The following is a 56,126-nucleotide window of genomic DNA, read 5'->3' on the forward strand; positions in this document are numbered from 1 at the left end:
CCGCGTGCTGCATCGCCATCGCCTGCGTCACGCCTCCGACGTGGAAGGCGTGGCCTACCTGGGCGACAACCGGGTTGCGCTCAGCGAGGAAGGCGACGATCGCATCCTCATCGCCACATTGCCGACCCAGCCTAATGCCGAACTGGACTTGCGCGACGCTACCTCGTTCGCCCTCGACATGGGAAGCGAGCGCGACAATGCCGGCTTCGAAGGCCTGGGCTACGACCGCCGTCACGACTGGCTGTATGTCGCCAAGGAACATTCGCCGCGCGGCCTGTACCGCATCAGCGGACTGGGCGAAAACCTGCGGACCGGCCGCGTCGCGATACGCGTGGAAAATCTGGCACATTGGCTGAATGACAAGCGTATCGGCACCGACCTGTCGTCCGTCGACGTCAACGAGGACAACGGCCATCTGCTGCTGTTGAGTGAGGAATCACAGCGCCTGGTCGAACTGGACACCACCGGCAAGGTGGCCAACCAGCTGGAATTACGCGCACTGGCAAACGAAGCCGGCATGCCGCAGCCGGAAGGCGTGGCACTGGCGGGAGACGGCAGGCTCTACCTGATCAGTGAACCAAACCTGTTCTACCGGCTCAAACCAGCGCAATAGAGCAGCACAGGGCAGGAATAGGGCTTTGGAATAGGATTAAAACGGGTCTGAAACAGAGGCCTGTAGCGGCCCAGAAGCAGCATTTCCGGGCAATCGCCTGAGGCTGCCACCATATTCACCAAACGCATGTCAGATATTGGAAAAGGAAATTGGTGCGGTGAAGCATAAATCCCTATACTTGCATCTGTCTCCTCTATGTCTCCTCCTTTGATATAGATTTAGCCCGCCACCTGCGCGGGCTTTTTTTTGCCTGCACAGGAATTTGCAGCGCGTCATCGGCGATTCCGCCTGATTTTGTTAAGCCGTACGATTCACATTTTTGATATTCATATTTGTAATAACGGATATCAGAAAAGGAAATTGGCCTGAAACCCGTGCCCTCCCTATACTTGCATCTGTCTCCTCTATGTCTCCTCCTTTGATATAGACTTTGCCCGCCCCGCGCGGGCTTTTTTTTGCCTTTTTAACCTTACCAACCGACATTTTTCGGCGATCTTCCGTCTTTTATCACTCTTCCGCGCGCTTCTTCACCGACATCATCCAGCCCGTGTGCCTGCCGGCCGATGGCGAAAACAGTCCGCCGCATGGTCGTTCACCATTCCGATCGCCTGCATGTAGGCGTAGACGATGGTCGATCCGACGAACTTGAAGCCGCGTTTGGACAGGTCCTTCGACAGCCGGTCCGACAACGGTGTCGTCGCCGGCGTCTCGGCGATGCTTTTGCGATTATTCAGGAGTGGTTCGCCATCGACATACGCCCACAGGAACGGATCGAGGCCGCCGACTTCGTCGCGCAGCCGCAGATAGGCTTGCGCATTGGAGATCGCCGCCGCCACCTTCAGACGGTTGCGCACAATGCCGGGATTGGCCAGCAATTCCGCCACTTTGCGCGCATCGTAGCGGGCGATCTTTTCCGCGTCCCAGCCATCGAAGGCCTCGCGATACGATTCGCGCTTGTTCAGGATGGTCGACCAACTGAGGCCGGCCTGTGCGCCTTCGAGATTGAGCATTTCGAACAGGCGCGTTTCGTCGTGGCAAGGAACGCCCCATTCCTCGTCGTGATATTGCAGGTAGCAGGGATTGGCCGGATCGGCCCAGCTGCAGCGCGGAAGGTCTTTTTTCATCGGGTTTTTCATCGAATGTGAGCCCATATAAGAGAAAAGCAGGAGGACGGACGATTATCGCCGACACAACCGACACCTGCTGTCAGCAGCGCCGCCGTCGTATCGCTGCATACCGAGGCAGTGGCATTGATAGAATGGCGCCTTCGTCCGCTTCCCTTCCCGACCGCATGTCTTCGCCTCGCCCCACCGCTTCCACGGTCGCCGTCATCGGCGGCGGCCCCGCAGGCTTGATGGCGGCGGAACTACTGGTCGCCCACGGCGTGCGCGTCGACCTGTACGACGCCATGCCGTCAGTCGGCCGCAAATTCCTGCTGGCCGGCAAGGGCGGCATGAATCTCACGCACAGCGAGCCTGCCGACGCCTTTGTCGCCCGCTACGGCAAGCGCGCCGAGCGGCTGGCACCGATGCTGCAGGCATTCGATGCCGGCGCGTTGCGCGCATGGGCGCATACGCTCGGCATCGACACCTTCATCGGCAGCTCAGGACGCGTCTTCCCGACCGACATGAAAGCCGCGCCCCTGCTGCGTGCCTGGCTGAAACGCCTGCGCGAGCAAGGCGTGCATTTCCACATGCGCCATCGCTGGCTGGGCTGGGACGATGCCGGCCGCCTGCGTTTCGCCACACCGGACGGTGAGAAACAGGTAGTACCAGACGCCACCGTGCTGGCGCTGGGTGGCGGCAGTTGGGCGCGGCTGGGTTCGGATGGCGCCTGGCTGCCGTTACTGGCGGCACGCGGCATCGCCACCGCCGCCTTGCAGCCGGCGAACTGCGGCTTCGATGCCGACTGGAGTGAACATTTCCGTACGCGCTTCGCCGGCGAACCGGTCAAGAGCGTGACAGCGAGTTGCGTCGACACGGACGGCACGCTGCGCAGCCGTCATGGCGAATTCGTGGTCACTGCCGGCGGCGTCGAGGGCAGCCTCATCTATGCGCTGTCTTCCTTCCTGCGCGACAGTATCACTGCCGACGGCAGTGCTACATTGACACTGGATCTCGCGCCCGGCAAATCCGCCGAACGCGTGCTGGAAGAAGTCGCACATCCGCGCGGCGCGCGCTCGCTCTCCAGTCACCTGCAAAGCCGCGTCGGCATCGCCGGCGTGAAAGCGGGATTGCTGCGTGAAGCATTGAGCAGAGAAACCTTTACCGACACCCGTGCGCTGGCGCAGGCCATCAAGGCGTTGCCGATTCAGTTGATCGCACCGCGCCCCATCGACGAAGCCATCAGCAGCGCGGGCGGCGTTTGCTTCGAGGCGCTAGACGAATACCTGATGCTGAATGCGGTGCCGGGCGTTTTCTGCGCCGGCGAAATGCTCGACTGGGAAGCGCCGACCGGCGGCTACCTACTCACCGCCTGTTTCGCCAGCGGACGGCAGGCAGGCCTCGGCGCGTTGCGCCACCTGCAATCGGCTGCCGGCTGACTGCCAGCTACTAACGGCGTCAGACCAGTCCGCGCGCGGACAGCTCCTGCTTCAAATAGGCATAGAAGACCGGCGCCGCGATCACGCCGGGAATGCCGAACAACGCCTCCATCGCCAGCATCGCCACTAGCAGTTCCCACGTATGCGCATTGATGTGCTGGCCGATGATGCGCGCATTGAGGAAGTATTCGAGCTTGTGAATCCCCATCAGGAACAGCAGCGATGCGAACGCAATGCCTAATGAATGCGACAGCCCGATCACGACCAGGATCGTGTTGGAAATCAGGTTGCCGACCACCGGCAGCAGGCCGACCACGAAAGTGATAATGACCATCGTCTTGCGCAATGGCAGTTCGACGCCGGCCAGCGGCAAGATCAGCAGCAGATACACGCCCGTCAGCACCGCATTGATCGCCGCGATGCGCACCTGCGCAAACACGACGTTGCGGAAAGCCTGGTGCAGAACCACGACACGTGCATGCAGCGCAGCCGCCAACGGACGATAAGCCGGTGTGGCGGTCGTATCGTACAGCGCCGCCATCGCGCCGATGATCATGCCGATCAGAATATGCGCCAGCACGCGCCCTGCGATGCTGCCCATCGTGCGCGCCTCGATTGCATGCTGATGCAGCCAGCCGACCAGCATGTCGTGCAGCGCAGTCGCATCGACCGGCACATAGGCCGCCAGCCAGGCGGGAATCTGGCTGCGCGAGGCTTCCAGGATATCCGCCAGCTTCTTCATCAGCACCGGAATACTGCCCGCATCGCTGCGGAAAAATGCAATCGCACCCCAGATCGCCGCGATCAGCACGGCGACGATCACCACACTGAGCAAGGCCACCACGATCATCTGCGCGCGCCGCGCCACCAGCCGGCGGCCGAACATCGGTGCCAGAAGCTGCACCAGCGAATAGACGAGCAGCCCCGAGAACAGGGCCGCCAGCAGCCCCTGCTGCATGATCAGCCACAGCGCGATAGCAGCCAGGATGCAGGACACGGCATCGAGAGACAGCAGGCGGGATTGTCCGGAATCAGTCTGCATGGCGAAAAGTGAGTGGAAGAATGAAATCGCTATTTCCGCAACGGAATCGGCATGCCGTCCGGCACCGGCACGGTGGCGATGCTGTTCTGCGGACTGCCGTCGATCAGCTTGTCCGAATACGTCAGATACACCAGCGTATTGCGCGCAGGATCGACGATGCGCACGATATGCAGCCGCTTGAACAGGATGGACTGCCGCTCAGAAAACACATCTTCCTGCAATGGCAGGTGCTCGTTGAAGCGCAAGGTGTCGGCGACCTGACGACAGGCGATCGACGCTTCCGCGCGGTCTTCGGCCAGACCCACCGTGCCGGTAATGCCGCCGGTACGCGCACGCGACACATAACAGGTCACGCCGGCCACCTTGGGATCGTCATAGGCTTCGACGACGACGCGGTCGTTCTTGCCGACGAAGCGGAATACGGTACTGACTTCGCCGATCTGTTCGGCCGCGGCTGGCTGCGACAGCGTTGCAGACAACACGACGAATATCGATAGCGTGAAGACAAGGGATGCACGCATGCTTTCTCCATTTCTCCGATGCCACCGCAAATCGGTGCGCATCGCACATTCTTCAAGAGCCTGCCACAGATTGCGCGGAATTGCGCGAACCACACCAATCACACGAAATCGCACGAACGATGCCGCCCGCTGCGGGCCACGCGCCGGCATGCAATAATCGCGCATCGTTCATTTCCACAGGAATTCCACATGATTCTCGAACTCGTCGACATCCGCATCCAGCCCGGCAAGCAGGCCGAATTCGATGCCGCCGTGCAGCGCGGCCTGGAACAGGTGATCGCCAAGGCCAAGGGCAACAAAGGCTACGTCGTCAACAAATGCATCGAAACGCCGGAACGCTACGTGATCCAGATCTATTGGGAAACGCTGGAAAACCACATCGTCGATTTCCGCGAATCGCCTGCCTTCACCGAATGGCGCGGCATCGTCGGACCGTTCTTCGCCGCACCGCCGGTCGTCGAGCATTTCACGCAATTGGCAAAATCGGCCTGAGTCATCGCGCCGCCCATGGCCGATAACCGATGACCGGATTATTCCGGCATCGCCTCCCGAATAAAAAAGCCTCGATATCGCATCTGCGGATCGAGGCTTTTTTCTGGACGCCGCCTGGCTGCCTGCGTCTTATTTCTTTTCCGGATGATAGCTGCGGAAATTGTCCGCATACTCACGGAAATTGCTGCGCAACATCTTTTCGTATTCAGTACGGAAATACTGGACCGCGCCATCCAGCTGTTTCTTGAACGTCTCTTCGGTCGGCGCATCGACGGAAGCGGTAAACGCGCCGAAACGCGCGCTGGCATACATCATCGACGCGCACACCTGGCCCAGCGTCGCATTCTTGCAGTTCTCGTTGGCCACCTGGATGAAACTGTCCGCCATGTCCCAGAACTTGTCGTTCTCATCGGGTTCCTTCGGCGGTTTGCGGGTTACTTCCGTTGCTTTGAAATCTTCGTCGCTCATATCAAATAACTATTCTCTTTTCGTGATTGCCTGACGCCTGACGTCCGGTTCGATACCTGTCGTGCGCGCGCTGGCAGCACTATAGCGCAAAACGGCCACGGCTCAGTCCGTCGCGCCGGCCAGCGCAACGAATTCGCCGTGCAGGCGACCGGCAGGCTGGCCGTCATATTCCAGCACCGATGCGACCCCGATCCGCGCCTTGCCGCGCCGCTCCAGCATGCGCACGAAACGCGCCCAGTCTTCGCCGTCTGCAAGTCTGGCACGCGCAATAAAGTCGCCGGCGATCGGCGAATCGTAATGCATGGTATTGCTCTGGATGACGAGCCGGCTGATCACTCCCGCACGCTGCAGGCGCGTATGCAGCAGCGACCATGCAGCCAGGATGGCGACCGCCGATGCGCTGCCGCCGAAGACGGTCTCGCGATGATTGATGTTGGGCGCCAGTGGTGCGGCGACGACGACTTCCTCTTCCTGCACCTGCAGCACACGCAATTGCATCGCACGCGACAACGGAATGTGGTCGTACAGATATTGCTGCAATGCCTGCTCATTCATGGGCGACTCCGTCCGGCGGAAATGCGCAGGATACGCCTATTGCGCATTACCAGGGATCGTAGGTGCCGAAACTCCACAGATGTCCTTCGCAATCGCGGCAGCTGAATCCGCGTCCGCCGTAGTCCTCGAACTTGATATCGATGACGATCTCGGCGCCGGCTTCTTTCGCGCGCTGATAAATGACGTCCGCATCGGCGACGATGACATAGGCCGCCTGCGTCTCGACGCCGCCGAGCTCCTCCGGCTGCCGGATATGTTTTCCCCATTCGCTTTCCGCACCGGCCGAACCGATCATGATCATGCCGTTGCCGAACGTCAGCTGCGCATGCGCGACGCTGCCGTCCGGATTGGCATAGATCGCCTGCTTTTCGAAACCGAACACACCGCACAGCCATGCAATCGCGGCCGGTGCATCGCGATAACGCAGACAAGGAATGATGGAGGAACGGACGCTCTTTGCAAGACTCATGCGATTCTCCTTGGGAACTGGAAACGATCTGTTGCAACGTCTGTTGCAATACCTGCCATCCTTACAGACCGCGAAGCCTTTCAGCGGTTCCTGCCATCCGCCCGTCGCATGACCGTGATCTGCCGGTCGTGCCAGCGCGCAAGCAGCAGCACCGCAACCGTCGCGCCGATGAAGGCCATGAACATGTCCGACTGCGTATCCCACTGGTCGCCCTGCGTGCCGAGAAACTCGTCCGCGCCCTGCCCCATGATCAACGCCGCCCACCATTCGATCAGCTCGTACCAGGCGCTGATCGCCATCGCGATGCAGACCGACAGGAAGGCCAGCATCTTGCGTTGCCAGACATCGCCGGCCGGTGCCGCAACGTAGCCGCCGCGCCACAGTACTTCCTTCGCCAGCAGGGCCGGCACCAGGCCTTGGGCAAAATGTCCCAGCTTGTCGTATGGATTTCGCGCCAGCGAGAAGATATCCTGTACCCAGAATCCGATCGGCACGTGAGCATAGGTGTAGGTGCCGCCGCCGATCAGGATCAGCGCATGCAGGAAGATCAGGCCGTACAGCAGACCGGTCAATGGAAAACGGCGATACGTGCAGGCCAGCAGCGGCAAGGCAATCAGGACCGGCAGCACTTCCATCAGCCAGGTTATCCGCTCGCGCGGATGAATACCGGACACGATCAGCGCGCCGATCAGCACAAGTGCGACAATGCCGAGCCGGCGCCGCATGCGATCGTCTGCAACGGGAGTGTTGTCGTTCATGGAATCTCTTGTTGTGGCCGGTGGCGGGAAATGTCTTCTCTGTTTTTGATACGGCGCACCTATAATACGCTGCGCAACCGCCACGATTCCATCCCGTAAAAAGGATAAGTTCAAGGATACGTTCTTCGTAATGAACATGACGAAATCGATGCACCGGATGACTGCCTGGATCGCCTTCTGCGCGATCCTGCTGGCATCGCTCGCACCATCGATCTCGCATGCGGTCGCGGCCGCCAAGGGCACGCCGAACGGCTGGATGGAAATCTGTACCGTGGAAGGCGCAAAACTAGTGCAGGTTGACGGCAGCAAATCATCCCCACCGTCATCCGGCGACAAGAGCATGCATTTCGAACACTGCCCGTTCTGCCTGAACCATGCAGTCGCGGCCGGCATGCCGCCCGGCGATTTCGTACTGCCTGTCGTTGCCGGTTCTTCCGTCGTCCCTCTTCTCTTCTATCAGGCTTCGTACCCGCTGTTCGCCTGGACAGCAGCGCAGCCTCGCGCACCACCCGTTCTTTCCTGAGCAAAGCCGACGTTTCCGGTAACACCTGAAGGTGTTCCGGCATGACGTCGAGCCTTGCTTCCACGGTCATCGTCAGGCGCACCGCGCCATTCTCCACCGTCAGGAAGAACAATGAACATACGCTTTCCCCATATCGCCCATCTCGCCAGGGCAACAGCAAGCTGCGCACCCAGCGTGCTGCTTGCCGCACTAATCACGCCACCCGCCGTCGCCGACGACGGCACGCCGGTACTGCCAGCCATTTCCGTCACCTCCAGCAGCAGCGGGCTGCAAGCTCCCATCTCGACCGGCTCGAACCTGGACATGACATTGATGCAGACGCCGGCAAGCGTCGAGATCATCGATCGTGCCCAGCTTGAAGAGCGCGGCGACGCCAATCTCGTCGACGCCATCACGCGCGCCGCCGGTTTCAGCGGCATGACGCATCCGGGCAACGGCAACAGTTCGATTTCTTCGCGCGGCTTCACCGATGCCAATTCGATCACGCGGCTGTATGACGGCACGCGCCAGTTCGGTGGCGTCGGCATCACCTTTCCGTTCGATACGTGGTCGGTCGATCGCATCGAAGCATTGCGCGGCCCGGCTTCCGTCATCTACGGCAACGGCGCCATCGGCGGCGTGGTCAACGTGGTTCCGAAGAAGCCGACGCGCGGGCCGATCCAGAACGAGATTTCCGCCACCATCGGCACCGAAAACACGCAACGCCTCGGCTTCGGCAGCGGCGGCGCCATCAACGACGAGTTGTCCTACCGTTTCGACATCGGCGGCAACCGCAGCGACGGTTGGGTCGATCGCGGCGATTCGCGCGATCTGACTTTTTCCGGCGCGATCCGCCTCGACGTGTCGCCGGAATTCAGCCTGCAATTGAGCCATGCAGAGGGGCGCCAGCATCCGATGCGTTATTTCGGCACACCGCTGGTCGACGGCAAACAGCTCTCATCGCTGCGCGACAAGAACTACAACGTCGAAGACAGCCGCATCGACTTCACCGACCGCCGCACAGAACTGGCTGCGCAGTGGATACCCAATGCGGACGTGACGGTGCGCAGCAAGCTGTACCAGATCGACAGCCATCGTTACTGGCGCAATGCGGAGTACTACGATTACATTCCCGCCAGCGGCCTTATCCAGCGCTACGGCGATACAAATATTCGTCACGATCAGTCGGAGGTCGGCAACACAACGGATGCGGCCTTCCGTGGCAGCCTGTTCGGCATGAAGAATCAGGTATCCATCGGATTCAACGTCAGCGCCAGCACTTTCAAGCATACGAACAACGGCTATGAAGGGACGCCCGATCCGGAATTCGTCGATCCACTCAATCCGATTCCCGGCTCTTTTATCAGTGACAATCCTTTCGTTCCGGTCTATCGAAACAATGCGCAATCGTATGCCGTCTTCGGTGAAGATCGGCTGGAGCTGAACGACAAATGGTCGATCGTCGCCGGCCTGCGTTACGACCATGCGAATGTCACTCGTCGCGATCTGAAGGCTGACGTCGAGCAACTAGACCAAAACTATTCCAACGTCAGCTGGCGCCTCGGCACCGTATTCGCTCCACGCCCGGATTTGTCGTTCTACGCGCAATATTCGGAAGCGGCCGATCCCGTCGGCGGCTTGCTGATGATCACCCAGAAAAATAGTCGCTTCGATCTTTCCACCGGCAAGCAGCTGGAAGTCGGCGTGAAGAATGCTTTTGCACAAGGCAAGGGAGAATGGACGCTGGCCTTGTATGGCATTCGCAAGAACAATCTGCTGGCGGCCGATCCGGACAATCCGAACGAGAAGATACAGGTCGGCCAGCAATCGTCGCGCGGCCTCGAAGGCACGGTGTCGCTGGCATTCGCACGTAACTGGCAACTCGATGCCAATGCCTCGATCCTGCATGCGCAATTCGACGATTTCACGGAATCGGTCGGCGGCGTAGCAACGTCACGCGACGGTAACGTACCGACCAATGTGCCGGAGCGATTGGCCAACGTCTGGCTGAGCTGGAAATTCCAGCCGCAATGGACGGCCAGCGCCGGCCTGCGCTATGTCGGCAAGCGTTATGCCGATAACGCCAATACCTTGAAGCTGCCTTCGTACACAACGGCGGACATGGCCTTGCGCTGGGATGTGGCATCCGATACCACGCTCACGCTGCACGGCTTCAACGTGTTCGACAAGCGCTACACCACCACGGCGTACTACAACAGCACGCAATGGCTGGTCGGCGCCGACCGGCGTTTCGAACTGACGCTGCAGCATCGCTTCTGATCATGTCCGTCGCAACCCGCGCACGCCGCCTGCTCTATCTGATCCATCGCTGGATGGGTGTGGCGGCATGCATCCTGATGGCGCTATGGTTCGTCAGCGGCATCGTAATGCTGTTCATCGGTTATCCGAAGCTGACGCCATGGGAACGGCTGCATGTGCTGCCGCCATTGCAAACGGAAAGTTGCTGTATCCCGCTGCAACAAGCAATGACCGCGGCACAATCGCCCGTAAAGCGGGCGGCACTGACGTCCATTGGCAACCGGATTATCTATCGACTGCAATTGCACGATGGGCGCCTCATCGCTATCGACGCCATCACCGGCCGGGAAATCGACATCGACACACCGCACGTGCTGGCGGCAGCGCATGCTTTTCTGCCGCGGGCGAATGCACATGATGCCGGCACCATCGATGAGGATCGCTGGACGCACGGCCGCGGACTCGATCCACACCGGCCGCTGCACATCGTGCAGATGGACGACCCCGACCATACGCGCCTGTATTTATCCTCCACCACCGGTGAAGTCGTGCTGGATGCGCCGCTGGCGCAGCGTACATGGAATTATGTCGGCGCCTGGTTGCACTGGCTCTACTATTTCCGCGATCGTCCTGTCGATCCGGGATGGAGCTGGATCGTCATCGTGCTGTCGGCCATCGGCACCGTTACGGCGATCAGCGGCACGATTGTCGGCATCTGGCGCTGGCGTTTCAGCGGCCACTACAAATCCGGCAGCCATTCGCCTTATCGCGAATCCTGGCTGCACTGGCATCATCTGCTCGGTCTGCTGTTCGCGGCCATCATCTTCACGTGGATATTCAGCGGCCTGATGTCGATGAATCCGCTCGGCGTATTCGATGCACGCGGACAGAAACCCGATCTCGCCGCATGGCGCGGCGGCGATGCCATATCGGAACGGCTGCCGCTGGAAGCGCCGCAAGCCATTGCACTGCTGAAGCGCGCAGGCTTTCAGCCAGTGGAGATAAGCTGGCGCATCCTCGACGGACAGCCGTACCTGCTCGCACGCAATGCTGCTGGCAACACTCGCCTAATCGTGCATGACGAAAACGGCTATACCGTTCGCACGCAGTGGAGCGGCGATACGCTGATGCATGCAGCCGCGCGACTGTTACCCGCGTCGATACGATCGCATCATCTGCTCACCCGCTATGACGATTATTACTACGCGCGCCAGCCGGAAGCCATGATGGGCGCCGCCGAACGAAGACTGCCGGTATGGCGCGTGCATTTCGACGATCCGCACGCAACCGTCGCCTATCTCGATCCCCAGACCGGCGACGTTGCGCTGAGTCTGGATCGCGCGCAACGCACCGGGCGCTGGTTGTTCAATTTCCTGCACAGTTGGGATCTGCCGCCGATGTTGGATGCGAAGCTGTGGCGCGATGCCGCATTGATCCTGCTCAGCCTGGGCGGTCTGGCGATGTGCGTTACAGGCACCGTCATCGGCTGGCGCCGATTGCGGCTCTGGTATATCGGAAAAACCATCGGGAAAACAAAGCGCACATTCTGATTCGCTGCCACGGCTGCTGCGCACAGGCAATGTTACTATCGCGAAACTGCGCCATCCGGAAATGTCATGACGATCGTTACCGTGTTCAACCAGAAAGGCGGCGTCGGCAAGACGACAACCGCATTGAACATCGCCGCCGCGCTGGCGCGACGCGGCTGCCGCCCGGTCGGTATCGATCTCGACCCGCAAGCTCACCTGAGCGCCATTGCCGGCGTACCTGTCAGCGCCGGCGACGACACCATCCTGAGCCTGTTCCAGCACAATCGCCCGTTGCGCGAACTGGTGCGCACGTCGCCGACGAACGGCATCGACATCATTCCCGCCCATCTCGAACTATCGAAGATCGACACACTGTTCGGCAAGGGTTACGACGTGGTCAACAAGCTCAATGCCACGCTACGTGCCGAAAAATTCGGTGATGCCGCAAGCCCGGTGATGATCGACTGCTGTCCGCTGGTCGGCGTGCTGTCGCTGAATGCGATCTTCGCCTGCGACTGCATCATCGTACCGGTGTCGGCCGATCATCTTTCCGCCAAGGGTGCAATGCAGATCGAAAAAACCTTGAATGCGCTGGAGCCCGTATTGAAACGCCGTGTCAATCGACGCTATCTATTGACGCGTTTCGACGGCCGCCGCGGCATGGCATGGGATGTATTGAAGGTGCTGGAGGAAAAATTCGGCGCGGAGGTATGTCGCTCGCGCATCGCGGAGAATGTCAGCCTGGCGGAGAGCCCGGCATTCAACAAAACGATCTTCGAACATGCACCCAGCAGTCGGGGAGCGCAGGATTACGACACACTATTGGACGAATTGCTGGCGGATGGCTTCATCCGTTCCGCAGTGTCAGCGCGAGATCAGTGACAGGATATCGTCGACCGAATGGGCTAGGCCGGGACGCTGCACGCTTCCCTTGATATCGCATCGCAGCACTTCGCAGTGCCGATACATCTGACGCAGCTTGCGTTCGGCTTCCTCGCGATCGCGACCGCCAATCACAATGCTCTCAAGGCGCTGGCCTTCACGCGTCTTGACCGAAAAATCATATTTCAACATGACGTTTCCTCCCCTTTTATCGGAGCCTTCGGCTTGCACCCGCTCGATGCAACGAAGGGCCAGCCTACCATGTTCATGGCAATTTGCTTGCCATAACGTAATGTTTGCAACAGAAAATCTGGCATTTTGTTGGAAAAAAGCCGCTTCTTTCAGCAAAACCGGCCGTTTCACTTAGCGAAATCCTTCTAACGGCCATTTTTGCCGAACTTTCCCATACGTGAACGGTTCGCGTCCAAAATACAGATGGAGTACGACTGCAACGCAACCTTTATTCGGGGGCGCGGTCACAAAATTTCCTCCACATCCTTTTGCGAAGGAATTGCCATGCGCGTCGATATCTACAGAAGGGCGGAACACGCCGGACATTTTTCCTATCTCGCCGTCCCCGAAGGAAAAGTGATTCCCGGAGAAGTCATCAACACGGACTGGGAATTGATCGATCGCGGCATGGATGTGGATGACGGCGCAAAACATCTGGACGGTTATGCGATCGATGCGCCGTTCGAGCAGATCGCGGCAAAAGGCTACGCCATCACCAGCATCAAACAGATCGACAAGGCGTGAGCGGCAGCCAGTTGCCGGCGATACCTGACGGCAAACCGCACCGGTACACAACTTTTCGAGACGTTCAAGAATGTACGGCCCTGCAGCCATCGCAGCAGGGTCGTATGTCTGATTGCATCGTCGCATGCCACGGACACGCCGCTCGCATACAATGACGATCGCATACGGTGCGCACCCCGCCGCCGCTTCCACCTCGACCTGCCATGCAATTCAGACACTATAAAGGCGGCATCTACGATTTCGTCTGCGCCGCCAAGCTCGAATCCGATCCGGAGACGGTGATGATCGTCTATACCGCCGCCGACGGTTCGTTCTGGACACGTCCCGAAAAGGTCTTCTTCGAAAAGATCACGCACGAAGGGCGCACCGTGCAACGTTTCACACCGATCGAATAACGCTCATCACTTCGCGGAACTGCCGTGTACGTCCTCATCATCGAAGACAATCCCGATATCGTCGCCAACCTGTACGGCTTTCTCGAACCGCTCGGCCATACGCTGGACGTGGCGACCACCGGCACATCGGCAGTCGAACTCGCTGCCGCCTCGCCGTACGACATCATCGTGCTCGATCTCGAGCTGCCGGGGCTGGATGGCGTCGAAGTATGCCGTAAGCTGCGCCGCGAGCGCCGCATTGCCACGCCCATCCTGATGCTGACCGCGCGCGACACGGTCAAGGACAAGCTGGTCGGCTTCGAGGTCGGTGCCGACGACTATCTGGTCAAGCCGTTTTCGCTGGTGGAACTGGAAGCGCGCCTGAAGGCGCTGGTGCGGCGTGCTCGTAACGAAAATGTCGAACATATTCTCGAATTCGGCGAACTGCGCTACGACCTCAGCTGCGGCGAGGTAACGCGTGCCGGCCGCAAGCTGACGCTGACGCCGACCGGCTACAAACTGCTGGAAGCCTTGATGCGCCGCGCACCGGCAATCATGCCGCGCGACGTGCTGCTGCGCGAAATCTGGGGCGACAACCCGCCCGATAGCGATGCGCTGCGCACGCACATCCACGCACTGCGCCAGGCGCTGGATCGCCCCTTCGTCACGCCCATGCTGCGCACGCTACCCGGCAGCGGCTACCGACTGGTGGATAGCGAGGATCAGCAGCAATGAAAAAGCGTAATCATTCCGTCGGCCGTCGCCTGATTGGCGCTTTCGTGCTGTTCACCTTCCTGCTGTGCGTGTTTTTCTCGATCACCGGCCGCATGGCAATCGAAGCTTCGGAAAAGCAGCTGGTCGACGAGCGGCTGGAAAAGGTCACCACACAGTTGATCGACCAGTATCATCGCCACGAGCTGCTGTCGACGGTCGAGGACAATTTCTACGTCAACGACGAAATCCCCGAGCGCTTCCGCCATCTGCGACCCGGCGTGCATGAAAAACATATCGGCAATCGCGAATACACAGTCTGCATCCGCAAGATCGGCGACGATACCTTTGCCGTGATCGACGACACCAGCGATTTCGCCATTACCGAGAAAGTCATTTTCACAGCACTCGGCATCGGCTTCATCGTCAGCCTGGTGCTGGCGCTCGCACTGGGTCTCTTTACCGCACACCGCATCGTCTCGCCGCTGATCGCGCTGGCAAAGGCCGTCGAACGCGACGATCCGCCATCCAGATTGCCTGCGCTGGAACTGCGCAACGAGATCGGCACGCTGGCGCGTGCCTTTGCCGCGCGTACCGAACAGTTGCAGCACTTTCTCGCAGACGAGAAACTGTTTACCGGCGACGTCAGCCATGAACTGCGCACGCCGCTGACCATCATGCTGGGTGCTGCCGAACTGCTGGAAGTACGTCTCTCGCAATCACCGGAGAACCGCGCGGTGGCCGAACGGATACGGCGCGTCGCAGAAGAAGCATCGGAACGCGTCGGTGCGCTGCTGCTGATGTCGCAATCCCCAGCCGTACTCGGCAGTGTGCCGGTTTCATTGACGCATCTGGTCGAACGCGAGATCGAACGTTACCGTCAGTTGTTCAGCGACAAACCGCTGAAACTGCAACTACACGGCGGCTCCGACGAAGTCTGGGTACGAACACGCGCGGAACTGGCCGGCATCGCCATCGGCAATCTGGTACGCAATGCGTGCCAGTACACCGAAGATGGAAACGTCGTCATTCATCTGACGGCCCATCAACTGACCATCGAAGACGACGGCCCTGGCCTGCCGGAAAATGTCCGCGCACGATTGTTTGAACGCTTCGTGCGCGGACACGATGCGCAACATGTCGGTTCCGGGCTCGGCCTGGCGATCGTCAAGCGCGTGGTTGATCACCTCGGCTGGCAAATCCGGCATGAAGTGCCGGATACCGGCGGCAGCCGCTTCGTACTGACCTTCCCGCCGCTGGTCTGATTCTGCATTGGCGACAGCCTTGCCTGTCCGGCAACGCAAAAACGCCCGATCCGCCCTGACGGCAGCCCGGGCAACCACTTTATAGCCACCTTAACAGCCGCTTAACGGCGCGCTCGATAGCGTACCGGCTTCTCATTAAGAAGCCGGTGTTCGCCTTGAAAACCAATCCTGCCGTCGGCTCTGCCGACACCGCGTTCAGCAGCCGCGCCGTTGCCCGCCTGCTAGACCGCCTGCCCGCCCTTGGCATCGAACAACTGGCCCTGCTCGTCAGCCTGTTCTTTTCGCTGACGTCGAACAGCTTGTTCTTCTCGGCCGCTACCGCACATCGGAATTGGGCGCAGCCCGGAAGCTGGCTGTTCGCCACCGCGATCTTCATCGCCATCACTGCCTTTCAGAGCGCTGCATTGATGATCGTTCTGAATCGCTGGAGCGCCAAACTCGTCCTGGTCGTGCTGCTGATGACAACGGCGGCCGCCACGTATTACATGAACAAGTACACGGTCTTCTTCAACAGCGACATGGTGAGGAATGTATTACGTACCGACGTCAAGGAAGCGGGCGAATTGTTCTCGCTAAACTTCTGCCTGCACATGCTGGTGTTCGGCGTACTGCCGTCGATTCTGGTCTGGCGCCTGCAGCTGCGCCGCACGCCATGGCGGCGCGCATTCACGGTACGGCTGCTGTCGATTGTCGGTGCATTGCTGCTGGCAATCGGCGCCATTCTGCTGGTCTTCCAGGATTTCTCGTCGTTGATGCGCAACCAGAAGGAAATGCGCTATCTGATCACGCCGAGCAATTATCTGGTGTCGCTGGTGCGCGTGGTAACGGCAGATACCGAAACCGCCGGCCCGAAAATTCCGATCAGCGAAGATGCGCGACTGGGAGCAGGCTGGGCCTCGCGCAGCCGGCCGATGCTGTTCGTCCTCGTCGTCGGTGAGACGACGCGCGGCGACAACTGGGGCATGAACGGCTACGCGCGCCAGACGACGCCCGAACTGAGCAATCTCGGCGTACTGAATTTCCCGCATGTCACGTCGTGCGGCACCAATACCGAAGTTTCGGTCCCGTGCATGTTCTCGATCTACGGTCGCCGCAACTACGATGAAAAGGCCATCCGCCGCCACGAATCGCTGCTGCACATCATCAATCACGTCGGTATCAATACCGTCTGGCGCGACAACCAGTCCGGCTGCAAGGGCGTCTGCGACGGCCTCGGCCAGCAATTCTTCGACAGCCACAAGGATGCGACGCTATGCGACGGGGAGCGCTGCCTCGATGAAATTATGCTGGAAGGCATGAACGACGAAATCCACCGGACCAAGGAAGGCAATCTGTTCGTCGTGCTGCACCAGCTAGGCAATCACGGTCCCGCCTACTATCGTCGTTATCCGTCGGCAATGCGCAAATTCACGCCGACCTGCGATACGGCCGACCTCAGCCAGTGCACGCAGCAACAGATCGTCAATACCTACGACAACGGCGTGCTGTATACCGATCATTTTCTGGCGAAGACAATCGCCTATCTGAAGACGCAGAAAAACTACGATACGGCCATGCTTTACCTGTCGGATCACGGTGAATCGTTAGGAGAGCGCGGCATCTTCCTGCACGGCATGCCGTACTCGATCGCGCCAAAAGAGCAGACGCACGTGCCGATGGTGATGTGGATGTCGCAAGGCTTTGCGCACAGTTTCAACGTCAGCCAGAACTGCCTGGAGAAACATGCGAACGATGCGGTCAGCCAGGACAATCTGTTTCACACAATCCTGGGCATGTTGCAGATCAAGTCGAAGTACTACGACAAATCGCTGGATCTGACCGCCGCGTGCCGCGCCGGCAGTGCGGTCTGACAAACCCGTTGCGCGATCCGCGTCATACGCTGATTCTGCGTTGATCGTGCGTTATGCCGTGCCTTATTCCAGATCGGCGGGACTGTCGATGTCCTGGTGAATGCCGGCGTCGTCGACTTCCACCGCCGTCCATGGATGGGCATGCAGAAGCGCCCGCGCACCTTGGTCGCCTTCGACCTGCAACAGCTCGGGCAGCAATCTGCTGCCGAAACCGACCGGATTACCGCGCCGGCCGCTACGCACCGGTACTGCCACGTCCGAACCGCGCATCAAGACGTCGCGCAATGCCGCTACGGTGGCAGGCTGCACGTAAGGCATGTCGCCCAATCCGATCACCCAGCCCGTCGCATCGGACGCCTGCCGCAACGCGCATGCCAGCGATACCCCCATGCCGCGATCGGCGTCATCGCAAACGGACACGGTACAACCGAGTGCGCGCAGCGATGCGGCGACCACATCCTCCTTGCGCACGACTGCAACCACTTCCGGGAAAACGGCCAGCATCGTCTTGGCAGCAGCTACCACCACCTTCTCGCCTCCGGGCGTGTATTGCAGCAACTTGTTTTTTGTACCGTCCGGATCGAAGCGGAGGCCCCGGCCGGCGGCGAGGAGAATGCCGACGATATGTTGCGAATGCGGTGAATTCAAAACGCGATCTTGTAAGAATAATAGGGACGAAAGACTTGGCTCAGCACCTTCGTCCAGACAATGGCAAGCCGTTATAGCCGCTCATGTTACCGCAATCGTCAAATTGCCATCTATGCCGGTAAAGCTATAGACGTGCAACCAGCCGCGCGAACTCCTCGTCCAACGTATTGCCCGGCAGCGTGCTGTTGCCGCGGCTGTACCAGTAGCGCGCATTGCCAAGATCGCCTTCGATCCGGTGCAGATAGCCGTGGATCTGGCAGGACAATTCATCGCCATGCACCTGCACCATCTTGTGCGCCTCTTCCCAATCGCCGGCCTTGGCCAGTTCCAGTACTTTTCTGTGATCGCAAACCATGTGATTCTCTTTCTTCCTTCAGCCGAACTTTTCCAGTTCGAAAATTTCAGCATGGGGTGCCCGATACGGCGAGCCATCCTGCCGGTTAAGGCCCAGCACCCGTTCGTCGAATCCCTTGCCGCGCGTATTCAGATTGCGCTGATGCTGCGAGCCATGCAGACGCAGCAGTTCCGCCTTCCACGCCGCCGCCTCGTCGTCGAACGGCATGTAGAGGTCGGTGCGCATCGTAACCGTTTTTGCGTCTTTGTTCAGGAAAGCCCACGCCGACCACTTCTCAGCCAGCATCACGGTACGGAACAGGGCATAGGTACGCTGATGCGTCACGTTACTGTCATTGCCATGTGGCATGAAGACCAGATCGGGACGGCGCGCGGCCAGATAGTCACGTATGCGTGCGTGGTTGTCGTCGTCCAGTCGCGGGTTTCCCTTGTCGTCCGGCGGCAGACGCAGGAAAGTCAGCCGGTCCAGCGGCAGGCCGAAGAAGGCGCAGCTGGCGGTCTGCTCGCCTTCGCGCAGCGCCGCCTTCTGTTCGTCCGTCGTCGCACCGGCATAACCGTTCTCGACACCGCTGGCACCGGTCGTCAGCACGGCCAGATGGATGACATCGCCGCGCAGATGGAAATGCCGCAACGCGATGGCGACGGCATCGAAGTCGTCCGGATGCGGCGCCAGTACGGCAATCGTCAATGGTCCCGGCAGCGACAAGACCTGCAGATTCAACGGGCGCGGAGCTTGAGGGAAATCGACGGTCATGTCCATCCTTATCCCTGGCGCAGCGGTATACGATCGGCAGCAATCGCCGCGACAGTTTCAGCATGGCCGCCGATCAGCGCCCCATCGACGAATACCTGTGGAAAGGTCGGCCAGCCGCTCCACATCTTGATCGCCAGCCTCGGCTTCCACATCGACAGATAGCTGCCGTATTCCAGATAACGGAAATCCGCGCCCGCCTGTTCCAGCGCGTGGCGTGTCTTTTTCACAAAGGGATTCTGAGCCATGCCGACGACGACAATGCGGTGCGCCGCGATGGCAGCGGCGACCTCGTCTATCGTCTGGCGATGATAGGCGGCCATGGTGTCTAGCAATGGCGGACTGATTTTTTCGGGCGACAGCAAGGGACGGTTCATACGTTCTTCCTTGTTCAAGTATTTCGCTCAGGTTTCTTCCGGCTTGGCGGGCAGCAAAGCGGCCGGCTGCTGGCGCTCTCCACCATCATCCTGGCCGCGCATCCGGCGCAGCGTCTTTTTCAACCACTGTTCCAGATCGTCGATATAGGTGAACACCGCCGGCACCACCAGCAGGCTCAGCAGCGTCGACGTGATCAGGCCGCCGATCACCGTGATCGCCATCGGTGAACGGAAGCTCGGATCGGCGCCCAGACCCAATGCCAGCGGCAGCATGCCGGCGCCCATCGCGATCGTCGTCATGATGATAGGCCGGCTGCGCTTGTGGCAGGCATCGACCAGTGCATCGAAACGATTCATGCCGCGCTCGCGTGCCAGAATCGCGTAATCGACCAGCAGGATCGAGTTCTTCGTCACGATGCCCATCAGCATGATCAGACCGATCATCGACGGCATCGACAAGGCGCTGTGCGTAATCAGCAGTGCGACGAAGGCACCGCCGATCGACAGCGGCAGCGCCGCCAGAATCGTGATCGGCTGCATGAAATCCCTGAACAGCAGTACCAGCACGCTGTAGATGCACAGCACGCCGATCAGCATCGCCAGGCCGAAGCTCTGGAACAGCAGCAGCATCTCTTGCGCATCGCCCAGTTCGGCAATCTTCACCGACGGCGGCAGGTTGCGCATCGATGGCAGCGCGCGCGCTTCGGTATTCAACTCGCCCAGCGAACGCGATCCCAGTTCGACGTCCAATGTGACGTTGCGGCTGCGGTTCAGACGGTCGATCTGCGCCGGCCCGCTTTCCATCGTCACCGATGCGACCGTGCCCAGCATCACCGGACCGTTGCGTCCCGGCACCGTCAGCCGCTCGATGGCCGACAGGTCGGCGCGCACCCCATCCGGCAGTTTGACCAGAATCGGCACCTGGCGTTCGGACAGATTCAGCTTGGGCAGATTCTGTTCGTAATCGCCGGACGTCGCCACACGCACCGTCTCGCCGATACTGGCCGCCGTCACACCCAGATCGGCGGCGCGCGCCGCATCCGGCCGCACCACGATTTCAGGGCGCACCAGCGATGCGCTTGAGGTGACGTTGCCGATGCCGCGCAGCGTACGCAGTTCACGCTCGACCTTTTTCGCCGCATCCGACAGCGCAACCGGATCGTCGCTGCGTAGCACCAGTTGCATCTTGACGCCAGTATCCGGCGGACCGACGGTGAAACGCGCGCCGGGAATATCGGCGATGTTGGCGCGGATGCGGCTGTCGATATCCGACATCGTTGCATGACGATCGCTGCGATGCGTGGTCGTGATCGTCAGCACTGCGCGCCGTACCTCGGCCGCCGCGCCCGGAGAAAATGCATCGCCGCTGGAGCCGCCGCCGATGGAACTGAAGACGCTGATGATGTTCTTGTCGGCCGAGATGGCCTGCCGCACGCGCTCCGCAACTGCAGTGGTTTCCGCCAGCGTGCTACCCGGCGGCAGTTCGATCGTGATCTGCGTCTGCGCACGATCAGCCGGCGGCACGAACCCGGTCGGCAGCAACGACGTCAGCATGATGGAGCAGAGGAAGAACACGCCAGCCGCGATTGCCGTCGTCAGCCGGTGTCGCACGCACCAGCGCATCGTTTCCAGATACTTGCACATCAGCCAGCCGTCTTCGGTCTCATGTTTCGCGCTCGGCTTCAGCAGATAGGCGGCCATCATCGGCGTCAGCAGCCGCGCGACGACCAGTGACGCCAGAATCGCCAACACCGCAGCCCAGCCGAACTGCTTGAAGAACAGCCCCGGAATGCCGGCCATGAAAGCGGTCGGCAGGAACACCGACACCAGCGCGAACGTGGTGGCGATCACCGCCATGCCGATCTCGTCGGCTGCTTCCAGTGCGGCCTGCATCGGCGTCTTGCCCATGCCGAGATGGCGTTCGATGTTTTCGATCTCGACGATGGCATCGTCGACCAGCACACCGACCACCAGCGCCAGCGACAGCAACGTCACCGTATTCAGCGTGTAGCCGAACCAGTACAGGCCGAGGAAGGTCGGAATCACCGACAGCGGCAGCGCAGCAGCGGCAACGAGTGTGGCGCGCCAGTTGCGCAGGAACCACCAGACCACCAGCACCGCGAGAATCGCGCCCTCGTACAGCAGCTCCATCGAACCGTCGAAGTTTTCCTCGACTGGCTGCGCGTTGTCGATCGCCTGCTTGAAGACGATATTCGCATGCGCTGTCTGCAATTCGTCCACAGCTTCGCGCGCACCTTCGGCGACCGTCACTTCGCTGGCCCCCTTGGTGCGGAAGATCTCGAAGCCGACGACGGTCCGGCCGTCCTGCGTGGCCGTCGCACGGCGCTCGGCAATGGTGTCGGAAACGGTGGCGACCTGATCGAGCCGCACGTGACGTCCATCGGTCAGCGGGATGTCCATGCGCGCCAGATCGGCCGCCGTCTGCACGGTGGCGATCGTGCGCACTGCCTGTTCGGCACCGCTGACGTCGCCGCGCCCGCCCGGCGCTTCCTGCTGCACCAGCCGCAACTGCCGCGACACGTCGATGGCGGAAACGCCGAGCGCCGCCATCTTTGCGTTGTCCAGTTCGATGCGCACTTCGCGGTCGACGCCGCCGACGCGCTTGACCGAGCCGACGCCCGGCACGCTGAGCAGCCGCTTGGCGACGACGTTGTCGACGAACCAGCTCAACTCCTGTTCATCGAGATGGCTGCCCGGCGCAGCCGATGCGGTAAATGTCATCACGACACGTCCCGCTGTGGAAATCTTGGTCACCGCCGGATCGCGCAGATCGGCCGGCAGGTCGGCACGCACCAGCGAGACGGCATCACGCGTTTCGTTGACGGCATCCGACAGATTTTTTTCAAGAACGAATTCGATCGTAATCACCACCACGCCGTCGAGCACGCGCGTGTACATGTTCTTGATACCCTGCAGCGTGGCGATGGAATCTTCCAGCTTGCGTGCAACCTCGGTTTCCAATTGCGCCGGTGCGGTACCGGGCAGATTGGCCGTCACCGTGACGATCGGCAGTTCGATATCGGGAAAATCCTGTACGGCGTTCATCTTGAACGCCATCAGACCGGCGAGGCCGACCAGGAAGAACAACACGATGGCCGGAATCGGATTCCGGATCGAGAGCGCGGAGAAGTTCACTTTTTCTCCTGTGCCGGCGCGACCGGCGAAGCAGTTGCCGCGGCAGGTGTCTGCTGCACGACATGGACGAAATCGCCATCGTTCAGGAAGCCAGCACCGCTGGCGACCAGCACCGCATCCGGCGCGATGCCGCTGACGACCTCGATGCGATCGTCAAGGCGGCGGCCCGGCTGGATCTTCAGTTGCGTGACGCGATGATCCGCATTCAGCCCGAACACATAGCTGAAGCCGTCACGCACGACCACGCATTGCTGCGGCACCGTGATCGCGTTCGACGTGCCGAGCGCGAAGTAGCCGCTGGCAAACATGCCCGCCTTCACCGGCGCAGCCGCTTTCGTTTCCGGTTGCTGCAGATCGACATAGACCAGCGCCACGCGGTTCTGCGTATCGACGGTCGGCGCGATCATGCGCACCTTGCCCGTCGTTTCGGTGCCGTTGGCCGCGACGATCGTGGCCATCGTTCCGGGCGCCAGCTTGCCGAGTTCTTCGGCCGTCACTTCGGCGCGCCATTCGAGCCGCCCCTGACGAATCATGCGGAACAGCTCGGTACCGGCACCGACGACCGCGCCGACGGTGGCACTGCGCGCGGAGATCACGCCGTCATCCGGCGCCAGCACACGCGTCTGCGACAACCGCACTTCCTGTGCCTGCAGTGTCGCTTTCGCCGCTTCAGCCTTGGCTTTCGCCGTCTGTTCGGTCGTCAGGTATTGATTGATCTGCTGCGTGCTCAGTGCACCTGTGCTCTGCAAGGTGCGCGCACGCTCGGCGTTGTTGCGTGCATCGGCCGCATTGGCTTGGGCTTCCAGCAGCGCCGCGCGCGCCTGCAGCACATCGGCCTGCGTAGTCGCGGTGGAGAAAGTCGCCAGCACTTGGCCGCGCCGCACCTTGTCGCCGACGTTGACGCGCACGTCGGTCAGTTGCAAGCCGTTCGATTCGCTGCCGATGATCGCTTCCTGCCAGGCGAACACGGTGCCGTTGGCATGCAGGCGAATCGGCAGGTTTTCCTGCGACGGCTTGGCGGTGGTGACGGTCAATGCCGGCCTGGGCGCTTCGGCCTGTTTGTCGTTCTCTTCGGATCTGAAGAGCAGCGCCAGCACGACGGCGAGTATCGCCAGTACGCCAACGCCGATGATGGCGGTTTTCTTGTTCACACGTTTCATGAAAGCGTTCTTCATTCGGAATCGGACGAGGTTGGTCGAATAGCCGTGGCGGAAGCGGTGCGTTCGACATCGGGGTTGCGCCAGCCGCCGCCAGCAGCACGGTACAGCGCGATCCATGCTTCCATGCGTTCGCGTTCCAGCGTCACGGCATTCAGTTCGGAGGCAAGCCGCAGGCGGCGCGAGTCCTCCAGATCGAGCAGATTTGCCATGCCGTTGCGATACAGGCTTTCCGCGCCTTCATAGGCGGCACGGTAGCCTTCGACAGCGGCACGCGCGTCTTCACTGCGCGACGACGTGCTCTGCAGATTGACCAGCGCCTCCTCCACTTCGCGCACGGCCTGACGCACGGTGCCGCGATAGGCGCTGACCGCCGAGTCGTAACGCGCTTCGGCAGCGTCGACGTTGGCCGCACGCGCGCCGCCATCGAACAGCGGCAGCGACAGCGTGATCGGACCGATCGACCAGGTCTGCAGATTGGTCGTGACGCCAGCGGAGTGATAGCGCGCTGCGCCGATCGAGCCGCTCAATGTCAGGCGTGGATAACGTGCCGCCTGCGCATTGCCGACTTCGGCGCTGGCAGCGGCCACTTCCTGTTCCGCAATGAATACATCCGGGCGTTGCAGCAGCAAGCGCGCCGGCAAACTGTCGATCGTGATCGGCTGTGTCGGCGGCGGCGTCGATGTCGTCATCTTCTTGCGCAGCACCGTCTCGTCCATTGCGGTCAGTTGCACCAGCGCCTTCACGTCCAGGTCGCAGGCGGCGCGCTGCTGCGTCAGACGGCCACGCGCCTCGGCTGCACTCGCGCGCGCCAGTGCGGCCGAGGCCGGCGCCTGGAATCCCGCTTTCGCGCTCAGGTCGGACAGGCGCGCCGTTTCCTCGCGCGAATCGGCATCCTGCTGCGTGACCGTCACCAGCTTGTCGCAGGTGCGCAAACTGTAATAGCGGTTTGCCACTTCAGCCGCTACCGAGACGCGCGCATCGTGCCAGTTGGCCTGCGCACCGCGCAGTCGCGCCAGTGCGGCACGGCTGGTATCGCGATTGCCGCCGAACAGATCGGCTTCCCATGACGGCTGCAATTCCGCCTGCGTGATCGTCGACAGCGGCAGCGGCGGCTGCATGTTGGTACGGCTGGATGTGATCGTACCGTCCAGCTTCGGCAGCAGCGCCGCATCGGCCGATACGCTGGTCGCGCGCGATTGGGCGATGCGCGAAACGGCGTCGGCCACCGTCGGACTGACGGCCTGCGCGGCATCGATCAATTCCACCAGCAAGGGATCGTTCTGTTGCTGCCACCATTGCGACAGATCGGTCAGCGTGCCGTGATGCGGCAGCGCGGCGGCGTTTCCTGCATCGGCTGTCTCGGTCGCATCGGGCGTCGGCGCATTCCATTGCGACGGCGTCGCAGCTTCGACGCCGGACGGCGGCGGTGTCAGCGCACATGCCGACAACAGCAGCGGCACGCCGATGCCGCAGGCAAGGCGAAGCGTCTTCATGATTTCGCCCTCGCTGCATTTTTCCGGCGGCGTGCATCGGCCTGCACCATCGCTTCCGCGTAGTCGATCAACCGTTCTATCCACAGATCGACGGCCGCATGTGATCCCATCAGCGATGGGCGAATCGCATCGACGACGTCGCGCGTGATGAACATCTGCAGCACCATGCCGACGATGGAAAACGCCAGCCGATGGATATCGTCATCCGGTTTCTTCAAGCCCATGTGATGCACAAGCACACCGACCAATGCCGCATGCGAAGGCTTGATTTCCCTGTCGATCTCTTCCTGCCACAGGCCGGTCGGCTCCAGCATTTCCCGGTAATGCAGGCGGATGCATAGTTGCAGCAGTTCGTTCTGCTTCAGCGGCGCAACGAAATCGCCGAAGAAGATCGTCAGCGCTTCGCGCAGCGGCAGATCGGCGCGCATCGTCGGCGCTTGCGGCTGGCACAGTCCGTTGATGGGTTCGGTGTAGACGGCGCGGTACAGGCCGGCCTTGTCACCGAAGTAGTACTTGATCGCCGCGAGATTGACGCCGGCGGCCTGCGCAATGTCGCGCGTGGATGTCTTGCTGAAGCCCTTCTCCGCAAACAAGTGCAGGGCCGCGTGCAACAGGCGGTTGCGCGCTTCTGCGCCGTCGGCGCGATGGCGGGCGCTGCCGGACGTGCCGATGGATTCGGCAACAGGCAGCGAACGGGGTACGGGAGATTTTCTGGCAGCACACATGACCGCCATTAGAACATATAAATCAAACGATTGATTGAATTAAATCGCTTGTTTCAATTTATTTATTGCCGCAAGGAAGGTAAAAGGCAGCAAACTGAAAAGGCTATCGCAGCGACGCTCGGACGTGGCTCAAGGGCTGGCGACCCGCTCCAGCAATGCCGCATATTCATCGATGCCGAACGGCTTCATCAGCCAGCCGACGTCCGGCGGCACGTCGTCGTCGCGCGCATAGCCGCTGGCGATGGTAACTTCCAGCGGCTTCAACGCGCGCACCTGGCGTGCCAGCTCCAGCCCGGAAATCCCCGGCAAGCCGATATCTGTGATCATCAGATCGAACGACCGGTTCTGCAGCATGACCAGCGCGTTTTCGGCGGACGTGCAGCCGTGCGCCTCATGTCCCAGCAGGCCGGTCATTTCGACCAGACCGTCCAATGCATCGACGTTGTCCTCCACCAGCAGCACCTGCAGGCGCCTGCTCTTTTTGCCTGTTTCCTGTTTCATCGTTTCGCTTGTTTTTTGAAACGACCGCTGCCTCCCGGGCGGAATGGGCGTGTTTGCGTAGTTGCGGGTCAGGCCGTCTCGTCCGGCAACACCGGCAGGAAAGTCATCATGAAAACGGCCAGCGACAGAATACCAAGCAGCACGGCAGCAAAGTCCGGCGTCATCGCAAACCAGGCGATTCCGCCTACCACGCCCAACATTGAAATCAGCTTGAATAGATAAGTCATCGTGTGCTCCCGAATCGGTCTCGGTCCGAACAATGTGACGACAGCATGTGCCGTCACGGCGCATTGTTAATTTTTGTTAAAAACGACTTGCAGGCTGGTAATGTAACGAAACGCTAGATCGCCCCCTATAGGACTTCCGCGCGACCGTTTGTAGGAAAATTCCCACCTCCGTTGCCTCATCATTCACACAGTTGTTCTTGTTGCCACGTCCTGGACGTTTCGTCCGCAATCCCGCTTCGAATACGACGAATCGCATATCGGCACGTACTTATCGGATAGGAAACGCGGCGCTATTCACTGCGGCACGACAAGGATCAGGAAGAGCAGGAAGAAAGTTCCGGCAATACGAAGAACGGCCGGTAGCGGTTTTTGCGCTCGAATATCGACGACTATCGGCAGGCCTGCGACAAATATCGGCTCGCCTGCTGCACGCGCTGCGCGACGTCACCTTCGACCAGCAGATAAGAAGTGCCGGCATCCTGCAATGCAGCGATCAACAACCGATGCACGGCTTGCCGCACTGCGTCGCCATCACGCATCAGGCCGTCGCCGATCCACGGATTGCTCGGCGCGGCAACCAGCGTGCAATCGTAACGACGGCTGGCTGCGAGCGCGGCCAGTTTCGCATCGGGCGCGGTGAAATAGTGATAGCTGTAGATAGCCGTCATCAACGGCGTCGTGTCGCAGAATAGCAGGCCTTGCTGTAGCCGCGCCAGGGCCGCATCCTCTCGCGCGACCTGCGTGGTGGCGATGTGGAACTGTTCATCCGCACGCGGCGTGCGTCCGTGCGTTTCGACGAACTCACGCAGATACTCCGGCACCCAGACCGTGCCGTAATGCGCAGCCAATGCCTCGGCCAGCGTCGACTTGCCGGTGGACTCGGCACCCAGAATGGCGACGCGACGAACACCCATCATGCCGGAGCGGCTTCTTCTGCAGTCTGCTCGGCCAGCGCCTTTTTCCAAGCGAGCAGACCGAAGGTCGCCAGCACGACGAACAATGCATACAACAGCGCCGTCAGATACAGGTGCTTGTGGATGTACAGGCCGATGAAGATCGTGTCGATGACGATCCACATGTGCCAATTCTCCAGCTTCTTGCGCGACAACAGGAACTGACCGACCAGGCTGCCGCCTGTCAGGAAGGCGTCGATGCGCGGCACGTCGCTATCGGTAAAGCGCGACAGCAGCAGATAGATCGCCAGCCATGCGACCATCCATGCCGCCAATGTCCATGCGATGCCGCGCCGTGTCAGCACCGAGACGGCAATGCCATGATGCGCACGACCGCCGAACAGCCACTGGTACCAGCCCCACAGCGAGACGGTGATGAAAAAGAACGACAGGCACATGTCGCCATACAGCTTCGCCTCGAAAAAGACGACCGAATACAACGCGGAAGCCGAGATCGAGAACAGCCACGCCCAAGGCGACTGGCGGATGTTCAGCACCACCATCGTGATGGCGAGGCCGAACGAGACGATCTCGAAATACGAGGTGTGGATGAAGCCGAAAAGGATGAGCGGGCTGTTCATGGAATCGATGTGTCCGTAGCGATCAGAAATCGAACTGTGCGCTCAGCTTGACCGTACGCGGCGCACCGGGGAACAGATAGCCACCCAGATCCTGCGTCACATCGCGCCAGTAGAACTTGTCGAACACGTTGTACACGGTAAGGTTGAAGCGGATCGGCGTATTGCCGATACGCGTCGCGTAACGTGCGCCGGCATCGACGATACTGTAACCACCGACGATGGTCTGGTTCTGCGTATCGAAAGCTTTGCTGCCGGCGTAGGTGACGGTCGTATTCAGGTTCAGGCCTGGAACTTCAGCAACCGCATAGTCAAAGAAAGCGACCGTTTTCAGTTTCGGCACATTGACGTTGCGTTTGTCGTCTAGAGCTGGATCGCCGGTATTCTGCTGCTCGGCATCCAACGCGGTTAAACTGACACCGGCCAGCAACTGACGCGTGACGCGGCCAGTGAGGCCGAGTTCGATACCGCGGTGAACTGCATCGCCATTCTGGACAAATTCTCCTCCAGCAGAATTACGATAATCAACGTATTCCAACGGCGCCTTGATCTGGAACAACGATGCAGTAAAACTCAGCGTATTGTTCAAATCCTGCTTGAAGCCGATCTCGATCTGATGAGACTTATTCGGATTCAGCATCTGATCCTCATTGCTTGTGCCCTCCGGCGCAATACCACCATGCTGCAATCCCTGCGAATAAGCGCCGTAGATCGACATACCTAGCCGCGGCGTCACCACCAGCGCGATATTTGGCAATAGATAGCTGCGGTCATAATCAGACGTTTGCGCGCCAGCTGCATCGAATTGTTCGCGCTTCAGTTCCGTATAACGCAGACCAGCATGCAGCTTGACGCGTTGTGACAGCGTCAGGATGTCTTGCACTAAGAACGAATGTTCGTCGTCTTTGCGACGCAATGACACCGGGCCACTTTCATTCGGGCTGCGAGAAGGGATCAATCGCGGATCGTAGATGTTGCTAGTGCCAACGAAGTCATACACTTCTTCGCCGAATGAATCGCGACGGCGCATCGTGTCGATACCAAAAGTCAGGTCATGTGCGATTCCACCGGTTTGCACTTTACCTTGCAACAAAGCCTGCGTGCTGAAGATCCGATATCGTTGATTATCGCTGCGATAGTCGTACACATCGTAATCACCATTCGAGCAGTATCCTGGCCATAGCGCTCCCGCACTACATCCATATGGAAACGCCGAATGATCGTCTCGCTTCAACTCATAGCGATTCGCACCCAGCGTCACATGCCAGTTGTTATCGATGTTGTACTTGAAACGTAATCCGACATTACTGGTGTCGTCCGTTACCGGCGTGACCCATGGCTCATCTCCGAGTAGTCGCTTCGGATCGACGTGCGATGGCACATTGGTGCCGCCAAGCAGCTGATACCCCGGCGCCGTAATCTGCGACTTGTGCTGATAATCCATATCCAGCTGCAGCAGCGCACGATCGGTCAGATGCCAGTCGAATGCGCCGGAAACGAAGTTGCGATTGCCGTCCGCGCCCTTCACGTAGGAATTGATCGTTTCGGTCGCTGCATTGATGCGATAGCCGAAACGCCTGTCTTCCGACATGCCGCCGAGGTCGATCGCGCCGTAGGCGGTGCCGCGTTCGCTGAATTCGGTCGTCAGCGTGCGCACCGGCGTTTCGGTCGGACGCTTGGTGACGTAGTTGATGATGCCGCCCGGCGTCGCCACGCCAGCCTGCAGGCCGGACAAACCCTTCAGGATTTCGATGCGCTCCTTGTTTTCCAGCGGCACGGACGACGCGCCGGAGAACGACAGGCCGTCCTTGCGGAAGCTGGTTTCGTTTTCCAGCGTGAAGCCGCGGATCGAGAATTGTTCGGCGTAGCCGACCGCGTTGTAGGCATCGTTGACGCTGGCATCGGTTTCGACCGCCGCCGTCGTCGAACGAATATTGCGGTCCTGCATCTGCTGCTGCGTGATGACGGTGACGGAAGCGGGGGTTTCCAGCAGCGGCGTTTCGCCGAAGCCGCCGACGCTGGCGGTTTTGGCCTTGCCGCCGTCATCTGGCGCGGCGGTCACGGTCACGGCGGGCAGCACGTTCTCGGGCGCGTCATTGTTCTGCGCAGTCTGGGCAAATGCCGGCGCAAACGCGCAGGCCTGGGCGATCGCGGCGGCGATCAGGGAAGTGTTGAAGCGGGACATGTCGGTCAATCTCATCGCGTTGCGGAAAATGCATACGCAGGAAGGGACAAAGGACGACCGACGACAATGAAGACGAAGACTTTGCGCTTTCCTACGCTGGCATTATCCAGGTCAGGTTCAAGGGTTTCATCTCACCCGAAGATTGCTCTTCAGGACCCCTAGCGTGGCGCGAATACTATCATGAAAAAACGGCAGAAATGTCAATTTCTGCCGCAAATTCAATAACTTGGAAGAGAATAGGGATTTCCGCAACAGTCCGGCCGGCTTCAGCGGCGGTGATGGTGCGCACGCCGTGCCTGCTGCGCCGTCTTTTCGGATTCCTCGACTTCGTTGCTGTTCTGATGATCGTCGTGCGCATCGACCATTTCCGGCGCTTCTTCGATACGCGTGATGCCGGCGTCGACTGCAATCGGATCGCTGGCAGGGAAACTCATTTCCAGTGCCGTATCGAGCAGTGTTTCCTGAATCTGCTCGCCGGGCGGCGGTGCCGCTTCCTCGGGCATTTCGGCAACCGGATCGCTGGCAGGAAAAGTGTCGTCGAGCGCCTTGTCGAGTAATTGCTCTTCATGCGAGGCGGAATCCGGCGTAACCGGCGTGCCGCGCTCGTTGTCTTCTGGCTTGGCTTTTTGAGAGTGATTGCGCGTCATCGCCATCTCCTGATGCATTGTCCACAGATCAGCATCGCGGACCGGCGTTGGCGCGTCGGTGCGCTGGCCCACATAACTGCGGGAAGAAATGGCTTCGTCCCATGAAAAACGCCGCCATCGGCGGCGTTTTCACGTATTGCAGCAAGTATTCCTAGGAATACGCCGTCGACTTACTTCCGGCTCATTCCTTTTCCGACCACAGCACGCCGCCGGTCGCCCAGTCTTCGCGCTTGAGTTCGGTGATGAGGATATCGACCGATTCCGCTGAAGAACCCAGCGTGGCGACCGTCGCTTCGGTGACGGCTTTGACGAATGCGCGCTTCTGTTCCAGCGTACGGCCTTCGAACAGTTGAACGTTGATGGTTGGCATGATTGGCTCCTTCGGTTGATGATGATTCGATGCGGTGCAATTCAATTCGGCGACAGATCAATCGCCGATCATTGGCGATACGACGGCGAAATCGCGTCCAGCTTGCGCAGCAACGCAGGCCATTCCAGCACGCCTTCCGGCGAGCCGTCGCCCAGCAATTCCTTGTACGTTTTCGCGCATACTTCCGGCGACGGGATGTTCAGCTGTCCACCACCCGATTGCGCCTTCAACTGAAACGCGCAAGCCTTGTCCAGCGTATCCATCAACACATAGGCTTCGGCGACTGTGCGGCCGGAAATCAGCGTGCCATGATTGCGCAGCAACATCGCCGGATAGTCGCCGAGATGCTCGATCAGCCGTGTCTGCTCGGCCGCGGACAGCGCCAGACCTTCGTAATCGTGATAACCCATCTGCTGATAGAAGCGCAGCGCATGCTGCGACAGCGGCAGCAGGCCGCCCTGCTGCATGCCGACGGCGACGCCGTTCTCGTTATGCAGATGCATGACGCACATCGCATCCTTGCGTGCCGCATGCACCGCGCCGTGGATCGCAAAGCCGGTCACGTTCACGCGCGCGCTCTGGTCGCCGATGATGTTGCCGTGGATGTCGATCTTCACCAGGCTGGAAGCGGTGATTTCGTCGAAACGCCAGCCGAACGGGTTGATCAGGAAACGGCCTTCCTCGCCCGGCACCGTGGCCGAGATATGCGTGTAAATCAGGTCGTCCCAATTCTTCAGTGCGCAAAGGCGGTAGCAGGCGGCCAGATCGACGCGCACCTGCCATTCGGCGGCGCTGATGCCGGCTGACGGGGAAGCGGGGAGGGAATTATTCATGGCAACAGCTTGATTGAAATGCAAAAAGAAACCGCACGCATGCGGTTCGCTACGGGAAGCTTGCCATTATAAGGGCATCGTCCAGGCCTCGTTCGCGTAGGCCGATGGCTGAAGAACCACACGGAACGGCCCGGCAGCGTTGAAGTCTCATCGAAGCTACGTTGAAACCGCATGGGCGCAGCAGGAAGCCGTCACGGCAATGTCTTCAAAAGGCTGCATAATAGTCAATTCGTTACTGGCTACTGCTTCGCCTTTACCATAGCGAAAACAAATTGGTTTTCTAAAATAAATCAATTATGCAAATGAGTCGAATTTGTCTAACATTCGAACTCATGCTTTTTTAACCCACTTTTCAACCCAACCCAAAAGGAAAAGCGACATGTCTCTTATCAATACCCAAGTCCAACCCTTCAAGACCCAGGCTTTCCACAATGGCAAGTTCATCGAAGTCACGGAACAGTCGCTGAAGGGCAAATGGTCTGTCCTGATCTTCATGCCGGCAGCCTTCACGTTCAACTGCCCGACTGAAGTCGAAGACGCGGCCGACAGCTATGCCGAATTCCAGAAACTGGGCACCGAAGTCTACATCGTCACGACCGACACGCACTTCTCGCACAAGGTCTGGCATGAAACCTCGCCGGCCGTCGGCAAGGCGAAATTCCCGCTGGTCGGCGATCCGACGCACCAGCTGACCAACGCTTTCGGCGTGCACATTCCGGAAGAAGGCCTGGCGCTGCGCGGTACGTTCATCATCAATCCGGACGGCGTCATCAAGACCCTGGAAATCCACTCGAACGAAATCGCTCGCGACGTTTCCGAAACCCTGCGCAAGCTGAAAGCTGCACAGTACACGGCTGCCCACCCGAACGAAGTGTGCCCGGCCAAGTGGAAAGAAGGCGAAAAGACCCTGGCTCCGTCGCTGGACCTGGTCGGCAAGATCTAATCAGGCAGTAACAGGCAAGTCCGCTGCATCGCCGAACCCGTGCCGGGTTCGGCAGCAGCAAAATCTAACGAAAGAAAGTAGGGACCATCATGCTGGATGCAAATCTCAGAGACCAATTGAAAGGCTATTTGGAGCGCATCGTGCAGCCGATCGAGATCGTTGCATCGCTCGATGGCGGCGAAAAATCGCGCGAACTGCAGGAACTGCTGCAGGAAATCGTCGTATTGAGCGACAAGATCACTTTGGTCGAACGCACCGACGATGACGAGCGCAAGCCTTCCTTTGTCATCAAGCGCCCGGACGCACACGCAGGCATTCAGTTCGCCGCGATTCCGATGGGCCACGAATTCACGTCGCTGGTGCTCGCACTGCTGCAGACCGGCGGCCACCCGTTGAAACTCGAAGAATCCGTCATCGAGCAGATCCGCAATCTGGACGGCGACTATCACTTCGAAACGTACATGTCGTTGTCGTGCCATAACTGCCCGGAAGTCGTGCAGGCGATCAACGTCATGGCATTGCTGAACCCGCGCATCAAGGCCGTCACGATCGACGGCGGCCTGTTCCAGGACGAAGTCAAGGAACGCGAGATCATGGCCGTGCCGACGACCTTCTTGAACGGCGAGCCGTTCGAATCCGGCCGCGTCAGCATCGAACAGATCCTGGCCAAGCTGGACAAGGGCGGCGATGCGCGCCGCGCAGCGGAACTGAGCGAGAAGGAACCGTTCGACGTGCTGATCGTCGGCGGCGGCCCAGCGGGCGCAGCGGCAGCAATCTATGCAGCGCGCAAGGGCATCCGCACCGGTGTCGTCGCCGAACGCTTCGGCGGTCAGGTGCTGGATACGCTGGCGATCGAGAACTTCGTGTCGGTGCAGGCCACCGAAGGCCCGAAATTCGCCGTCGCGCTGGAACAGCACGTGCGCGAATACGACGTCGACATCATGAACGTGCAGCAGGCTGCCGAGCTGATCCCGGGCAAGACGATCGAGATCAAGCTGCAGAACGGCGCATCGCTGAAAGGCAAGACCGTGATCCTCGCCACCGGCGCGCGCTGGAGAACCATCGACGTGCCGGGCGAAGCGGAATACCGCAACCACGGCGTGGCCTACTGCCCGCACTGCGATGGCCCGCTGTTCAAGGGCAAGCGCGTGGCCGTGATCGGCGGCGGCAACTCGGGCGTGGAAGCGGCGATCGATCTGGCCGGCATCGTCGGTCATGTGACGCTGCTCGAATTCGCACCGGAACTGCGTGCCGATGCCGTGCTGCAGAAGAAGCTGCACAGCCTGCCGAACGTCACCGTGATCACGTCGGCGCAGACGACCGAAATCACCGGCGACGGCAAGCGTGTCAACGGTTTGGTCTACAAGGACCGCAAGTCCGAAGAGAGCAAGACCGTCGAACTGGAAGGCGTGTTCATCCAGATCGGCCTGGTGCCGAACACCGAATGGCTGAAGGGCACGGTCGCGCTGTCGCGCCACGGCGAGATCGAGGTCGATGCGCATGGCCGCACGTCGATCCCCGGTGTGTTCGCCGCCGGCGACGTGACGACTGTGCCGTACAAGCAGATCGTGATCGCGGTCGGCGAGGGCGCCAAGGCATCGCTGAGCGCGTTCGACTACCTGATCCGCAGTTCGGTGGACGAGGAAATCGTCGCCGTGAAAAACGGTGAGGCCGTCACCGCCTGATCCGGCGCTGCACGATAAAAAGCCGCATGCCTTTCGGTATGCGGCTTTTCTTATTTCTGGAAGATGCGCTTATTTCCTGGCGTCGATGAATTCGCGCGCCGCAGCGATCCCGCCCTGAATGCAATGCTGCGGCGTCGCATAGGCCGTGTCGACCGGCACCTTCAGTTCGCGGAATCCGATCGACAGCGGTTCGATCGCGACGATATTCGGGATGTAGCGCGACGCGCTTTGGTTGTCCTCGCCGATGAAGGAATTGCCCGATATTTCCACGAGAATCTGCCAGCCGCGATAGCTTTCGCTATGAGGCTGCATGATCACGCGATCGAGAAAGGCACGAAACTGTCGGGTGGTATCCATGGTTCTTTCGGCAAGCGAGAACGGACAGGACATTGCCTGCAAACGCTTCTCGTTCGCAGCACTATACGCTTTTCCGCCGGGGCCGTCGATTCTTGCTGACTGGCATGCGGAAAGCGAGGCGGCATGCAATTAGTTGCCGCAAATAAGGATGGCACATCGCCAGCCGCCTGATTACACTGAAACGGCAGCACTCAAACCACAGGGAGCGACGTCAAAACCAGATAGGGGACGACGATGAAAAAACCGTTCAGTGTGTTGTTGCCGCAAGCTGCTGCCCTTTCCTTCCTGGCGGCGTTTTCTTTGCCCGCCGCCGCGCAGAGTGCGGGCAGCAATATCGTCCAGCTGGGCTGGTTTCACCTGTACACCGACGATTCCAGCGATCCGCTGACGCTGGTGCAGCCGCCGGCAGGACGACTGCCGGGAACGGGCCCACCGTGGACAGCGCCGACACGCTGGGGCTCGCCTACACGCATTTCTTCACCGACAATTTCGCCCTGACGCTGGATGCCGGCATCCCGCCGAAATTCCATCTGAACGGCGACGGCTCGCTGTCGGGTCTGGGCAGGCTGGGCAGCGCCAAGCAATGGAGTCCTGCCGTCGTCGCAAAATGCTTTTTCGGCGATGCCAACGACAAATGGCGGCCCTTTGTCGGAGTCGGCGCCACCCACGTCTGGTACACCAGCGTGGAACTGACGCCGGCCTTGCAAGGCTTCATCGCGCCTGTACCCGGCGGTTCGGCCAGCGCCAAACTCAGTTCCTCATGGGCGCCGGTCGCCAACATCGGCATCAATTACAACCTCGACAGGAACTGGTCGATAGGATTTTCCCTGTCCTACATTCCATTGGATACCGATGCCGACCTCACCGGCAGGGATGCCGGCGGCAACGTGATCAGCCGGGCCAGAACCAATCTCACGCTGGACCCTTACGTTACCTTCCTGTCCATCGGTTACAAGTTCTGATCGTCCGATCCGGTGGCGTCTGCCGCCGGATCGGCATTTTCATTTCCCCTGCAAATTCAACGACTTGCCGCGGATATGCGATGCGGCAAATCGCGCCTGCCTATCGTTTTCCGGAAACCGGCCGATATACAAGACATAACGACCGATGTGCCGATGCGAATAGATGACTGTTTTGCATGACATCATTGTCCCTTGCAAACAGCGCGCGGCCGCCGTGAATGCGTTTATCATGTTTCCACACGGAATGATCCTGTTGCACCGCTTGTTTGTGAATGGATGTACGGTATGAATCGCATCACCCGCTCTCTCTCCAGGCTTGGCATCGGCACCAGGCTGTCCACAATCTCTTTCGTACTGATCGCACTGGTGTTCGGCGTCTTCGTCTGGGCCAACGGCCGCGCCACCACCGATCTGCTCGAACGCACGGCGGCGGAAGACGTCAACGCGAAAAGCCGGCTGGTCATCGGCATGAGCCGCGATCCGGCCCTGATTCGCGATCGGCTGCTGTCGCTGAAGGTCGGCAAGACCGGCGGCTATCGCGTGCTCGACGCCGCGCCGGGCGACGATTACGGCAAACTGCTCATCGCCGCCGCGCGCGAAGGACAGAATGCGCTGGCCGATCAGGCCGCCGACGGCCGCGCCATCGTCAAGGAAATGCTCGAAAGCAGGAATGGCGTGATCCGCTATCGGCCTGCCGGCAACGGCGCCGAGCGCATGGCAATCTTCAGCTACTTCCCGGACCGCAACTGGATCGTCGTCGGCGAGACCGATGCGAACGAGTTCTCGCAGGAAGCGACAGCATTGCGCAACTGGTCGGCGCTGGCCGCACTGGCTGCGCTGATCGTTCTGGCCGTGGTGCTGTATGCCGTCATTCGTCGCATGCTGACGCATCCACTGGAGCAGGCGACCGAGGTGGCGCGCCGGCTTGCCTCGGGCGATCTGACCACACGCCTGGAAACTACACGCCGCGATGAAATCGGCCATCTGCTGAACGCGATCAACAGCATCGGCCAAGGGCTGGCGAACGTCGTCTGGCACATTCGCCGCGGCACCGAAATGCTGTCCACCGCCACGCAGGAAATCGCCGACGGCAATCTCGACCTGTCGTCGCGCACCGAACAGCAAGCCAGCGCGCTGGAAGAAACCGCGTCGGCGATGGAAGAGATGACGTCCACCGTCAAGGAAAACGCCGCTAACGCCGACGAAGCCAACCAGCTGGCACGCACCGCCTCGGACGTCGCCGTGCGCGGCGGCGAAGTCGTCGGCGAAGTCGTCGACACGATGGATGCGATCAACCAGTCGTCGAAGCGCATCGTCGACATCATCAGCGTCATCGACGGCATCGCCTTCCAGACCAACATCCTCGCGCTGAACGCCGCCGTCGAAGCGGCGCGTGCCGGCGAACAGGGCAGGGGATTCGCCGTCGTCGCCGGCGAGGTGCGCAGCCTGGCGCAGCGCAGCTCGACCGCCGCGCGCGAGATCAAGAGCCTGATCGAGGATTCCGCCGGCAAGGTGCAGGACGGCAGCAAGCTGGTGGCGCAGGCCGGCGCGACGATGAAGGAAGTCGTCGACAGCATCCGGCGCGTCAACGACATCATGGGCGAGATCAGCAATGCCAGCCGCGAACAGAGCAGCGGCATCGAGCAAATCAACCAGGCCATCGTGCAGATGGATCAGGTCACGCAGCAGAATGCCGCGCTGGTCGAACAGGCCGCCGCCGCAGCCGAAGCGCTGCAGGGCCAGACGACCGAGCTCAACAATGTGGTCGGCGTCTTCACGATCAAGACCGGCAGCCACGGCACGATGGAAGAAGCCGTGCAAATGGTCGAGAAGGCCGTCGAAACGATGCGCGACGAGGGGCACGAAAAGGCTTTCGCCGACATCAGCAACAAACTGGGACCGTTCTGCGATCGCGATCTGTATGTGGTCGTCTACGACATGCATGGCCGCAATCTGGCGCACGGCGCCAATGCGGGCAATATCGGCAAGGACATGATCGATGCGAAGGATGGCGCGGGCAAGCCATATGTGCGCGAACGCATCGCCATCATCCAGAATCAAGGCGGCGGCTGGCAGGACTACATGTTCCTCAATCCGATTTCCAAGCAGATCGAGGCGAAGTCGATGTATCTGGCTCGCCATGAAGACCTGATCGTCGGCTGCGGCGTCTACAAGGCCTGATGCGGCAGGCAACGGCAATGGCGCACATGGCGAAGCCGCGCATCATCGCATCGCGCATGTTAAGCTGAAGCCATTGCAGTTCACCAGGAGTCGATCATGGCCGGAAAGAAGCTGAACGCGCAGGAATTTCTCGATGAACTCAATCGCAGCCTGAAGGAACATCCGGGCTACGAAGACTGGATGCAGTTCGTGCCGCCGCCGGAAGGCGTCGAGCCGGACACGATAGAAGGATTCGAGCGCGCCGGTCCGCAGCCGCGCCATTCGCTCTACGATCTCGTCGCGCTGAAGGTGGGCGAAGCCTTCGACATGTTCCCGAAATAACCGTACCGCTCAGACCAGCATGCCGCGTGCGTAGGCCCAGTTGGCCTGCGGATGCGGTCTTTCCTCTCCGTCTTCCAGCAGATAGACTTCGGTGATTTCCCGCGGGAAGTATTCGAGGTGCACCCAGAAATTCTGCGTTTCGCCGTGATAGCCGGCCGAAGCCGTCTCACCCGAAATCGAATCCTGATACCACACGATACGTACCTGATTCAGGTCTACTTTTTTCATCTTCACACCTTCGCAAGTTCGCGCCCATTGTACGCCGCGCGTCTGCCCAAACAAAAACCCCGGCGCCTTGCATGCAACCGGGGTTTCACGGCAACAACCATTTCATCGATACATCATTGCGCAAGCTTGTCGATGATGTTGGACGTGCTGCGTCCCGGCACGACGTCGACCAGCGCCACGCGACCGCCCCATGACTTGACCTCTCGCCCGCCAACGACCTGGTCTTCCGTGTAATCGCTGCCCTTGACCAGCACATCCGGCTTGATGGCATTGATCAGGTTCAACGGCGTGTCCTCGCCGAACAGGATGACGGCATCGACCGCTTCCAGCCCGGCCAGCACGCGCGCGCGGTCGGCTTCGTGGATGACGGGGCGCGTCGGCCCTTTCAGCGCACGCACCGATGCATCGGTATTCAAGCCCAGCACCAGGCGGTCGCCCATCTTGCGCGCCGCTTCCAGATACGTGACGTGGCCTGCATGCAGCAGATCGAAGCAACCGTTGGTGAAGACGACCTTGCGGCCGGCGGCTTTCCACGCCTCCACCTGCGCCTTCAGACTCTGCAGATCGTGAATCTTGTTGACCTGCGCCGTCGATTCCTGCGCCACCAGTTCCTGCAGCAGTTCGTCGCGTGTAATCGGCACCGTGCCGACCTTGCCGACGACGATGCCGGCCGCGATGTTCGCCAGTTGCAGCGCTTCGCCGTGCGGCAAGCCACCGATCAAACCCGCAGCCAGCGTCGCGATCACCGTGTCGCCGGCGCCGGACACGTCAAACACCTGCTTGGCCGTGGCCGACACGTGCTGCGTGCGCTGCGCATCGATGATAGAAATGCCTTCCTCGCCGCGCGTCATCGCCAGGAAATCGAGATCCAGCGACTGCCGCAACGCAGTCGCCGCGGCCAGCAATGCATCGTTGTCCTTCGCATCGACTTTGCACGCTTCGGCCGTCTCGCGCTTGTTCGGCGTCAGCGCGGTTGCGCCGCGATATTTGGTGTAGTCCAGTCCCTTCGGATCGACCAGCACCTTGATGCCGTCCCGACGGCAGCGCGCGATCACCTGCTCGCACAGCGTCGTGCTCAACACGCCTTTCGCATAATCGGAAAGGATAACGACGGCCGGCTTCTCGTCGATCTGCTGCAATACCAGTCGCAGCAGTTGCTGCGTCTCGTCATTGCCGAGCGGCGCGCGGCTTTCCTGATCCAGCCGCATCATCTGCTGATGGCCGCCGAGGATGCGCGTCTTGGTCGTCGTCGGCCGCTGCGGCGATTTCAGGATCGCGGACGGCGCGATGCCGATCTCGGACATCATGCCGATCAATCGTTGCGCTTCATCGTCGTTGCCGGTGCAACCTGCAATACGCGTGGCCACACCCAGCTTCGCCAGATTGGCGGCGACGTTGGCCGCGCCGCCGACGCGATCGTACTGATGCTTCAAAAGCACGACCGGCACCGGCGCTTCCGGCGAGATGCGTTCGACCTCGCCGATCAGGTAACGGTCCAGCATTAGGTCGCCGACGACCAGCGCCCAGCCGGTGGCGTTTTCCGTACCGAGACGATGACGGACGACGTCGATCAGATGCGGCTGCATGCTTACTCCAGATCCATGATTTCGCAGACGCTGTGCGCGATGAACAGGTGCGCTTCCTGGATGCGCGCCGTTTCCTTGGCCGGCACGATCAGGCTGTAGTCGCACATGCCGGCCAGCTTGCCGCCGGTATTGCCGGAGAACAGCACGGTGATGGCGCCGACTTCCTTCGCCACCTCGATCGCCTTGACAACGTTGCCGCTGTTACCCGACGTCGAGATGCCGACCACCACGTCCTGCGCATCGCACAGCGCTTCGACCTGGCGCGAGAACACCTGGTCGAAACCGTAGTCGTTGCCGACGGCGGTCAGGATCGACGTATCGGTCGTCAATGCAATCGCCGGCAGGCCGCGCCGTTCGCGTTTGTAGCGGCCGACGATCTCGGCAGCGATATGCTGCGAATCGGCCGCGCTGCCGCCGTTGCCCATCAGCAGAATCTTGTTGCCGCGCTGCAGGCAGGCGCGCATGACCTGGCCCACTTCGTCGATTTTCGGCAGCAGTGCTTCCAGCTGCTGCATCGTCTGCTGGTGGGCGCTCAAGGCGCCGCGCAAGAGTTCGAGATTGTTCATCGTTGTGACGTCTGAAAGTGTTGTGTCGTCCTGCCGGGATGATACCTGTTCCGTCGCTCCCGGCTGCGTGAAAGTTTTGCTAGCGGCCGCGCTCTGCCAGCACCTTGCGATAGACGGCGAGATTGCCTTCCACCATCGCGTCGATCGAGAATTCGGCGAGGATGCGCGCGCGCCCGGCTTCGCCCATCTGCCGGCGCAAGTTTGCATCGTCCAGCAGTCGGCGCAACGTCTGGATCAGCGCCGCCACGTCGCCCGGCGGAATCAGCAGGCCGCTGACGTTGTCGGCCACCGCTTCCGGCAATCCGCCGGCGCGGCTGGTGATGATGGGCACGCCGGCGGCAGACGCCTGCAGCAGCGATACGCCCAGCCCTTCCATGTCGGCCGGATGCGCGAGGATGTCCAGCCCGCCCAGCCATTGCGGCAGATCGTTGCGGAAGCCCGCGAAGCGGATGACGTCCGCCAGGCCCGCCTGCGCGATCGCGCTGTCGAGTTCGGCCTGCAGCGGCCCGCGACCGAAGAACAGCACGCGCAGATCGGGATAGGCATTACGCAAGGCCGCGACGGCATCGATCAGGTAGCGATGCCCCTTGCGCGCAATCAATTGCGCCACCATGCCGACGACGATTGCCTGCGGCGGCAAGCCGAATTCTTGGCGAAACGCTGCGCGATCCACCGTATGCAGATACGGCGCAGCGTCGACCGCGCTGCGCACGCACGTTACCTTCTGCGGCGCGAGCCCTTCGTCGAGCAATACGCGTCGAATTCCTTCGGAAATCGTGATGACATGATCGTAAAGCCGATACTTGAGCGCGACCTGCCAATGCGCCTCAGGATTATCGACACGGCGCGACAGTATGCATGGCGTGCCGGTCCAGCACGCCGCCAGCCCGCCCCAGGTATCCGCGCCGCGGCGGCTGTGCAAATGAACGATATCCGGCCGCTCTGCACGAATCAGTTTCGCCAGTCTCCACGCCATGCCGATATCGGCATCGCCGCCCATCTGCAATTCACACACTTTCGCCGCATCGCCGATAGCCGTCGCAATGTCGGCACCGATCGAACATGCCAATACATTCTGCACACCACGCGCCGTCAGCCCTTCGACGATGTACGCAACTTGGCGCGCACCGCCGTAGTAATACTTGCCGGCCTCGACGTGCAGGATCTTCATACAGGCTCCATCGCCAATCGCAGTTCACGCATCACCCGTTCAGCACTGATGTCGCGCAAACAAGTCCAAGCACCGCCGCAGGTAGGCTTGCGCCGGCAAGGCGAGCAGGGCAGGCCGAGCCAGATCACGCGTGCGTTGTCACGGCCGGTATTCGTATAAGGACATGTCGAACCGAAGATTGCCACGGTCGGCCGCGAGAATGCGATGCCCATGTGCGTCAAACCGGTATCGACACCAATCACGGCACCGGCATGGCAGATCAAGGCCGCCGCTTCAGGCAGATTGGTCTGGCCAACCAGATTGACAATCTCCGGCGCGCCACTCGCCAGTTCTGCAGCCGCTTCGCGATCGGCCGGACCGCCAAGCAGAATAGGCGTCAGTCCGGTCTGTCGTTTCACCATCGGTGCGAGTTGTTGCCACGCATCGGCGAACCAGTGCTTTTGCGGGCGCGTCGTGAAAGCGGCAAACACGGCATACTGGCCGGGCGCCAAACCATGCGCAGCAAGACGCTCCAATGCCCGCGCCTCGATATTCGGATCGAGATGCAAACGCGGCATGAAATCGCCGACATCCAATTCTAGCTGCTCCGCCAGATAAAGATATTCGGAACTGATACGTGCCGGATCGCCGCCGCGCGGCACGACCTCGGTCATCAATAACTGGCTGCCCTCGCGCGAGCCGAGGCCGACACGACGCGGCGCCCCGGTCAACCAAGTCAGCACGCCGCTTTTCAGCAAACCCTGCAGATCGAGTGCAACATCGAAATTCCGTTCGCGCAGCATCGCGCGGAATGCGCGCAATCGGCGGAATACCTCCATCCGCTTTCCATCGCGCCACAATTCCTGCCATTCGGCCTTCGGCCACAAAATCCGTTCGTCGATGTGCGGATCGGGACGCAACAATGCATCGATTCCCGGCTCGACCAGCCATGCAACGTGTGCTTGCGGATAGGTGCGCTTGATCGCTTCGGCGATCGGCGATGCGAAGACGACGTCGCCGATGGCGGAAGTGCGGACGATGAGGACGCGATGCATCAGTTCAATCCCGCTGGCATTCCATCGTTCTGCATATCCAAAGCGACTACGGGAATGGAAAACGAGGCAAGACGATCCAGCACCATCTGCATCGAAATATTCTCCATATCGGGCGCTGAAATTCCATGCAGCAAAGGGTCATGCTGCAACGGCAATGTCGGGCCGAATAAACCGAGCGATGGCACATCGACGGCCACAGCGACATTCAGCATGCCCGTATCGTTGCCGACGCAAAAGTCGCAAATCTGCAGTGCAGCTGCAGACCGGAGTACCGAAGGTTGGCACATGACACGCGTCGTTCCGGCAGCCAAAAGAATAGGATCGCACGCATACACCGCTTCCGCTGCTTCACGTTCAGCCGGCCCACCTAGAATTAACACGCCATTCCCGGCTGCGACCAATGTTCTAGCCAAGCCCAGAAATTTCTCGCTTCCCCAATTCTTGCGAGGATGCGAAGCACCGATTGCCAACACGACCCGCGGATGAGGCAAGGATGCCAGTTCGGCTTCCACTTCTACCGTCAGTGCAGCCGGCACTGCCAGCTTGGGAACGACCGCCGATTCGACAAAACCATGTGCTACCGCAAAATCCGTGGCTTCCGGATAGACCCAGCTTCCTTGACCTGCAAAGCGCGCTATATAGGGAGGTTTGTTCAGAAACAAGCGCTGCCATGCGGTAAAACCGAATCCCAGCCGCTGCGGAATTCCGGCGAGCAGAGCCAGAAACCCATACCGTGTACGTCCGGAAAAAATGACGATGCGATCGAATTTTTTCCCACGCAGCATGCGCAGGAATTGCCATTGTCCGCGAAATCCCTCATGACGCCCCTTCCCTCCACCACGGGGCCGGCGATCATATTCGATGACTTCTTCCACACAGGATTCCCCGGCCAGCAGGTCTCTCGCACGGCATGAGGGGCGCGCCAGTACCGTAACCTTGCCGTTGGCGCTGTCACGAGCAATCGCACGGATATAAGGCACATGCCACACAAGATCGCCGATACCGTTGCGGTGATGGACTATCAGAGTCTTTTGCATCATTCTCAGGCAGTCGAAACCTGCGTTTGCGACACAGCAAATGGATGCTGCCGCGATGCCCAGGCATAACGCACAGCACCTGCAGGAATCGCAAGCAATAACATTATTGCTTTCGTCCCGGCGCTTGTTCCAAACAAGGATTCCGTCATGGAGAAAAGGCCCGTTCCGACGATGGTCAACAAACCGCACAGCGCGTAATAGTGCTGTTCGCCAATATTCTGGCGATCCATTTTCGTCGCGAAGAATCGCCAGGCCATGAACCAGAAAAGAAATACCGCCATCGCTGCAGGCAAGCCGCCCAATGCCAGACGCGTTATCACCTCATTATGCAGATTGGCAAAGCGGATAAAACTGTTTGGCATCTCTGCATCCAGAACAGCGTCTTCCCGCTGATCTTCGTAAGAAGAATACCCGATCCCGGTAAAAGGATGTTCCTTGAACCGCTCTATCCCCCAATGCCACATGGACAATCGCAATCCGGTAGACGTATTGCGTGCAGCCGGATCGGTTGGGTTCGCCAGATATGCATGAACCTGCTCGGTTGCCTGCTCGATACGGCCGGCAATACGATCCGACAACGCCATCACGCTAACAATTGCGGCGAGCAGCACAATCAACGTCATGCCGCGCATACGTTTGCTTAAATGATTGTTGAACCAAATGCATAGTAGAACGAGGAAGGGAATCGCCAGCCATCCTCCCCTCGTTCCCGACAGCACAGATGCGGCCAGCCCGCAGCCGAATCCGGCGAGGCCAAGAGCAACTCGAGGCCAGGGACTTGAATCGTCGTGCGAGACGATCGATGCGCCCGCCAGACAGAAAAAAGCCAACAGCAAGGAAAAATTACCGAACGGAACCGCATTCCATCGATGCGCCAAGCCAAACACGCGCGGATTTCCAAGATATACGACTTCATACAGTGCAATGCAAAGTGCGATCAGCGTCGCCGCACATGCCCCCCAGAACAGGACATTGCGGCGCAGTCCATACCTTCCGATCACCAAATAGATGAAAAAGCCTGCAACCAAATGGTTGGGGCGCGCCAAGGCTTTCAAATCCCATCCCATGAATGGCATGTTGAACAGTATGGATACGGGAAGAATCAGACAAACCGCCAGGAAAAACCGGTCTGCCGGCAGAAATATCCTGTACTTGATCGCGATGTAGACGCCCCAGATGATGATTGGCGCACTGATCCAGCCGGTTGTACGAGGAAACACGACCAGGATCGGCAAGATCGTCAGCGCCCATATATTAAGCAATGCCTGCTCTCGGCTGCACGATTGGCAAGAGAAACTGCGATTCATCTCAGTTCCACCCCGCACGCAAGAAATGTCTTCGTCATATCGTCTTTTTCTTTTGGGGATTTGAAACGGATACGCTCCCATCCGAATCCGATTACCTTGGTCGATGCGGGATAAATCTGGCGCGCAAACAGCAGCGTGGTTGAGCGAACTCCCAGAACCAGATCATAGGGTGTCGAAGCCAGATAGGATTCGAGCGCTCCCGATGGTTCAATCAGACGATAGTCCGGATGTTTCAGACCGAAGCCATCGTCTTTGGGGTGTGCCTTGTAATCCACGTCCGTTATGCCTTGCGCCACCAGATAATCGTGGATTTCTATCGTCGTCCTGGCTGCATCGGCCTCATTCATGTGCCCCTTGTCGACGAGTGGCTGACCGACAACCAAGGCGCGTCTGGCGCGCGCATCCCGGGAAACCGGGACATCAACATCACGTACATCAATCAACGGTGGCAAGACAACCGTCTTGCTCGCCGGATATTCATTCGGCAAACCTGGCAGAACATAGATGCGATCGACAAAATCGGCATCCGAACCGATGCGATCACCCTTGAACCGGCTATAAACCAGCTCTGGGGCGGCAAGCCGACGCAAGCCGCGCACGCGTTGCGCAATGCGCTTATGCAGATTGAGCGGATAGCGTCGCGTGCTGATCAGCCCGTCCGGCAAAATACGCGCATGCATGGATCGCGCGCCGGACATGGCCGGCAACGCACGCAGGAAGTAATTGATCGATTCGGTATCGAAGACAGCGCTATGCAGAATCAGATTGTCGCAGCGGCCGACAAGAGCCGCGACCATGCGGATATTGGCACGCAGCTGGCGCAGCCGGCCGAACGGGCCAGGCATCGGCTCCCAACGCGGCCACGGCATGTACGTACAGGCATCCCATTCATCCGGAACGACGACAGATTTCAGGCCGGGCTTGTACCAGACCAAAACCTGCCGCGCTCCCTTTTCAATCTGCCGGGCGATGCAGCGTGCCGCCAGATATTGCAGTGGCGATGCGACAAAATAAACGCAGACAGTGCCGGAATCGGGCATAAAAAGCACAAGAAGAGGTGGGGAAACGCGAGATGTCGTGCGGACTGTGGCGTACTACTCCAGAACGCGCTGGATCGAATAATCGGTCAGCATGCGTTCTCTGTGCCACTCATCCGCCATAGGTACGGTGGCAAATTCATGGAAGCAAGGCGTGCCTAACGTGTAATGCAGCAGCTTGGCATCCTCATTGGCACCGAACTCATCCGGTAACCAGTTCCACTCGATCGGCAGCGAACCGATCAACTCATCGTCGAGCCAGGTAAAGCGATGCAATTGCGCTCCCGTTGCGCCCTGGACGAAATCTGCCGTCAATGCCTGGTTGGCCGGATGTTCGCAATTCCAGAGCACCACGCTCGACCAGTTCTTGCGTGGATAATTTTCGTTCTTCGAACCCAGGTATTTTTCCGTCATACGTGTTTTGTAATCATGCTTGACGACCATTACCGCCTTCGACGGATCACGCAATGCCCACAATTTGGAAATATCGTCACGAAGCAGCATGTCGCCATCCATGAAAATGGCCCAGCCACGATAATTCGTCAGGTACGGCACCAAAAAACGACTATAGATGAAATGATTGCTGCCGTCGGTATGCTTTTCCACATAGAAGCCGAGATTGCGCAAGGCCAGCGGATGAATGGCGACTGGCTGCGATGCACGTCGAATGATGCTGTTGGTGCATACGTGGTACGCGATTGCTTCGCGCGGATCGTATCCAATGAATATTGGAATCATTCCATGTCCTTATTCTAAAAATCTTCTGCAGCACCTCGCGCGCCACATACTTGTTCCGCACATCGGCGAAAGCACCATATCGTAGCCAGCGTATTGAATCCAAGGCCGGCGATATCCGTTTTCATGTTCGCCCATATCCCGCCATGCCGAAATGGCAACATCGCATTTCTGCGAAGAAGCGCCATGCAGGAATCGAACCCGTGATTTTAAACGGTTTTGCCTTGAAACCAGGCAAGCCGCCTCTTTTCTGTACCATGAAAAAACCCGCACAACTCGCGCTGCGCGGGCAAACCCATTCACATGGGACAGGGAAGGAGACAAAAATCGGATCAATATCCCGGCGGATAGCCGTAGCCCGGGCCCGGCGGGGGCGGGTAGGACGGCGAATATTGGGGATTTTGATATTGCGGGCTCTGATAGGTCGGCGCCGCGAAACGGCCTTGCACCGGAATATGGTTGCCCTTCGCATACATGCATTGCTGGTAGGCATAGTCGTAGTGCCGCTGCGTCGCATAGCCGGAAGCGCCGGCCGCGTTAGCGCCGGCGGCACTACCAGTCAGCAAACCGACGCCGGCACCGACACCGGCGCCACGGCTGCCGCCGATGGCAGCACCTGCCAATGCGCCGACTGCCGTACCGACCGCTGCACTGCGCACGCCGGAATCGACGGAATTGGACGCCGCGGTTTCACCGCCCATCTGATATTGCGCGTACTGGCGGCAATCGACATCGTCGGCACGGAATTGATCGAAGCTCTTGCCGGTACCGGGCAGCACCAGCACGCTGGGACCGGTCGGCACCGTGGTACAGGCCGACAGCGCCAGCAGACTGGTGAGGGCAACGGCAGTCGTTTTCAACATGGGAGACATAGGATTCCTTCAAAGATGAATCATCGTTCCGACGGCGGATGCGGTGCGACGCGCTGCCAGCCGCCCGGACATTCCTTGACGTACGGATAGTAGCCGTCGGGTTTACGGCAGTAGAACCAGTCGTTGGTCGGCTGCTGTTCCGATTGTTGCTGCTGGCCCTGCTCGATATAAACCGGCGGCGCGGCCGGCGCGACGACGACAGGCGCTACCGGAGCATACGGATATAGATACGCCGGATAAGGCGGGTAGTAGTACGGCGACGGATAGCCCCAATAGCCCGGACCGCCGATCACCACGCCGACGCCGACACGACCGTGATAATGGTCGGCCCAGGCATTACTGCCGCCCAGCGCCGCAGCCAGCAGGCCCAGCGCCAATAGCGGTTTGGCAAATTTCATCGTGCAATCCTCCTCACAGTAGCAACGCAGCCGAACGCTCTACGTTGACCGCCACCTTGTCCGATCATGGATGGTCACGATCGTGCGGCGGCATGCCATCGTGCGGAAGAGGCGGACGATGATCGTCGCGTCCATCGTGTCCGTCCTGCGCATGGTACGGGCCGGAGCGATGCACGTGGGCAACCATTCTGTCGAATTTCTGCCGCTGCTCCGGCGTCAGTACGTCTTGCAGACGCGCGGTTGCATTAGCGATGTTCATCATCTTCGCCGCATGGGCCGCGGCAAAATCGGCACGGCGGCGCGCGATGCCGGCGGCATCGGTCGGCTGGTCGACGGGCTTGCCACCATGGCCCGCATTGCCGATCGGGCTTTCGATTGCATTCACGTATGCTTGCCAGGCTTCCTGCTGCGATGACTGAATACCAATATGTTCGGCCGCCTTTTCCAGCCGTTTCTTCATCCATTCCTGGCGATGTCGCGCCCAATCGCGCCCGGTCGTGTCCATCTTGTGCGTATCGTGCGGCGGAACCGGTGGCACAGCATCGGCTGCGCTTGCCGCGGTCTGCATGCTGCAGGTCAACGCGATACCGGCGGCAACTGTGGCAAACGCGGTGACAAATGCGGCAGCCAGCGGGTGATGCGATGTACGTTGTTGCATTGTTTTCATGGTGCATTCTGCGGTTCGTCAATGTGTAGTCATTAGACCGGCAGGATGTAAATGAAATATGACGAAGACCGTCTTTTTTGTTAATGCAACGTAAAAATTGGCGAGAATCCATATCGCCGCTCACCGTCGCATACGCCCGGACGCTATCCTTCCGTCTGGAACAAATGTCATGGAAAGCGCCAAGGGCCTTCGATGGAGAAGAAGATACTGGTGGTCGACGACGACCCCGAATTGCGCCAATTGCTGGATGAATACCTGAGCGGCTGGGGCTACAACGTGCTGCTGGCCAGCGACGGTGCGCAGATGCGCGAACAGCTCGCCAGCCAGCCGGTGGATCTGGTGATCCTGGACCTGATGCTGCCCGGTGAAGACGGCCTGTCGCTGTGCCGCAACCTGCGCGTGCAGTCGGAACTGCCGATCCTGATGCTGACGGCCAGCGGCGACGAGGTAAACCGCATTCTCGGTCTCGAAATGGGTGCCGACGATTACATCCACAAGCCATTCATTCCGCGCGAGCTGCTGGCGCGCGTCAAGAACATCCTGCGCCGTGCCGGCGAATCCGGCGGCCATGCGGCACCGGCTCGCACGCTGCACTTTGCCGGCTGGACGCTGGACCTGAATGCGCATCATCTGATCGATGCAAACAGCGTCGTCGTCTCGCTGTCGTCCGGCGAATTCCGCCTGCTGAAGGCGCTGGCCGATCATCCCGGCCATGTGCTGTCGCGCGACCAGTTGCTGGAAGTGTTCTCCAACCGCGAAGCCGCGCCGTTCGACCGCACGATCGACGTGATGATCAGCCGCCTGCGCCGCCGTCTTACCGACGATGGCGAAGAACCGCTGATCAAGACCGTACGCAACGAAGGCTACATGTTCAACGTCCTGGTCGAGCGCCGCACATGAAACTGCTGCCGCGTACGCTGTTCGGCCAGATCCTGCTGGCATTGCTGGTGGGGCTGATCGCCGTGCAGGCTGCCGGCTTCTGGCTGATGCTGGACGATCGCGTGCGCCTCGGCGAGCGACTGCGCGGCGCCTATACCGCACAGCGCGTCGCCGGCTTCATCTCGATCATCGATCATGCGCTGCCTGAAGATCGCGCACGCCTGCTGCGCGTGCTGAATATTCCGCCCACCTCGCTGACGCTGACAGAACCGTGGCACACGTCCGGCATCATTGCATCCGACGATGCCCAGGCCTTCATCGCGCATGTCGAAAACGAGCTCGACGACGACCTGCCGATCCAGGTGCTGGCCATCCATCATCACAATCGTCCGCCGGAACGCATGATCTTCGAGCCGCATGTGCTGCCTCCGCCGCCACCGCCGGGGGACGACAGCGACGGCTTCTTCGACCTGCATGCGGACTATGAAGGACCGCCCATCATCTTCCTGATCGGTCAGGTGAAACTGTCGGACGGCACCATCCTCACCTTCCGCCACATCCTGCCGCACACCAGCATGGACTGGCCGCTGCGACTGAGCGGGCTGCTGCTGGTGCTGGTGGCTTCCGTCTCGCTGCTGGCCGGCTGGGCCGTGCGGCGATTGACGCGGCCGCTCGCTTCGCTGGCCGATGCTGCATCAGGTCTCGCACGCGATCTCGAACAGCCGCCGTTGCCGGAAGCCGGTCCGCAGGAAGTCGCACGCGCCGCGCATGCCTTCAATGCCATGCAGCGCGATCTGAAGCGTCTGATCGACACGCGCTCGCAGGCGCTGGCCGCCGTCTCGCACGACCTGCGCCTGCCCATCACGCGGCTGCGGCTACGCATGGAAAAACTGGACGACGGCGAACTGAAATCGAAGATGGAACACGATCTGGCCGAAATGGATGCGATGATCGGCAATACGCTGGATTTCCTGCGCGCCGGCACCACACAGGAAAAAACCGTGCGCCTCGATCTGAACGCGCTGCTGGAAAGCGCGGTCGAAGACATGCGCGCAGTAGGCGCCCATGTCCGCCTGCATGGCCGTGCCGAAGCACCGGTGCCGGCGCGGCCGCAGGCGCTGCGCCGCTGCCTGGACAATCTGCTAGAAAATGCACGCCGCTACGGTAATGACGGTAATCGTGGAGGCGACAATGAAATCGACCTGACCGTCGCCGACGCCCGCGACAGTACCATGCTGGAAATCCGCATCGAGGATCGCGGCGCCGGCATGCCGGCCGACGAGATGGAACGCGTGTTCGAACCGTACGTGCGGCTGGAATCGTCGCGCGCGCGCCATACCGGCGGCAGCGGCCTGGGCCTGGCGATTGCGCGGGCAATCGCGCGTGCGCACGGCGGCGATCTCGTGCTGGCGGCGCGCGAAGGCGGCGGCCTGTCCGCCATCCTGACGCTGCCGAAGTAAGAGCAAAACAGCATACAAAGCAGCGGTATACATATAAATACACATAACTACATCAAGACGTCACACGTCTTGCCCATAGTTTTCCGATCGATCCAGCACCAATAAAAACCGATGAACGACCTGACCGTGCCCGACAACAAACCCGAACCCGATAACGGCAAACCGCGCCGCCGCTGGCTGCCCTGGCTCATCTGCCTCATCGTCCTGATCGCCGTCGTGCTCGGCATCCGCCACTTCGTCGCGCAGCGCAAGGCCGAAGCCAACAGTGCGGCAGGCGTGCAGTCGATGCGGCGCGGCGGTGCCGGCATGGCAAACCGGACCATGCCGGTGGTTGCCGCCACTGCCCGCAGCGGCGACATCAACGTCTACCTGAACGGCCTCGGCTCGGCCGTGCCGCTGAATGCCGTCACCGTGAAATCACAGGTCGGCGGACAACTGATGAAAGTGCTGTTTCGCGAAGGCCAGATCGTCAAGAAGGGCGATCTGCTGGCCGAAATCGATCCGCGTCCCTATCAGGTGGAATTGACGCAGGCGGAAGGCCAGATGGCACGCGACCAGGCGCTGCTGAAGAATGCGCAGATCGATCTGGAGCGCTACCGCACGCTGTTCAAGCAGGATTCGATCGCACGCCAGCAGCTCGATACGCAGGAATCGCTGGTACGCCAGTACCAGGGTGCGATCAAGGTCGACCAGGGCCAGATCGACGCCGCCAAACTGCAGCTGACCTACGCCCGCATCACCGCGCCGATCGGCGGCCGCGTCGGCCTGCGCCAGGTTGATCCGGGCAACATCGTTTCGACGTCGGATACCACGGGCATCGTCGTCATCACGCAGTTGCAGCCGATCAGCGTCGTCTTCACGATGCCGGAAGACAATATCCCTGCCGTCATGCGCCGCCTGCAGGCAGGCGAGAAACTGACCGTCGACGCCTACGATCGCGCGCAGTTGCACAAGCTGGCGAGCGGCACGCTGCTGACGATAGACAACCAGATCGATGCAACCACCGGCACCGTCAAGCTGAAGGCCCAGTTCGCCAATGAAGACTTCAGCCTGTTCGCCAACCAGTTCGTCAACACGCGGCTGCTGGTCGAGACCAAACGTGATGTCGTCATCGTGCCGTCGGCCGGCATCCAGCACGGCAGCAAGGGCGACTATGCCTATGTCATCAATGCCGACGGCACGGTATCGGTGCGCACGATCAAGACCGGCACCACGCAAGGCGACGACACCGAAATCGTTTCCGGCCTGAAGGCGGGCGAACGCATCGTCGTCGACGGCGCCGACAAGCTGCGAGAAGGTGCCAAGGTCGACGTGGCCCAGCAGGATGGTAAAACCACTGCACCGGCAGAACAGAACGACGCGCATCCGCGCCGCGGCAATCGCAACAAGGATGCCCATCCGGGCGCACCTGCCGCAGCACAGGCTGCGGCGGCGGAAGACCGCAAGGCGGCGGCTGCAGCCAAGGGCACCAATCCATGAGTCTGTCGCGCCCCTTCATCCTGCGGCCGGTTGCGACCTCGCTGCTGATGCTGGCGATTCTGCTGGTGGGTGTACTCGCCTACCGCATGCTGCCGCTGTCGGCACTGCCTGAAGTCGATTACCCGACGATCCAGGTCGTCACGCTGTATCCGGGCGCCAGTCCCGATGTGATGACGTCATCGGTGACGGCGCCGCTGGAACGCCAGTTTGGCCAGATGCCGGGGCTGAACCAGATGTCGTCCACCAGTTCCGGCGGCGCATCGGTCATCACGCTGCAGTTCAGCCTCGATCTCAGTCTCGACATCGCCGAGCAGGAAGTGCAGGCCGCGATCAACGCCGCCGGCAACCTGCTGCCGTCCGACCTGCCGGCGCCGCCGATCTACAGCAAGGTCAATCCGGCCGACACGCCGATCATGACGCTGGCGCTGACGTCGAAGACATTGCCGCTGCCGCAGGTGCAATCGCTGGCCGATACGCGGCTGGCGCAGAAGATTTCGCAGGTAACCGGCGTCGGCCTCGTCAGCCTGTCCGGCGGCCAGCGGCCCGCCGTGCGCATCCAGGCCAATCCAACCGCGCTGGCAGCCTACGGCCTGAACATCGAAGACATCCGCACCGCAATCGCCAGCGCCAACGTCAACCAGGCCAAGGGCAGTTTCGACGGACCGGCACGCGCCTACACGATCGATGCCAACGACCAGCTGCGCTCGGCTGCCGAATACAAGGCGATCATTGTCGCCTACAAAAACGGCGCGCCGATTCGCCTGACCGACGTTGCCAACATCGTCGACGATGCGGAAAACATCCGGCAGGCGGCATGGGTCAACGAGCAGCCGGCCATCATCCTGAACATCCAGCGCCAGCCGGGCGCGAACGTGATCCAGGTGGTCGATCAGGTCAAGAAACTGCTGCCGCAACTGCAGGCATCGCTGCCGTCTTCCGTCGAAGTGTCGCTGTTGAGCGACCGCACGACGACGATACGCGCCTCGGTTAACGACGTGCAGTTCGAGCTGGTGCTGGCCGTGGCACTGGTCGTGCTGGTGATCTTCCTGTTCCTGCGCAATATCCCCGCCACCATCATCCCCAGCGTGGCGGTGCCACTGTCGCTGATCGGTTCGTTCGGCGTCATGTATCTGGCCGGCTTCAGCCTGAACAACCTGTCGCTGATGGCGCTGACGATTTCCACCGGCTTCGTCGTCGACGATGCAATCGTGATGATCGAAAACATCGCGCGCTACATCGAGGAAGGCGAATCGCCGTTGAAGGCAGCATTGAAGGGCTCGGCGCAGATCGGCTTTACGATTCTGTCACTGACGATCTCGCTGATTGCAGTGCTGATTCCGCTGCTGTTCATGGGCGACGTCGTTGGCCGACTGTTCCGCGAATTCGCGATCACGCTGTCGGTCACCATCATCATTTCTGCCATCGTCTCGCTGACACTGACGCCGATGATGTGCGCCAAGCTGCTGCACCACGTGCCTGAAGAAAAGCAAAGCCGCTTCTATCACGCCTCCGGCGCCTTCTTCGATCGCACGATCGCGCAATACGGCAAATGGCTGACGTGGGTGCTGGAGCGCCAAACCGCGACCCTGATCGTCGCCATCGTCACGCTGCTACTGACTGTGCTGCTGTATGTCTTCATTCCGAAAGGCTTCTTCCCGATACAGGATACCGGCGTGATCCAGGGCATTTCGGAAGCGCCGCAATCGATCTCATTCCAGGCGATGTCCGAACGTCAACAGGCGCTGGCAAAGATCATCCTGCAGGATCCGGATGTCGAAAGCCTGTCGTCCTTCATCGGTGTCGACGGCACCAACACGACGATGAACAGCGGCCGCATCCAGATCAACCTGAAACCGTTCGAGGAACGCGACGCCAGCGCATCGGAGATCATCGACCGCCTGCAGAACAAGCTGGCCGATGTGCACGACATTTCGCTGTACATGCAGCCGGTGCAGGATCTGACGATCGAAACGCGCGTCTCGCGTACGCAATACCAGTTCACGCTGCAGGATGCCGATTCCAACGTGTTGAGCGCCTGGGTGCCGAAGCTGGTGGACAAACTGGCATCGCTGCCGCAGCTGCGTGACGTCGCCAGCGACCTGCAGGACAACGGCCTGCAGGCGGCGCTGCTGATCGACCGCGGCACCGCATCGCGCCTCGGCATCACGCCGGCCGCGATCGACAACACACTGTACAGCGCATTCGGCCAGCGCATCGTGTCGACCATCTTCACGCAGACCAACCAGTACCGCGTCGTGCTGGAAGTGAAGCCGGAATTCCGCAAGGGACTGGAAGCACTGGACCACATCTACGTCGCCACGTCGGACGGCCAGCAGATTCCGCTGTCGACGATCACGACACTGGTGCAGCGCTCGACGCCGCTGGTGATCAATCATGTCGGCCAGTTCCCGGCAGCGACGATTTCGTTCAACCTCGCGCCCGGCGCTTCGCTGGGTGACGCGGTCGATGCGATCGAACAGGCGAAGGATGAAATCGGCCTGCCGGCCAGCACGCAGATCACTTTCCAGGGCGCCGCGCTGGCGTTCAAGGCCTCGCTGTCGAACACGCTGCTGCTGATCCTGGCTGCCATCGTCACTGTCTACATCGTGCTTGGCGTGCTGTACGAAAGCTATATCCACCCGATCACGATTCTTTCTACCTTGCCGTCGGCCGGC

General features: G+C 60.3%; 59 protein-coding genes and 1 riboswitch (2 of these 60 running past the window's edge). Of the genes, 22 read left to right on the top strand and 37 right to left on the bottom strand.

Annotation, left to right across the window (positions count from 1 at the left end):
* Positions 1-613, top strand: partial view of an SdiA-regulated domain-containing protein gene (locus ACO1VH_RS12290; RefSeq protein ID WP_486244766.1) — the 3' portion only. The gene continues 353 nt to the left of window position 1, outside the view; the window shows 613 of its 966 coding nt (coding positions 354-966); its start codon lies off the left edge, out of view; it ends in the stop codon at positions 611-613.
* Between the two features lie 536 nt (positions 614-1,149).
* Here ACO1VH_RS12290 and ACO1VH_RS12295 read toward each other — a convergent pair.
* A complete protein-coding gene (locus ACO1VH_RS12295; protein ID WP_486244767.1) occupies positions 1,150-1,737 on the bottom strand; it encodes a DNA-3-methyladenine glycosylase I in 588 nt (195 codons plus the stop codon).
* A 167-nt stretch (positions 1,738-1,904) separates the two neighbouring features.
* Between ACO1VH_RS12295 and ACO1VH_RS12300 the strand changes: the two genes are divergently transcribed.
* Positions 1,905-3,155, top strand: coding sequence for a TIGR03862 family flavoprotein (locus ACO1VH_RS12300; RefSeq protein ID WP_486244768.1), 1,251 nt, complete (start codon positions 1,905-1,907; stop codon positions 3,153-3,155).
* A gap of 19 nt (positions 3,156-3,174) precedes the next feature.
* Here the strand turns inward: ACO1VH_RS12300 and ACO1VH_RS12305 are convergent, their stop codons facing one another.
* Positions 3,175-4,197, bottom strand: coding sequence for an AI-2E family transporter (locus ACO1VH_RS12305; protein ID WP_486244769.1), 1,023 nt, complete (start codon positions 4,195-4,197; stop codon positions 3,175-3,177).
* Positions 4,198-4,226: 29 nt separating this feature from the next.
* Positions 4,227-4,718, bottom strand: a complete 492-nt coding sequence (locus tag ACO1VH_RS12310; RefSeq protein ID WP_486244770.1) for a CreA family protein — start codon at positions 4,716-4,718, stop codon at positions 4,227-4,229.
* 189 nt (positions 4,719-4,907) lie between these two features.
* Here ACO1VH_RS12310 and ACO1VH_RS12315 point away from each other — a divergent pair, with 189 nt between their 5' ends.
* Positions 4,908-5,210: an antibiotic biosynthesis monooxygenase family protein gene (locus tag ACO1VH_RS12315; protein WP_486244771.1), complete on the top strand. Its 303-nt coding sequence runs from the start codon at positions 4,908-4,910 to the stop codon at positions 5,208-5,210.
* Positions 5,211-5,339: 129 nt separating this feature from the next.
* Here the strand turns inward: ACO1VH_RS12315 and ACO1VH_RS12320 are convergent, their stop codons facing one another.
* From ACO1VH_RS12320 to ACO1VH_RS12335, 4 genes are all read right to left on the bottom strand, one after another.
* The gene (locus tag ACO1VH_RS12320; RefSeq protein ID WP_486244772.1) at positions 5,340-5,678 is read right to left on the bottom strand and encodes a DUF3144 domain-containing protein; all 339 of its coding nucleotides are present in this window, start codon (positions 5,676-5,678) and stop codon (positions 5,340-5,342) included.
* Positions 5,679-5,780: 102 nt separating this feature from the next.
* On the bottom strand, positions 5,781-6,233 hold the full coding sequence (locus ACO1VH_RS12325; RefSeq protein ID WP_486244773.1) for a thioesterase domain-containing protein: 453 nt from the start codon (positions 6,231-6,233) through the stop codon (positions 5,781-5,783).
* A gap of 46 nt (positions 6,234-6,279) precedes the next feature.
* Positions 6,280-6,702, bottom strand: coding sequence for a VOC family protein (locus ACO1VH_RS12330; RefSeq protein ID WP_486244774.1), 423 nt, complete (start codon positions 6,700-6,702; stop codon positions 6,280-6,282).
* Positions 6,703-6,782: 80 nt separating this feature from the next.
* Positions 6,783-7,460, bottom strand: coding sequence for a DUF2238 domain-containing protein (locus ACO1VH_RS12335; protein ID WP_486244775.1), 678 nt, complete (start codon positions 7,458-7,460; stop codon positions 6,783-6,785).
* 130 nt (positions 7,461-7,590) lie between these two features.
* Here ACO1VH_RS12335 and ACO1VH_RS12340 point away from each other — a divergent pair, with 130 nt between their 5' ends.
* The 4 genes from ACO1VH_RS12340 to ACO1VH_RS12355 all read left to right on the top strand — a co-directional run bounded on the left by ACO1VH_RS12340 (position 7,591) and on the right by ACO1VH_RS12355 (position 12,632).
* Entirely contained in the window at positions 7,591-7,983 is a 393-nt protein-coding gene (locus ACO1VH_RS12340) for a DUF2946 domain-containing protein (protein ID WP_486244776.1), read from the top strand.
* 111 nt (positions 7,984-8,094) lie between these two features.
* The gene (locus ACO1VH_RS12345) at positions 8,095-10,242 is read left to right on the top strand and encodes a TonB-dependent receptor (protein WP_486244777.1); all 2,148 of its coding nucleotides are present in this window, start codon (positions 8,095-8,097) and stop codon (positions 10,240-10,242) included.
* A 2-nt stretch (positions 10,243-10,244) separates the two neighbouring features.
* The gene (locus ACO1VH_RS12350) at positions 10,245-11,771 is read left to right on the top strand and encodes a PepSY domain-containing protein (protein WP_486244778.1); all 1,527 of its coding nucleotides are present in this window, start codon (positions 10,245-10,247) and stop codon (positions 11,769-11,771) included.
* 66 nt (positions 11,772-11,837) lie between these two features.
* Positions 11,838-12,632: a ParA family protein gene (locus ACO1VH_RS12355; protein WP_486244779.1), complete on the top strand. Its 795-nt coding sequence runs from the start codon at positions 11,838-11,840 to the stop codon at positions 12,630-12,632.
* Here the strand turns inward: ACO1VH_RS12355 and ACO1VH_RS12360 are convergent.
* Entirely contained in the window at positions 12,615-12,995 is a 381-nt protein-coding gene (locus tag ACO1VH_RS12360; RefSeq protein WP_486244780.1) for a hypothetical protein, read from the bottom strand. The genes ACO1VH_RS12355 and ACO1VH_RS12360 overlap by 18 nt on opposite strands.
* 153 nt (positions 12,996-13,148) lie before the next feature.
* On the opposite strand from ACO1VH_RS12360, the gene ACO1VH_RS12365 reads away from it, so the two are divergent.
* The 5 genes from ACO1VH_RS12365 to ACO1VH_RS12385 all read left to right on the top strand — a co-directional run bounded on the left by ACO1VH_RS12365 (position 13,149) and on the right by ACO1VH_RS12385 (position 17,588).
* Positions 13,149-13,388 (top strand): DUF6139 family protein, encoded by a 240-nt coding sequence (locus ACO1VH_RS12365; RefSeq protein WP_486244781.1) that lies wholly within the window; start codon positions 13,149-13,151, stop codon positions 13,386-13,388.
* 203 nt (positions 13,389-13,591) lie between these two features.
* Positions 13,592-13,783, top strand: a complete 192-nt coding sequence (locus ACO1VH_RS12370) for a DUF1653 domain-containing protein (protein ID WP_486244782.1) — start codon at positions 13,592-13,594, stop codon at positions 13,781-13,783.
* A gap of 24 nt (positions 13,784-13,807) precedes the next feature.
* Complete coding sequence (locus tag ACO1VH_RS12375) at positions 13,808-14,497, top strand: response regulator transcription factor (protein ID WP_486244783.1); 690 nt, start codon at positions 13,808-13,810, stop codon at positions 14,495-14,497.
* Complete coding sequence (locus tag ACO1VH_RS12380; protein WP_486244784.1) at positions 14,494-15,738, top strand: sensor histidine kinase; 1,245 nt, start codon at positions 14,494-14,496, stop codon at positions 15,736-15,738. The genes ACO1VH_RS12375 and ACO1VH_RS12380 overlap by 4 nt, the downstream gene beginning before the upstream one ends.
* A 146-nt stretch (positions 15,739-15,884) precedes the next feature.
* The gene (locus tag ACO1VH_RS12385; protein WP_486244785.1) at positions 15,885-17,588 is read left to right on the top strand and encodes a phosphoethanolamine transferase; all 1,704 of its coding nucleotides are present in this window, start codon (positions 15,885-15,887) and stop codon (positions 17,586-17,588) included.
* A gap of 63 nt (positions 17,589-17,651) precedes the next feature.
* On the opposite strand, the gene ACO1VH_RS12390 is transcribed toward ACO1VH_RS12385, so the two are convergent.
* The 16 genes from ACO1VH_RS12390 to ACO1VH_RS12465 all read right to left on the bottom strand — a co-directional run bounded on the left by ACO1VH_RS12390 (position 17,652) and on the right by ACO1VH_RS12465 (position 32,546).
* Positions 17,652-18,236: a nucleotidyltransferase family protein gene (locus ACO1VH_RS12390; protein ID WP_486244786.1), complete on the bottom strand. Its 585-nt coding sequence runs from the start codon at positions 18,234-18,236 to the stop codon at positions 17,652-17,654.
* A gap of 124 nt (positions 18,237-18,360) precedes the next feature.
* Complete coding sequence (locus tag ACO1VH_RS12395; RefSeq protein WP_486244787.1) at positions 18,361-18,591, bottom strand: hypothetical protein; 231 nt, start codon at positions 18,589-18,591, stop codon at positions 18,361-18,363.
* Positions 18,592-18,609: 18 nt separating this feature from the next.
* A complete protein-coding gene (locus ACO1VH_RS12400; protein WP_486244788.1) occupies positions 18,610-19,344 on the bottom strand; it encodes a PIG-L deacetylase family protein in 735 nt (244 codons plus the stop codon).
* Between the two features lie 8 nt (positions 19,345-19,352).
* Positions 19,353-19,718, bottom strand: coding sequence for a glutaredoxin domain-containing protein (locus tag ACO1VH_RS12405; RefSeq protein ID WP_486244789.1), 366 nt, complete (start codon positions 19,716-19,718; stop codon positions 19,353-19,355).
* Between the two features lie 27 nt (positions 19,719-19,745).
* A complete protein-coding gene (locus ACO1VH_RS12410) occupies positions 19,746-22,874 on the bottom strand; it encodes an efflux RND transporter permease subunit (RefSeq protein ID WP_486244790.1) in 3,129 nt (1,042 codons plus the stop codon).
* Positions 22,871-24,034, bottom strand: a complete 1,164-nt coding sequence (locus ACO1VH_RS12415; RefSeq protein ID WP_486244791.1) for an efflux RND transporter periplasmic adaptor subunit — start codon at positions 24,032-24,034, stop codon at positions 22,871-22,873. The genes ACO1VH_RS12410 and ACO1VH_RS12415 overlap by 4 nt, the downstream gene beginning before the upstream one ends.
* A gap of 11 nt (positions 24,035-24,045) precedes the next feature.
* Positions 24,046-25,527 (bottom strand): efflux transporter outer membrane subunit, encoded by a 1,482-nt coding sequence (locus ACO1VH_RS12420; RefSeq protein WP_486244792.1) that lies wholly within the window; start codon positions 25,525-25,527, stop codon positions 24,046-24,048.
* Positions 25,524-26,252: a CerR family C-terminal domain-containing protein gene (locus tag ACO1VH_RS12425; RefSeq protein WP_486244793.1), complete on the bottom strand. Its 729-nt coding sequence runs from the start codon at positions 26,250-26,252 to the stop codon at positions 25,524-25,526. The genes ACO1VH_RS12420 and ACO1VH_RS12425 overlap by 4 nt, the downstream gene beginning before the upstream one ends.
* Positions 26,253-26,381: 129 nt before the next feature.
* The gene (locus ACO1VH_RS12430) at positions 26,382-26,753 is read right to left on the bottom strand and encodes a response regulator (protein ID WP_486244794.1); all 372 of its coding nucleotides are present in this window, start codon (positions 26,751-26,753) and stop codon (positions 26,382-26,384) included.
* A 68-nt stretch (positions 26,754-26,821) separates the two neighbouring features.
* Positions 26,822-26,980, bottom strand: a complete 159-nt coding sequence (locus ACO1VH_RS12435; protein WP_486244795.1) for a hypothetical protein — start codon at positions 26,978-26,980, stop codon at positions 26,822-26,824.
* Positions 26,981-27,369: 389 nt separating this feature from the next.
* Positions 27,370-27,897, bottom strand: a complete 528-nt coding sequence (locus tag ACO1VH_RS12440; RefSeq protein ID WP_486244796.1) for an AAA family ATPase — start codon at positions 27,895-27,897, stop codon at positions 27,370-27,372.
* Complete coding sequence (gene pnuC, locus ACO1VH_RS12445) at positions 27,894-28,514, bottom strand: nicotinamide riboside transporter PnuC (protein WP_486244797.1); 621 nt, start codon at positions 28,512-28,514, stop codon at positions 27,894-27,896. Before pnuC ends, ACO1VH_RS12440 begins: the two co-directional genes overlap by 4 nt.
* Before the next feature lie 22 nt (positions 28,515-28,536).
* Entirely contained in the window at positions 28,537-30,711 is a 2,175-nt protein-coding gene (locus ACO1VH_RS12450; protein WP_486244798.1) for a TonB-dependent siderophore receptor, read from the bottom strand.
* Positions 30,712-30,767: 56 nt separating this feature from the next.
* Positions 30,768-30,866, bottom strand: a riboswitch (TPP riboswitch).
* Positions 30,867-30,962: 96 nt separating this feature from the next.
* On the bottom strand, positions 30,963-31,343 hold the full coding sequence (locus tag ACO1VH_RS12455) for a hypothetical protein (RefSeq protein WP_486244799.1): 381 nt from the start codon (positions 31,341-31,343) through the stop codon (positions 30,963-30,965).
* Between the two features lie 181 nt (positions 31,344-31,524).
* Positions 31,525-31,758, bottom strand: coding sequence for a 4-oxalocrotonate tautomerase (locus tag ACO1VH_RS12460; protein WP_486244800.1), 234 nt, complete (start codon positions 31,756-31,758; stop codon positions 31,525-31,527).
* A 23-nt stretch (positions 31,759-31,781) separates the two neighbouring features.
* Positions 31,782-32,546: a class II aldolase/adducin family protein gene (locus ACO1VH_RS12465; RefSeq protein WP_486244801.1), complete on the bottom strand. Its 765-nt coding sequence runs from the start codon at positions 32,544-32,546 to the stop codon at positions 31,782-31,784.
* A gap of 379 nt (positions 32,547-32,925) precedes the next feature.
* Here ACO1VH_RS12465 and ahpC point away from each other — a divergent pair, with 379 nt between their 5' ends.
* Positions 32,926-33,489 (top strand): alkyl hydroperoxide reductase subunit C, encoded by a 564-nt coding sequence (gene ahpC, locus ACO1VH_RS12470; protein WP_188422038.1) that lies wholly within the window; start codon positions 32,926-32,928, stop codon positions 33,487-33,489.
* Between the two features lie 89 nt (positions 33,490-33,578).
* Complete coding sequence (gene ahpF, locus ACO1VH_RS12475) at positions 33,579-35,174, top strand: alkyl hydroperoxide reductase subunit F (RefSeq protein ID WP_486244802.1); 1,596 nt, start codon at positions 33,579-33,581, stop codon at positions 35,172-35,174.
* Positions 35,175-35,243: 69 nt separating this feature from the next.
* Here ahpF and ACO1VH_RS12480 read toward each other — a convergent pair whose 3' ends face one another.
* Complete coding sequence (locus tag ACO1VH_RS12480) at positions 35,244-35,531, bottom strand: hypothetical protein (RefSeq protein WP_486244803.1); 288 nt, start codon at positions 35,529-35,531, stop codon at positions 35,244-35,246.
* A gap of 234 nt (positions 35,532-35,765) precedes the next feature.
* Between ACO1VH_RS12480 and ACO1VH_RS12485 the strand changes: the two genes are divergently transcribed.
* The 4 genes from ACO1VH_RS12485 to ACO1VH_RS12500 all read left to right on the top strand — a co-directional run bounded on the left by ACO1VH_RS12485 (position 35,766) and on the right by ACO1VH_RS12500 (position 38,995).
* Positions 35,766-36,029, top strand: coding sequence for a hypothetical protein (locus ACO1VH_RS12485; RefSeq protein ID WP_486244804.1), 264 nt, complete (start codon positions 35,766-35,768; stop codon positions 36,027-36,029).
* Positions 35,966-36,493 carry an OmpW/AlkL family protein gene (locus ACO1VH_RS12490; protein ID WP_486244805.1) on the top strand — a complete coding sequence of 176 codons (528 nt, stop codon included), beginning with the start codon at positions 35,966-35,968 and terminating at the stop codon, positions 36,491-36,493. Before ACO1VH_RS12485 ends, ACO1VH_RS12490 begins: the two co-directional genes overlap by 64 nt.
* Positions 36,494-36,778: 285 nt before the next feature.
* Complete coding sequence (locus ACO1VH_RS12495; RefSeq protein WP_486244806.1) at positions 36,779-38,674, top strand: methyl-accepting chemotaxis protein; 1,896 nt, start codon at positions 36,779-36,781, stop codon at positions 38,672-38,674.
* A gap of 96 nt (positions 38,675-38,770) precedes the next feature.
* Positions 38,771-38,995, top strand: coding sequence for a hypothetical protein (locus ACO1VH_RS12500; RefSeq protein WP_486244807.1), 225 nt, complete (start codon positions 38,771-38,773; stop codon positions 38,993-38,995).
* A gap of 9 nt (positions 38,996-39,004) precedes the next feature.
* On the opposite strand, the gene ACO1VH_RS12505 is transcribed toward ACO1VH_RS12500, so the two are convergent.
* The 12 genes from ACO1VH_RS12505 to ACO1VH_RS12560 form a co-directional block, all read right to left on the bottom strand.
* Positions 39,005-39,223: a hypothetical protein gene (locus tag ACO1VH_RS12505; RefSeq protein ID WP_486244808.1), complete on the bottom strand. Its 219-nt coding sequence runs from the start codon at positions 39,221-39,223 to the stop codon at positions 39,005-39,007.
* A gap of 113 nt (positions 39,224-39,336) precedes the next feature.
* The gene (rfaE1, locus tag ACO1VH_RS12510; RefSeq protein ID WP_486244809.1) at positions 39,337-40,809 is read right to left on the bottom strand and encodes a D-glycero-beta-D-manno-heptose-7-phosphate kinase; all 1,473 of its coding nucleotides are present in this window, start codon (positions 40,807-40,809) and stop codon (positions 39,337-39,339) included.
* Positions 40,810-40,811: 2 nt separating this feature from the next.
* Complete coding sequence (locus tag ACO1VH_RS12515; RefSeq protein WP_486244810.1) at positions 40,812-41,375, bottom strand: D-sedoheptulose 7-phosphate isomerase; 564 nt, start codon at positions 41,373-41,375, stop codon at positions 40,812-40,814.
* A 79-nt stretch (positions 41,376-41,454) separates the two neighbouring features.
* Positions 41,455-42,546 carry a glycosyltransferase gene (locus ACO1VH_RS12520; protein WP_486244811.1) on the bottom strand — a complete coding sequence of 364 codons (1,092 nt, stop codon included), beginning with the start codon at positions 42,544-42,546 and terminating at the stop codon, positions 41,455-41,457.
* Positions 42,543-43,580, bottom strand: coding sequence for a glycosyltransferase family 9 protein (locus ACO1VH_RS12525; RefSeq protein WP_486244812.1), 1,038 nt, complete (start codon positions 43,578-43,580; stop codon positions 42,543-42,545). The genes ACO1VH_RS12520 and ACO1VH_RS12525 overlap by 4 nt, the downstream gene beginning before the upstream one ends.
* Positions 43,580-44,620, bottom strand: a complete 1,041-nt coding sequence (locus tag ACO1VH_RS12530; RefSeq protein ID WP_486244813.1) for a glycosyltransferase family 9 protein — start codon at positions 44,618-44,620, stop codon at positions 43,580-43,582. The genes ACO1VH_RS12525 and ACO1VH_RS12530 overlap by 1 nt, the downstream gene beginning before the upstream one ends.
* Positions 44,621-44,622: 2 nt before the next feature.
* Complete coding sequence (locus ACO1VH_RS12535) at positions 44,623-45,924, bottom strand: O-antigen ligase family protein (protein ID WP_486244814.1); 1,302 nt, start codon at positions 45,922-45,924, stop codon at positions 44,623-44,625.
* On the bottom strand, positions 45,921-46,964 hold the full coding sequence (locus ACO1VH_RS12540) for a polysialyltransferase family glycosyltransferase (RefSeq protein ID WP_486244815.1): 1,044 nt from the start codon (positions 46,962-46,964) through the stop codon (positions 45,921-45,923). The genes ACO1VH_RS12535 and ACO1VH_RS12540 overlap by 4 nt, the downstream gene beginning before the upstream one ends.
* A 54-nt stretch (positions 46,965-47,018) precedes the next feature.
* Positions 47,019-47,567: a glycosyltransferase gene (locus tag ACO1VH_RS12545; RefSeq protein WP_486244816.1), complete on the bottom strand. Its 549-nt coding sequence runs from the start codon at positions 47,565-47,567 to the stop codon at positions 47,019-47,021.
* Positions 47,568-48,028: 461 nt separating this feature from the next.
* Entirely contained in the window at positions 48,029-48,559 is a 531-nt protein-coding gene (locus tag ACO1VH_RS12550; protein ID WP_486244817.1) for a YMGG-like glycine zipper-containing protein, read from the bottom strand.
* A gap of 29 nt (positions 48,560-48,588) precedes the next feature.
* Positions 48,589-48,966, bottom strand: coding sequence for a hypothetical protein (locus ACO1VH_RS12555; RefSeq protein WP_486244818.1), 378 nt, complete (start codon positions 48,964-48,966; stop codon positions 48,589-48,591).
* Between the two features lie 64 nt (positions 48,967-49,030).
* A complete protein-coding gene (locus ACO1VH_RS12560; RefSeq protein WP_486244819.1) occupies positions 49,031-49,624 on the bottom strand; it encodes a Spy/CpxP family protein refolding chaperone in 594 nt (197 codons plus the stop codon).
* 201 nt (positions 49,625-49,825) lie between these two features.
* On the opposite strand from ACO1VH_RS12560, the gene ACO1VH_RS12565 reads away from it, so the two are divergent.
* The 4 genes from ACO1VH_RS12565 to ACO1VH_RS12580 all read left to right on the top strand — a co-directional run.
* Complete coding sequence (locus tag ACO1VH_RS12565) at positions 49,826-50,533, top strand: response regulator (protein WP_486244820.1); 708 nt, start codon at positions 49,826-49,828, stop codon at positions 50,531-50,533.
* On the top strand, positions 50,530-51,972 hold the full coding sequence (locus tag ACO1VH_RS12570) for an ATP-binding protein (RefSeq protein WP_486244821.1): 1,443 nt from the start codon (positions 50,530-50,532) through the stop codon (positions 51,970-51,972). The genes ACO1VH_RS12565 and ACO1VH_RS12570 overlap by 4 nt, the downstream gene beginning before the upstream one ends.
* A gap of 111 nt (positions 51,973-52,083) precedes the next feature.
* The gene (locus tag ACO1VH_RS12575) at positions 52,084-53,451 is read left to right on the top strand and encodes an MdtA/MuxA family multidrug efflux RND transporter periplasmic adaptor subunit (protein ID WP_486244822.1); all 1,368 of its coding nucleotides are present in this window, start codon (positions 52,084-52,086) and stop codon (positions 53,449-53,451) included.
* Positions 53,448-56,126 carry the 5' portion of an MdtB/MuxB family multidrug efflux RND transporter permease subunit gene (locus ACO1VH_RS12580; RefSeq protein WP_486244823.1) on the top strand. Its footprint extends 462 nt past the window's final position, so 2,679 of the gene's 3,141 nt are visible here — the first part of the coding sequence; its start codon is at positions 53,448-53,450; its stop codon lies off the right edge, out of view. The genes ACO1VH_RS12575 and ACO1VH_RS12580 overlap by 4 nt, the downstream gene beginning before the upstream one ends.

The sequence above is a fragment of the Oxalicibacterium sp. genome, assembly GCF_057353965.1.

Bases quoted from the DNA above. Each gene is read 5' to 3' on its own strand.
- ACO1VH_RS12575 (WP_486244822.1), top strand. From the start codon at position 52,084: ATGAACGACCTGACCGTGCCCGACAACAAACCCGAACCCGATAACGGC.
- ACO1VH_RS12505 (WP_486244808.1), bottom strand. From the start codon at position 39,223: ATGAAAAAAGTAGACCTGAATCAGGTACGTATCGTGTGGTATCAGGAT.
- ACO1VH_RS12370 (WP_486244782.1), top strand. From the start codon at position 13,592: ATGCAATTCAGACACTATAAAGGCGGCATCTACGATTTCGTCTGCGCC.
- ACO1VH_RS12570 (WP_486244821.1), top strand. From the start codon at position 50,530: ATGAAACTGCTGCCGCGTACGCTGTTCGGCCAGATCCTGCTGGCATTG.
- ACO1VH_RS12555 (WP_486244818.1), bottom strand. From the start codon at position 48,966: ATGAAATTTGCCAAACCGCTATTGGCGCTGGGCCTGCTGGCTGCGGCG.
- ACO1VH_RS12400 (WP_486244788.1), bottom strand. From the start codon at position 19,344: ATGACCGTCGATTTCCCTCAAGCTCCGCGCCCGTTGAATCTGCAGGTC.
- ACO1VH_RS12420 (WP_486244792.1), bottom strand. From the start codon at position 25,527: ATGAAGACGCTTCGCCTTGCCTGCGGCATCGGCGTGCCGCTGCTGTTG.
- ACO1VH_RS12335 (WP_486244775.1), bottom strand. From the start codon at position 7,460: ATGAACGACAACACTCCCGTTGCAGACGATCGCATGCGGCGCCGGCTC.
- ACO1VH_RS12355 (WP_486244779.1), top strand. From the start codon at position 11,838: ATGACGATCGTTACCGTGTTCAACCAGAAAGGCGGCGTCGGCAAGACG.
- ACO1VH_RS12350 (WP_486244778.1), top strand. From the start codon at position 10,245: ATGTCCGTCGCAACCCGCGCACGCCGCCTGCTCTATCTGATCCATCGC.
- ACO1VH_RS12310 (WP_486244770.1), bottom strand. From the start codon at position 4,718: ATGCGTGCATCCCTTGTCTTCACGCTATCGATATTCGTCGTGTTGTCT.
- ACO1VH_RS12525 (WP_486244812.1), bottom strand. From the start codon at position 43,580: ATGCATCGCGTCCTCATCGTCCGCACTTCCGCCATCGGCGACGTCGTC.
- ACO1VH_RS12530 (WP_486244813.1), bottom strand. From the start codon at position 44,620: ATGATGCAAAAGACTCTGATAGTCCATCACCGCAACGGTATCGGCGAT.
- ahpF (WP_486244802.1), top strand. From the start codon at position 33,579: ATGCTGGATGCAAATCTCAGAGACCAATTGAAAGGCTATTTGGAGCGC.
- ACO1VH_RS12565 (WP_486244820.1), top strand. From the start codon at position 49,826: ATGGAGAAGAAGATACTGGTGGTCGACGACGACCCCGAATTGCGCCAA.
- ACO1VH_RS12340 (WP_486244776.1), top strand. From the start codon at position 7,591: ATGAACATGACGAAATCGATGCACCGGATGACTGCCTGGATCGCCTTC.
- ACO1VH_RS12365 (WP_486244781.1), top strand. From the start codon at position 13,149: ATGCGCGTCGATATCTACAGAAGGGCGGAACACGCCGGACATTTTTCC.
- ACO1VH_RS12450 (WP_486244798.1), bottom strand. From the start codon at position 30,711: ATGAGATTGACCGACATGTCCCGCTTCAACACTTCCCTGATCGCCGCC.
- ACO1VH_RS12480 (WP_486244803.1), bottom strand. From the start codon at position 35,531: ATGGATACCACCCGACAGTTTCGTGCCTTTCTCGATCGCGTGATCATG.
- ACO1VH_RS12405 (WP_486244789.1), bottom strand. From the start codon at position 19,718: ATGAACCGTCCCTTGCTGTCGCCCGAAAAAATCAGTCCGCCATTGCTA.
- ACO1VH_RS12520 (WP_486244811.1), bottom strand. From the start codon at position 42,546: ATGAAGATCCTGCACGTCGAGGCCGGCAAGTATTACTACGGCGGTGCG.
- ACO1VH_RS12295 (WP_486244767.1), bottom strand. From the start codon at position 1,737: ATGAAAAAAGACCTTCCGCGCTGCAGCTGGGCCGATCCGGCCAATCCC.
- ACO1VH_RS12300 (WP_486244768.1), top strand. From the start codon at position 1,905: ATGTCTTCGCCTCGCCCCACCGCTTCCACGGTCGCCGTCATCGGCGGC.
- ACO1VH_RS12380 (WP_486244784.1), top strand. From the start codon at position 14,494: ATGAAAAAGCGTAATCATTCCGTCGGCCGTCGCCTGATTGGCGCTTTC.
- ACO1VH_RS12495 (WP_486244806.1), top strand. From the start codon at position 36,779: ATGAATCGCATCACCCGCTCTCTCTCCAGGCTTGGCATCGGCACCAGG.
- ACO1VH_RS12485 (WP_486244804.1), top strand. From the start codon at position 35,766: ATGAAAAAACCGTTCAGTGTGTTGTTGCCGCAAGCTGCTGCCCTTTCC.
- ACO1VH_RS12305 (WP_486244769.1), bottom strand. From the start codon at position 4,197: ATGCAGACTGATTCCGGACAATCCCGCCTGCTGTCTCTCGATGCCGTG.
- ACO1VH_RS12395 (WP_486244787.1), bottom strand. From the start codon at position 18,591: ATGGTTTGCGATCACAGAAAAGTACTGGAACTGGCCAAGGCCGGCGAT.
- ACO1VH_RS12315 (WP_486244771.1), top strand. From the start codon at position 4,908: ATGATTCTCGAACTCGTCGACATCCGCATCCAGCCCGGCAAGCAGGCC.
- ACO1VH_RS12440 (WP_486244796.1), bottom strand. From the start codon at position 27,897: ATGATGGGTGTTCGTCGCGTCGCCATTCTGGGTGCCGAGTCCACCGGC.
- ACO1VH_RS12540 (WP_486244815.1), bottom strand. From the start codon at position 46,964: ATGCCCGATTCCGGCACTGTCTGCGTTTATTTTGTCGCATCGCCACTG.
- ACO1VH_RS12560 (WP_486244819.1), bottom strand. From the start codon at position 49,624: ATGCAACAACGTACATCGCATCACCCGCTGGCTGCCGCATTTGTCACC.
- ACO1VH_RS12550 (WP_486244817.1), bottom strand. From the start codon at position 48,559: ATGTTGAAAACGACTGCCGTTGCCCTCACCAGTCTGCTGGCGCTGTCG.
- ACO1VH_RS12430 (WP_486244794.1), bottom strand. From the start codon at position 26,753: ATGAAACAGGAAACAGGCAAAAAGAGCAGGCGCCTGCAGGTGCTGCTG.
- ahpC (WP_188422038.1), top strand. From the start codon at position 32,926: ATGTCTCTTATCAATACCCAAGTCCAACCCTTCAAGACCCAGGCTTTC.
- ACO1VH_RS12330 (WP_486244774.1), bottom strand. From the start codon at position 6,702: ATGAGTCTTGCAAAGAGCGTCCGTTCCTCCATCATTCCTTGTCTGCGT.
- ACO1VH_RS12325 (WP_486244773.1), bottom strand. From the start codon at position 6,233: ATGAATGAGCAGGCATTGCAGCAATATCTGTACGACCACATTCCGTTG.
- ACO1VH_RS12320 (WP_486244772.1), bottom strand. From the start codon at position 5,678: ATGAGCGACGAAGATTTCAAAGCAACGGAAGTAACCCGCAAACCGCCG.
- ACO1VH_RS12435 (WP_486244795.1), bottom strand. From the start codon at position 26,980: ATGACTTATCTATTCAAGCTGATTTCAATGTTGGGCGTGGTAGGCGGA.
- rfaE1 (WP_486244809.1), bottom strand. From the start codon at position 40,809: ATGCAGCCGCATCTGATCGACGTCGTCCGTCATCGTCTCGGTACGGAA.
- ACO1VH_RS12345 (WP_486244777.1), top strand. From the start codon at position 8,095: ATGAACATACGCTTTCCCCATATCGCCCATCTCGCCAGGGCAACAGCA.
- pnuC (WP_486244797.1), bottom strand. From the start codon at position 28,514: ATGAACAGCCCGCTCATCCTTTTCGGCTTCATCCACACCTCGTATTTC.
- ACO1VH_RS12500 (WP_486244807.1), top strand. From the start codon at position 38,771: ATGGCCGGAAAGAAGCTGAACGCGCAGGAATTTCTCGATGAACTCAAT.
- ACO1VH_RS12535 (WP_486244814.1), bottom strand. From the start codon at position 45,924: ATGAATCGCAGTTTCTCTTGCCAATCGTGCAGCCGAGAGCAGGCATTG.
- ACO1VH_RS12465 (WP_486244801.1), bottom strand. From the start codon at position 32,546: ATGAATAATTCCCTCCCCGCTTCCCCGTCAGCCGGCATCAGCGCCGCC.
- ACO1VH_RS12455 (WP_486244799.1), bottom strand. From the start codon at position 31,343: ATGACGCGCAATCACTCTCAAAAAGCCAAGCCAGAAGACAACGAGCGC.
- ACO1VH_RS12425 (WP_486244793.1), bottom strand. From the start codon at position 26,252: ATGTGTGCTGCCAGAAAATCTCCCGTACCCCGTTCGCTGCCTGTTGCC.
- ACO1VH_RS12415 (WP_486244791.1), bottom strand. From the start codon at position 24,034: ATGAAACGTGTGAACAAGAAAACCGCCATCATCGGCGTTGGCGTACTG.
- ACO1VH_RS12515 (WP_486244810.1), bottom strand. From the start codon at position 41,375: ATGAACAATCTCGAACTCTTGCGCGGCGCCTTGAGCGCCCACCAGCAG.